Below are 57,671 nucleotides of genomic sequence, written 5' to 3'. Positions count from 1 at the left end.
TTTTGCGCTTGGCATCTGGGATGCAACCCAGCACACCTTCCTTGGCAGTGTGTTCACCGGGGCGGTATCGGTGGTCATGTTTATTGTCACGGCCGTTCTGATCTGGCAACTGGTGGTCAGCCCGCCTTCGCACGGGGCCAATTTTGACCACGAATTTGACCTTGCCAACCACGAAGACAAACCCAATGCCGGCCTGTGGCATTACGTTCTGTGGGTTGGCGGGCTGGTTGCCGGTACCGCGCTGTTTGGCTTCCTGATCGCCATTACCGGCTTTTTCATTGCCTTTTTGCGCCTCAAAGCCCACGCGTCGTGGCTGCGGACTTTGCTTCTGACCGGCCTGGCAATGGGGGGCATGTGCATCCTCGCCTGGTCTTTGGTTCTGGATTTCCCGGGTGGTCTGCTTCAGGACCTGGTCGATCTTCCCTGGCCGTTGGGATAAGGGGGAACAAACATCATGAAAAATACCATCATATCCAATGACCAACATGCCGTGCCCTGTGTCATGATGCGGGGCGGCACCTCCAAGGGGCCGATTTTTCTGGCAAGCGACCTTCCCGAAGATGTCACCCTGCGGGACCGCATCCTGCTTGCGGCAATGGGGTCGCCTGACAAACGACAGATCGACGGCATTGGCGGGGCCGATACCCTGACCAGCAAAAGCTGCATTGTATCGCCCTCCGACCGGCCCGATGCCGATGTTGAATTTCTGTTTGCCCAGGTCGCCATTGACCGGGCAGAGGTCGATACCAACCCCAATTGCGGTAACATGACAGCGGCCGTCGCCCCCTTTGCCATCGAGGCGGGCCTGGTACCAATTACCGGTGATGAAACGCTGGTGCGCATTTATAACCGCAATGTTGGTGCCCTGGTCGATGCCGTGGTTCCGACACCCGGCGGAACCGTTACCTATAGCGGGGATGCGGCCATTGATGGTGTTCCCGGCACCGCCGCCCCGCTGATCCTGCGATTCAAGGAAATCATGGGCAGCAAAACCGGGCGGTTGCTGCCCACCGGCAAGCCCATCAATTATATTGATGGGCTGGAAGTGACCTGTATTGACGTTGCCGTGCCGATGGTGATGTTCCGCGCCCGCGATCTTGGCCTGACCGGCCATGAGACCAAGGCGGAGCTGGATGCCAACACCGCCCTTCTTGCCCGCATGGAAGCCGTTCGCCGCAAGGCGTCCGAACTGATGGGGCTGGGCGATTGCACCGGCAAGGTGGTGCCGAAAATGGCGATCCTTTCGGAACCGGCACAGGGCGGACACATTACATCGCGTTATTTTGTCCCGCATAATTGCCACGCAACTCATGCTGTTACCGGGGCCATTTGTGTTGCCAGTTGCGCCTCGCTTTCGGGCAGCATTGCCGACGGCATGATCGACCTTGCGGTCGTACCACAACAATGGATCAAAATCGAACATCCCAGCGGCAGCATTGATGTCGAACTGACCATCGAGGGATCCGGCCCCAACCTTTCAATCGTCTCGGGCGGTGTTATTCGTACGGCACGACGGTTGTTTGAAGGCCGGGTTCTGGTACCAAGCCAAATTCTGGGCGAAGGAACGGCATAATGGATGTTTTATTCTTACCCGGAGATGGCATCGGCCCTGAAATCACCGATGTCACCCGGTCGGTCCTTCGCGAGATTAATGACGCGTTTTCGCTCGGGCTGGAATTTTCCGAGGATGATGTCGGATATTCATCCCTTGAAAAACATGGCAAAACCATTACTCCGGAGCTGATTGATCGTGTTCGCAAAGCGGATATGACCATCCTTGGCCCGGTGGATACCGCCCATTATCCGCCTGCGGATCAGGGAGGGATCAATCCGTCGGCCGCGTTGCGCATTAACCTTGATCTTTATGCCAATGTTCGCCCGTCGCGGGCTATTGCCGGGTTATCAGCCCTGACACCGGCAATGGACCTGGTCATTGTGCGCGAAAATACCGAAGGCTTTTATGCCGACCGCACCATGTTTGCCGGGACCGGCGAAGTCATGCCCACCCCGGACCTGGCCCTTGCCATGCGCAAGATCACGCGCCAGGGCAGCTATCGCATCGCTGCATATGGTGCAAAACTGGCAGCACAGCGCCGAAAACATCTGACCATCGTGCACAAGGCAAATGTCCTTAAACTCAGTGACGGCCTGTTTCTGGGCGAGGCGCAAAAAGCCTGCGCCAACCAGGGCGGATTAACCGTTCGCGATGAACATGTCGACGCAATGGCGTCCCTTCTGGTCAGAACACCCGACGCCTTTGACGTGATCGTCACAACCAATATGTTTGGCGATATTCTGTCAAACCAGGCGGCTGAACTTTCCGGTGGGCTGGGTTTATCGGGCTCGATCAATGCAAGCGACGACATTGCCGTTGCCCAGGCTTCCCACGGGTCAGCCCCCGATATTGCCGGTAAAAACCAGGCCAATCCGGTCTCGCTGCTATTTTCAACCGCGCAGCTTCTGGACTGGAAAGGCACACAAACAGGGCGTCACGATTTACAAAATGCCGCGCGCAAACTCGATGACGTTATTGTCACCACCATTCAAAACCCCGAAACGCGCACCCGCGATCTCGGCGGCACCCTGTCATGCAGCGATTTTGGCCAGGCTCTGATCAAAAACATCCGGGCCCTTTAACAACTCCTGACAAAGGAAACCATGCGCCACAACCGGCAGTGAATATCTTTCCTCCCCGAAGACGGCTCCCTTCGTGCCCCCGGCCCTGATCATGGGTCGGGGGATTTTTTTTATCGGGATCGTTGACGGGATGTCATGACACAACACAACGCCAGACAAGACCCCCTGGGACCGGACTGTTCTTCTATCCACTTGCCCGCATATCAGGGTATGGGAGCATCCATTTTGCGAAGAATCGTTCTTCGCGTAAAAAAATGTTCATTCCCGCACAAGGTGATTTTCTTTGATGTCAAAGTATATTTTGGCACTATTTCCATGTGGCGAAATGCAATAATAACTGTTTATTTTCAATGTATTATATAGAAAAAAGGAATATCCTCCACCCCCTGGGTTGTCAGGATGCGCCCATCGTGCAACCATAATCCATCGTCATCAAACGATACGTAATTTTTTGCAGATGTGGCATGGGAACAATTATCCGCCAATGGCGTTCAGTGCCGTGCCGTAAGGAAGGGGCGTGCTGATTTCCATCACTGCCTTACCGCAAACACAAAACGATCGAACGGGTTATTCAGGGAGACTGACAGAAACACTGTTTTCACGGTTCGCGCCGTTCATTTCACGTCTGATGGAAAACAGGTGTGCTCAAAATAACACAACCAATATCCGACCAATTGGCCCTACAACCAACAAAAAAGGCCAATCTGACCGGTTCAATATATTTTAAAACTCAAAAAGGAAAATCGGGGATGACTGACCCAGTTAACAACGTGACCACCCGTGGCATGTCGCACGGCCTGAACCGCCGCGAATTTATTGCCAGCGCAATGGCCGCAGGTATGACACTGGTGGCTGCCAGCAGCCTGTATTCCAAAACCGCCAAAGCCGCCGAAGGTGAACCCAAACGCGGCGGGCATCTGAAACTTGGCCTGCAGGGGGGCTCGGCCACCGATATTCTGGACCCTGCCAAATCACAGTCACAATTCACCTTTGTGATGAACCGCAACTGGGGCGATACCCTGGTGGAAAGCCATCCCGAAAACGGCACCGCCATTCCCGCCCTTGCTGAATCTTGGGAATCCTCGGCAGATGCTGCGACCTGGACCTTTAAAATCCGCAAGGGTGTACAGTTTCACAATGGCAAGGAAGTGACCATCGATGACGTGGTCAAAACCCTGCATCGCCACACCGACGAAAAGTCTGAATCCGGTGCGCTTGGCATTCTGAAATCGATCACCGACATCAAGGACGAGGGGGGCGATCTGGTCATCTCGCTGACCGAAGGCAATGCCGACCTGCCCTTGCTGTTAACCGACTATCACCTTGTCATTCAGCCCGGCGGCGGGCTTGACAATCCGAATGCCGCCATCGGCACCGGGCCGTTCAAACTGAAAAGTTTTGATCCCGGTGTGCGCGCCACCTTCGAGAAAAACGAAAATGACTGGCGTTCGGACCGTGGCTATGTCGACAGCGTTGAAATGATCGTCATGAATGATGCCACCGCGCGGGTTGCCGCCCTGTCATCAGGCCAGGTTCATTTCATCAACCGGGTTGATCCCAAAACCGTCAATCTGCTGAAACGCGCGCCGATGGTTGAAATTCTGCAAACATCAGGTCGCGGACATTATGTGTTCATCATGCACTGCGACACGGCACCGTTTGACAATAACGACCTGCGCCTTGCCCTGAAATACGCGATGGACCGCGAAACGATGGTTCAGAAAATTCTGAACGGTTATGGCAAGGTTGGCAATGACTTCCCGATCAACGAAACCTACGCCCTGTTCCCCGAAGGCATTCCGCAGCGCACCTATGACCCCGACAAGGCCAAATTCCATTACAAAAAATCCGGCCATGACGGGTCCATTCTGTTGCGCACGTCCGATGTTGCCTTCCCCGGGGCCGTGGATGCCGCCGTGCTGTATCAGGAAACGGCGAAAAAAGCGGGCATCAATATTGAGATCAAGCGCGAACCAGGCGACGGATACTGGTCCAATGTCTGGAACGTCAAACCGTTCTGCACTTCCTACTGGGGCGGGCGCCCGACCCAGGACCAGATGTATTCAACGGCCTATCTTTCCACCGCCGACTGGAACGATACCCGCTTTAAACGCGAAGATTTCGACAAACTTCTGCTTGCCGCCCGTGCCGAGCTGGACCAGGAAAAGCGCAAGGAAATGTATCGTAAAATGGCACTGATGGTCCGCGATGAAGGCGGCCTGATCCTGCCCATGTTCAACGACTTCTTAAATGCGTCGAACAAAAAAATGAAAGGCTTTGTAAGCGACATCGGCAACGACATGTCCAACGGCTATGTTGCCAGCCGTGTCTGGATCGAGGGCTAATTCAATGTGCGGCGCAATTGCGGTTGCGCCGCACACCCATCCCGGAACGACCACCCTGTCTTGCATTTCCTGGCCGTTCCTTTGAACTGATTTCGTCTAATCGGAAATAACGTCTTTACTTGCCCCGGCAATCTGGCCGGTTGTGCCGGTTATATCGCACATCAGAATATTGCGCGCCATTGGATGTAGCTCTGTGCTGCCCGGCGATCAAAATTCTGCTGCACGATACGTCTTTTCCGGTTCAGGTATTCATCAAGGAGAAACCATCCCATGAATACTGTCATGGAAGACGGCAAACCCCGCCGTCGCCCGTTAAAACAACGGTATCCGCTTACGGTTTTGATCCTGCAACGCCTTGGGCTGAGTGCAGGGTTGCTGCTGGCGGTATCAATCCTGATTTTTGGCGGGGTTGAAGCCCTGCCGGGCGATTTCGCCCAAACCTATCTGGGCCAGTCGGCCACCCCGCAGGCCATCGCCAATATCCGTTCCCAGCTTGGCCTGGAACGCCCCGTCACCACCCGCTATTTTGAATGGCTGGGCAATGCCGTGCAGGGTGATTTCGGCAAAAGCTGGGCCAGCGGCAATTCCGTTTCCGAACAAATCGGCAAACGTTTGGGCAACTCGCTGTTTCTGGCCTTTTGTGCCGCCATTATTTCGGTGCCACTGGCCGTCGGCCTTGGCATGCTGGCAGTGCATTTTCGCAACCGGGTGCCCGACCGTATCATCAACATTATCTCGCTGGCCGCCATTTCCCTGCCGGAATTTTTCATTGGCTATCTTTTGATCCTGTTTTTTTCCGTCAAATTCGGCGTCGCCAGTTTTCCGGCCACGGTTTATGACGGCATGTCCTTTGCCGACCGGCTTTCGGCCATCGCCCTGCCAACGATCACCCTGGTTTTTGTCGTTCTCGCCCATATGATGCGCATGACACGGGCCGCCATTATCAGTGTCATGTCATCGGCCTATATGGAAACCGCCGAGCTTAAGGGCCTTGGTGCCTTTAAAACCATCATCCGGCACGCTGCCCCCAACGCCATTGCGCCCATTGTCAATGTTGTCGCGCTGAACCTGGCCTATCTTGTGGTCGGTGTTGTCGTGGTCGAGGTGGTTTTTGTCTATCCCGGCATGGGGCAATATATGGTCGACGCCGTGACCGTGCGCGACATGCCCGTTGTGCAGGCCTGTGGCCTTATCTTTGCTGCCGTTTATATCCTGCTAAACATGGTTGCCGATCTGATCGCCATTGTTGCCAACCCGAAACTGAGGCACCCGCGATGAGATTACGTGAAATTCCCATTACCGCCTGGATCGGTATTATTGGCATTCTCCTGGCGTTTGGCTGTGCCATTTTCGCCCCGCTTCTTGCGCCGTATGGCGAACGTGAAATTGTGGGGGATGTCTGGCTGGCCGCCGATGCCCATTTCCTTCTCGGGACCGATAATCTGGGCCGTGACCTGCTGTCGCGCCTGATTTATGGTGCCCGCACCACGCTGTTTGTCGCTCTTGCCGCATCGGTCCTGTCCTTTTCTATTGGCATTTTCCTCAGCTTCACCGCCGCGGTTTCGCGCGGCATCATTGATCAGGGCCTGTCGCGCTTTAACGATTTGATGATGTCGATACCGACCCTGATTTTTGCCCTCGTGGTGTTGGCGGTTCTGCCGCAGAACCTGTGGATTTTGATTGCCGTAATGGCAGTTCTGGATTCCACGCGTGTGTACCGGCTGGGCCGTGCGGTGGCACTTGATGTTGCCGTGATGGAATTTGTCGAAGCCGCCAAGCTGCGCGGCGAAGGCAAAATGTGGATCATTTTCCGCGAAATCCTGCCCAATACCCTAAGCCCGCTTTTGGCCGAATTTGGCCTGCGCTTTGCCTTTTCCATCCTGTTTCTCTCTACCCTGTCGTTTTTGGGCCTGGGTATTCAGCCGCCTGCGGCCGACTGGGGCGGCATGGTCAAGGATAACAAGGATGGCATCATCTTTGGTATTTCCGCCGCCCTTATTCCCGGTGGGGCCATTGCGACACTGGCGATTTGTGTGAACATGGTTGTTGACTGGCTGCTGAAACGAACATCCAGCCTGAAGGGAGGCCGCGGCGATGGCTAATATGTTATCTGTACGCAATTTGCGCATCGGTGCCACGGTGTACCCGCCCGGCGAAGCCCCCAAGGACATCGAAATTGTCCACGGCGTGTCATTTGACCTTGAACGGGGCAAAGTCCTTGGCTTGATCGGGGAATCAGGCGCGGGTAAATCCACCATCGGTCTTTCGGCCCTGGCTTATGGCCGGGGCGGGGTTCGCATTACCGGTGGCGAAGTGCTGCTGGATGGCGAGGATTTGTTGAAAGCCGACAAAAAAGGCATTCGCCAAATTCGCGGTGCCCGTGTTTGCTATGTCGCGCAATCCGCCGCTGCCGCGTTTAACCCGGCGCACAAGCTGGGCGATCAGGTGATCGAGGCCACCCTTGAACACGGCCTGATGACGCGTGAAGAGGCCCGCGCCCGTGCGCTTTATCTGTTTAACATTCTTGGCCTGCCCGACCCGGACAATTTTGGCGACCGTTACCCCCACCAGGTATCGGGCGGGCAGTTGCAGCGTGCCATGACGGCAATGGCGCTGTGTTCCAACCCCGAACTGATCGTTTTTGACGAACCGACCACCGCACTGGATGTCACCACCCAGATCGATGTGCTGGCCGCCATCAAAAACGCGATCGAGGAAACCGACACAGCGGCGCTGTATATCACCCACGATCTGGCGGTTGTGGCGCAAATTTCCGATGACATTATGGTGCTGCGCAACGGTGAAACCGTTGAATATGGCCCGGTGCAACAAATTATCGAGGCGCCGCAGGAAGACTATACCAAGGCCCTGATTTCCGTTCGCCAGACCAAACAGCGCGAAGCCCGGGACCAGTCCCAGGCGCTGTTATCGGTGAATAATGTTTCGGCATCCTATGGCAACGGGTTCAAGGTGCTGCACGATATTTCCCTGCATGTCCCGCGCGGGCAGACACTGGCTGTGGTGGGGGAATCAGGCTCTGGCAAATCAACCCTGGCACGGGTCATTACCGGGCTGCTGCCGCCAACGGACGGGTCGATTACCTTTGCCGATGAAGACCTGCCCGCACAGCACAAAAAACGAACCCGCGACCAGATGCGCCGCATCCAGCTGATTTATCAAATGGCCGATACGGCGATGAATCCGCGCCAGACGGTAGGCCAGATTATCGGTCGCTCGCTGACCTTTTATTTCGGTTTGCGGGGCCGCAAGAAAAAGGAACGGGTGCAGGAACTGCTTGATGAAATCGAAATGGGCTCCGGCTTTTACGACCGTTATCCCGCCGAACTGTCCGGCGGGCAGAAACAGCGTGTCGCCATTGCCCGGGCGCTGGCGGCCGAACCGGAACTGATCCTGTGTGACGAACCCACCTCGGCCCTGGACCCGCTGGTGGCCGAAGGCATCCTGGATTTGCTGATGCGGTTGCAGGCGGAAACAAAGGTTTCCTATCTGTTCATTACCCATGACATTGCCATTGTGCGCGCCATTGCCGATTCCGTTGCCGTGATGCTGCAAGGCAGGCTGGTGGATTTCGGCCCGCGTTCCAGTGTTCTGTCGCCCCCGTTTGATGATTACACCGACCTTCTGTTAAAATCGGTTCCCGAAATGGAACTGGGCTGGCTGGAAAAGGTTCTGGCCACGCGCCGTATGGAAAGTGCCGGTAACTGATCCCTGATACCCCAAACACCGCCCGGACCCTTTCGGGCGGTGTTTGCTGTAATTTAGCAATAGCTGACGCCACCAAAACTGGATACCAAATGTCCGATAGCCCCTATTCCGTTATTGAAAATGAATGGATCACCCTAAAGGACGGCACCCGCCTTGCCGCCCGCATCTGGATGCCCGATGGTGCCGATGCCACACCGGTTCCCGCCGTGCTGGAATTTCTGCCTTATCGCAAGCGCGATGGCACCAGCCCGCGCGATGAATCCACCTATCCGGTTTTTGCTGCCGCCGGTATTGCCGGGGTCCGGGTGGATATTCGCGGTTCGGGTGATTCCGATGGTGTCATTGACGGCGAATATACCCCGCTTGAACTTGCCAATGCCTGCGAGGTCATCGCCTGGATTGCCGATCAACCCTGGTCGAACGGCAGTGTCGGCATGATGGGTATTTCCTGGGGCGGGTTTAACTGCCTTCAGGTTGCCGCCCTTCAGCCCCCCGCACTCAAGGCCGCCATTTCGATTGCCTCCACGGTGGATCGCTATAATGACGACATTCATTATAAAAATGGCTGTCATCTCTCTGCACAGCTTTCCTGGGCGGGCACCATGCTGGCCTATCAGTCCCGCTCGCCCGACCCGGAACTGGTGGGGGATCGCTGGCGCGATATGTGGCTGGAACGCCTGGAAAACGAACCGTTTTTCCTTGAAGACTGGCTGGACCATCAAAAGCGCGATGATTTCTGGAAACATGCGTCGATCTGCGAGGATTTTGCGGCGGTTAAAATCCCGTCAATGGTTATGGCAGGCTGGGCCGATGGCTATCGCAACACACCCTTGCGGGCCATTGAAGGCATGCCGGACCGTGCCAAGGCCCTGATTGGTCCGTGGGTGCATAAATATCCGCATTTTGCCTGGCCCAAACCGCGGGCCGATTTTCACGGCGAAGCCATTCGCTGGTGGAACCGCTGGCTGCGCGATGAGGAAAACGCGGCCGAAGACCTGCCACAAATGCGGGCCTATATCCTTGATGCCGTCAAACCGGCCGCGCGCCGCGACCATGACAATGGTTTCTGGATAGCCAAGAAAAGCTGGCAAGCCCCGGAAATGCTGCATTATCATGTGCGCGATGACCGCCTGATGGATGCCAGGAATGCCGAGGCGATCATCCGTGCTGCCGACGGTGAAAACAGTGTTTTCCTGAAATCGCCACTGGATACCGGCACGGCAGCGGGCGAATATTTCACCCTGAAACCCGATGCCGAAATGGCAATTGACCAGCGTGGTGACGATGCCGGGTCGCTCTGTTTTGACAGCCAGGCACTTAAAAAAGATCTCGACCTTCTGGGCCGTTCCGAAATCACACTGGATGTGGCCTGCGATGCTGACTGGGCAAACTTATGTGTCCGGCTTGTTGATGTGCATCCCGACGGGACGGCAGCACGGATTGCCTTTGGTGTTCTGAACCTGGCACATCGCAACCCTGACGCCAATTACAACGACCCGCAACCCATGCCAAAGGGCGAAAAGGTAACGGTCAAAGTGGTGCTGGATGCCTGTGGCTATCGTATCCGCACCGGGCACAAACTGCGTGTTGCCATTTCGACGGCCTACTGGCCAATGATTTTGCCGGACCCGTTTAATGCCGGTGTTACCATCGATACCGCCTCGATTGATCTGGCCCTGCCCCTGCTGGGCGATCACGAGCTGATTGACATGCCAGCGCCGGAAAACCCGGACCCGCTGCCAAAATATATCGAACATCAACCGGCCAATACCCGCCGCGAAGTGCGCCGTAACATGACGGCCAACAAAACCGATTATTGCATTCTCGAAGATACCGGTCTGTTTGAACATCCCGGCACGGGGCTTTCAACCCGCCAGATCCGCGATGAAACCTGGACCATCTCACCTGATGATCCAACTTCGCTGCGCGGCCATGCCCTTTGGACCTGCGATATCGAACGCGAGGGCTGGTTTACCCGCACGGTCTGTTCGGCAACCCTGACATGCAGCAAAACCGACTGGCATATCGAAGCCAGCGTCATCGCGGTCGAAGATGACCGGGAAGTTCACCGGAAAACCTGGAACCGCACCATTCCGCGCGATTTCATGTAATTGTGACATATGCGCAAACCGGGCCGTGACACCCTGTCGTCACGGTCCGGCTTGGCAAAATCCCGCAACCGCCCGGCACAAATGATCAAAGCCAGCACGCGCGCCGTCACTCATATGGCGCGCACGCAGCCAGCCATGCACCATTTGCGGTTCCTCGCGGTAAATCACATTCACCCCGGCCTGCACCAGTTTTGCCGCATAATTGCGGCCATCATCACGCAAAGGGTCAAAAAAGGCGGCGGATATATAAGCTGGCGGCAGGTTTGAAACGTCATTTGCCTTTAACGGATGTGCAACCGCATCATTTTCCGGCGCTTGCAAAATATCACGATAATAGTGCACATCCTGCGTCGTTAAGCCCGGTGCCTGTGCCATTTCCACATAGGACCCGCATGTCATATCCCCACCCAGGGCAGGATACAACAACACCTGCCCGGCAATCCTGTCACACAGGCCATCGCGCTGCGCGCGCACCATCAAACCGGCGGTAATATTGGCGCCCGCACTATCACCCATCACCACCGCCCGGTGCCCGCGCCGCAATAAGGCGCACAGCACGGCATAACCATCGTCCGATGCGGCAGGCCAGATATGTTCGGGGGCCAAACGGTAATCCACCGCAATCAGCTCTGCCCCGCAAAATTCGGCTATTTCGGCGCAAATGGCATGGTGGCTGTCGCGCGAGCCAACAACAAAGCCGCCACCGTGAAAATAAAGCAGGCAACAGGCGGTTTTTTGCGCGGATGGATGGAAATAGCGCACCGGCACCCCGGCAATCTCGCCATCTTCAAAGGTTAGTCCTGCCGGGTCTGGCGGATTAAAGCTGGCGCACAACGCATCATACCATGCGCGTTGCTGCTCAATACCGGCATTCACAGCATCTGGCGGATAAAATGCTTCTGCCTGTTTATGAAAGGCCAGTATCCCTTCTTCCGTTGGCATGGGCCTTGGTCCGGCTGTCATTTGGCCTTTCTCCCGGGATCAATGATTTTGATATTGCTATATGTGAAATATAATTTCACATATTGAAAATTTACAGGACCATCGACCTTATAGTGTAACCGCCTCGATGGTGGTTTTTAACAGGCTGGCACTGCGATGCAGGGCTTCTTTTTCATCCTCGTCCAAAGTTGGCATCATATCGGCACAAATGCCCGCTGCCCCTACCACACGCGGGATCGACAGGGCCACATCGGCCACCCCTGCCACATTGCGGGTGACAACCGAAACGGATAAAACATCCTGCTGGTCCTGGGCGATGGATTTAACGATGCGCGCCAATCCGGCCCCGATCCCGTAATAGGTTGCGCCCTTGCCATTGATGATTTTATAGGCCGCATTGCGCACGCCATCATCAATTTCCGCCTTCACCGCATCACTGATCGGCGTGCCAAGCTGGGTGGCAAAGGATAATAGCGGCTCCGACCCCGCACGGGCATTGGACCAGGCCAGAACCTCGCTATCGCCATGTTCCCCCAGCACATAGGCATGCACCGATTGCGGCGAAATGCGCAAATGCCGCCCCAGAAGGCTGCGAAAGCGGGCGGTATCGAGGATCGTACCCGAGCCAATCACCCGCCCGGCTGGCAGGCCAGATAGCCGGGCGGTGATTTGCGTCATGATGTCCACGGGGTTCGAAGCAATCAGCAAAATGGCATCGGGCGTGACACGCAAAACCTCACCCACCACCTCGCGAAACACATTTGCATTGCGGCCTAAAAGTTCCAGCCGCGTTTCACCGGGTTTCTGGCTGACACCAGCGGCGAGAATAACCACCGATGCGCCTTTCAGGTCGGCATAGTCGCCTGCATGAACAACACAGGAAGACATGAACGGCACGGCATGGGAAATATCTTCGGCCTGGGCGCGGGCGAGATCCACATTGCGATCGACAAAAATCACCGAACTGGCAATCCCCGTCAGGGCAATGGCGTACCCCGCCGAACTGCCCACCATGCCCGCCCCGACAATACCAATTTTCATAACCCTGCCTCCGCCACCGATTTGTATCTTGACCCATCCTAGCGTAAAACGGGTTTGGTTGCATTGCGCCGATGAAAGATCGTTCATTTTTGCAGGGTTATCGCAGCGCGCCTTCCAAACCGGCCCATCGGGAAAAATGAATTTCAATCAGAAGGATATGCCATGACACCGAGTGAGCTTGCCCGTCTCTATCGCCAGTATATCGGCTGTCTGAACAATCAGGACTGGGATAATCTGGGGAAATTCGTACATGAAGATGCCGCCCATAATGGCCGCGCGCTGGGCATTGCCGGATACCGCGCCATGCTGGAAAACGATTATGCCCAAATCCCCGATTTGCGCTTTAACATTTATACCCTGACCTGTGAGGCCCCGATGGTTGCAAGTCGCCTGATGTTTGACTGCACTCCGAAAGGCGAATTTCTCGGCCTTTCCGTCAATGGTCGCAAAATCAGATTTGCCGAAAACGTCTTTTATGAATATCGCGACGGCAAAATCATCAATGTTCTTTCCGTCCTTGATAAAGTCGCGATTGAAGCGCAACTCTCTCGGACAAAGAACGTGATATGATCGCGATCAATGAAAAAGAAAAGACAACAGGATTACACCCCGGCCATCTGCACCTGAATCAGTCGCCCGCCCTCCTCGGCGGACAACAAAATTTGCAACCCTTCCTCAAGTTTCACAGGGTCCCCGATGGCAATGTCCTGACCGGTTGAAACATTTTTCATGCCCGGCATTGCTTCATTGACCAGGTACCAGTCACCCTCGTGCATCTGAAAATAGCCCACCCTTTTCTTTTGTGCGGCGGTAAGATGCTCGTTGGGGAAAATCGTGCGATTGACATGCCAGGGAAAAAGCGACTGCCCATCCCATACCATGACACGGTGATTATCGGCATGGAAGCTGCCCTTTGTCCGGCTTGAATACAGATTAAGCACCGGCAACTTACCCCGATAGGCCGTTCCGCAATGCGGACATACGGGGGCACGCGAATTATCAAACACGAACCAGCCCATGTCGCAGCCCGCCGAACAGGGCTGTATCATATCCATCGTGCGCACCAGCGCGCTTTCCCACTCGGCCGCAGAGGGGCGCTTTTCGGGCGCATGCAACCCCGCAATAAACGCGCGGTCAAACAGTTCGGTCAAAAGCGGACCCGCCATTGTATAGGGGCGTTGGGCCGGGTCCCCCCACGGCAGCGACTGGGGCCTTAGGTCCTCGGGGCGGACCCGGTTGCTGTCATCGGTAGGATGCTCGATGAACAAAGCGCGCTCTCCCATGCTCAGTTCCTCGTCACGCGTCGCATCCGGGTCGTGCACCTTGCGCCCGCGCAGGGGATGGCGAAAGAACAGATACATGTAAATCAAAACAGCAAGCGCATGACGATCCGTCGTGCGGGAGGGCAAAACCCGTGCCGGGTCTTCCCTGTCAAGATGTTGCGTTGCAATGACCTCGGGCGCGATGAAATCGGGCGTGCCAACAACATCGGGCGCAAACTTGCCCGGCACAACCAGCCCGTCAATGTCGATCAGGCAGGCTTTGCCTTTTGTCGGATCGACCAGAACATTTTTATAGCTTAAATCCGAATGCGCCAGGCCCGCCATGTGCAACCGCCGCACGGCACGCGAAATTGACAAACAGATTTGAAGATGTGTCAGCCAGTTGCCCTTTTCGCGCGGATCAAGGAACTTTTCCCGGTTGGAGGCCGAGGCAAACCATTTCCCTTCCTTGTCCTTGCCACGAATTTTAAGCATATCGTCTTTCACACTTCCGTACTGGAAGAAAAAATCCGACGCATAAAACGGCACGACAACCCCGATCCGGCCGTTATGTTCAACGGTATCTGTCGGCCAACAAAAATAATCCTTCCAGAAATCGCCGCTATCCTTGTCAAAAAGATTGCTGCGATACCGGGTGGTAATTTCGCGCAGACGTTCCTTCAGGGTCGCGTCCTGGGTATCGCGGAAAAAGCCGACCACATAGGTCTTGTCAGGGCTGACATAAATATCTTTCATAGCCCCGGAAGCAATCACTTCATCGACAAAAGAAACAGGCTTCCCGCCTTCCGATGTCAAATTTACAATACTCATGGCGCGTCTGCCCTATTACCGTCTGTCCCATCCTGTGCCGCAGAATTCGGGGACTGACCTTCCTGAGGTTCGGCAACGGCTTTCTTTGTCGCGAGCGTTTGTTCGTTCTGCTTTGGCACCATCAGGGCGATGGTTCTATCATCGTGGTTCCCGCGCGACCAGAAATCAAGCCAGGCCATCATTTGATCTTCAAGGGCGTCGTTATGCGCATCAAGGTCAACCTGCGCGCAAAGATCATTGGTCCAGAAATCCGCCCAAATTCCGGCATTGGCAAAGGCCGCATCGGTCGGGAATTTGGGATCGGTGATACCGTCGGTCATGGCGGCAAGAACCGTGAAACTGTCGCACAGATCAACAAACACGCGCCCCATAACAGCATGCGGGTCCCGGAACTCGGTTGATGCCAAAAACCGCGTTTGACCGGCAAATTCACCGCTATCTGCCCGGCACATCACAGTAACCCTGTCGGATTTGGCATCAAAAAGGGCGACACCGCCATCCCCGACGGTAAAACTGGCGCTAAACCACCGATCCGCCACCTTGCGGCAAATCGCAATGACAATGGTTGTCGAAAACGCCGATGGATCCTGTTTGATTTCGGCAGCTTTGTCCTCGATCGCGCGGGCGGCCCTCAGGGCGGCCTCCGGCAGGACGGGGTAAAGCAAATCACAGCGCACTTCGGTCGCCCAGGCATCCGGGTCGGCCGCATAACGCACCAAAGTTTCCTCCAGCCAGGGATCTACCTTTTCTGCCAAAAGTGCTGGCAAGGCTTCCATAACGGTTTCGCACGCGATCCTGCTGCCTTCACGGCTAAGATCGGCAGACCCCGCGCCATCCGCGACAATCAGAATATGCCAGCCAGTATCTGTGTCGGCCCGAATACGAAAATCGTCATCCCGATATTTGCCCTCCTGGGCATGGGAGCGCCCCCGCTTGCTTGCAGCAATGACAAGGCCCTCGCCGGTTTGACAATCGAAATCCTGGTCCGGCTTTGCCATCGGGGCATTCTGGTCCGACGCTATCGTCTTCCACAAATCGCGGGGATCCGGGATGATCGACAAACGCGCACGAATAACAACCGGCTCGCCCTGTTTGACGGCTTTCAAAAACAGGGTGTATTCACCTGCCTGAATGTCATGTCCCGACACGTTACCGTCTGGCGAAATCGACAAACCGGTGCCGCCATCATCGGTGATCTCGATACCGGAATAGCCCTGAATGACTGTTTCATAGGGCTGACGGGACCGGCCGTTCTTAAGATTAATGCGCTCCGGTTCCGAATAGGATTCCTCAAGACCCGTTTTCACGATGCCACCCGGCCCTTTGATCACGGTATTGTCCTCCGCAGGTAACGCGTTATGCGACTTCTGATGACAGGCGGCATCGCCATTCGCTTCGCCAGCTGGTGGCGCTGCACTCTCCACTGCTAAAGCGTTTAACGGTATCGAGGTGTCTGTTTCATCGTCCGAGGCCACGGCGGGTGTTTCCTCGCCATCAAGCGCATCGTTGCCCTCTATCGCCATGTTCTCTTCGGCGCTTGTCGCTGGCTGGTCAATTATTTCAGGCTCCGGCGTTACAGGATCGGCCACAGTTTTGTTCTGTTCGTCCTGTTCGTGCCGTTCGCGCTGTTCGTCCGGTTCCTCTTGTTCCATTTCTCCGAAGGATGAGTCTGCCACGGCAGGATCGTCGTCCTCCGGTTCCGGATCGGCAATGATGGAACGTTCCCGTGACACCTCCTGAAGATAGGCCAAAACCGTCAATTCTTCTTCGGTTAGGTTTTCCAGCCCGTCGGGAATACTGGACGGCACCCGACATCCATTGCAGCACAGCGTTGTGACAAAAAACCGAAAGGCAATATCCTCGTAAGTCTTTTGCTCCGGGCTTCGGTTCATCCCCGGCCCCGCTCGATCTCGAAGCCGCCATCCGACCCGTCTGAAACGCCATAATTGCCGGTCTTGCCACACCAGGGGCAGATTGCAGGGCCATCACCCTGTACGCAATGAATGCTGCCGCATCCACATAACGCCATACCAAAGGGCGCATGACAATGCGGGCAATCGGGCTGCCCGATAAGCTGAACGGAACTGACACTGGCCTCGGAACGCGAGCCGTCTGACAGCTCGAAATAATCCTCCTGCACCGGTACGGCTGCCTTCAAAAGGTAATCCCGCCTTTGGAAAAGCTCTGCCAGGCGCGGGTCCTGCGAACCGATCTGGTTTAAATGGCGTTCATATTTGACAACATAGGGTGCCCTGCTTTTGGCACAGCGCCCGACAAAAACAGCATAGCGGTCGTCCACGGCCTCGAACGGCAAACCGCCCGACGCCCCGCCAGAAACATCATCCCCCATCTTGGCAAGCGAGATCCCGCCCCCTGCCGTCACACTGCGGGTTGAGCTTTTGACCGAATTGGTGATCCACATGATGAATTTCTTAAACGCGCCCTCTGCCGTATCATCAAAGGGGATAATATCGTCGGTCAGTTGCGATAAAACCGCATGATCACCGCCACCGCCAATCGAAACCGCCACCAGCGAAACACGGTCCGCATAGCTTTGTTTCCAGCGGCGCACGGCCGGTTCGGCATCATCTGTCGGAACACCATCGGTCATTAAAAAAACCAGTGGTTTCCAGTCGCCTTTTTGCCCGGCGGTGTTTACCGATACATTCCGGTCGATTTCATCCATCAGATGCACCAGTGCCCCACCCAGGCCGGTCCCGCCCCCGATGGGAAGATGCGGCGGGACAAATTCCGGCAATTCGGTCAACGGGGTTAACGTTCTGGCGCGTCCGGCAAAAGCAATAACGGACAGCCACGCCGTTTCCAGCGCATAAGGGTCGGTCATCAGATCCGCCGTGATTTGGCGCATCCCGTTTTCAAGTTCGATCAATGCGTCACCGGCCATTGATTCCGAAACATCAATGACCAGAAAAATAGGGAACTTTCGCATCACAATACCACATTGATTTCCGGTGGCGGTGGCGGCAATTTTGCCGAAGCATTGCTGCCCAGGCTTTTATTGCCCGACGCAATCACCTCGGATACCCATTTGAAAAGCTGGGAAAAAGCACTGCCATCCATCGTATCAAGACGCAAAACATGATCGCATAACGGCCTGAGATCATCTTCACGTGCCTTGGGCCCCGCCGCACAGCCAATGATATTGGCAAAGCCCAGCTTGCGCATGGCAGCGCACTGTTCCTGATAAAGCTGCGTGTCCGACGGTTTGCCATCGGTCATCACAAACAAATAAGGGGCCCAGTCGCCCTTTGCTTCATCCGTGCTTTTGATAATGTCGGAACTGACCTGCCTGCCGAGTGTTTCCAGTGCCAGCCCCATATGTGTGGGGCCTGAACGCGGCGTGGTAATCTGGGGCAGAACCACATCTTCCAATGCTGTCAGCGGCAAAATGGTTTTTGCCTCGGCATCGAAGGTAATGATGGTCATATAAACCGTTTCAAGGGCGTAAGGGTCCTGTCGCAGCGCCCCGATCAGGGTTTCCATGCCAGAATTCACCGCTTCGATCGGCTCACCCTGCATACTGCCTGACGTGTCGAGCAAGATATAAACGGGAAGTCTTCTCATGTTCGTCCTTTCAAATCAGCCCCTTGAATTCCGGCCATATCAGAATCAGGATTTCGTTAAATTGACCCCCGCCGGTGTCGGTGGAAGTTCATCAACACCGTCAACATCATTTCTGTTCTGATCGATTTTGCGCGACGAGGTGGTAATCGATGCCGATACCCATTTGAAAAAGGAGGCAATCGTGGCGCTATCGGCGGTATCAAGCGTCACCACAATCTCGGAAATCGCCTCCAGAACTTTGGTATCGGCGCGCGGGCCCGCCGCACAACAGACAACCAGGCCCGGCTTTGCGGCCTTAAACGCGGCAAGGCCTTTCTCCCAGCTATCGGTCGGTGCGCCATCCGTCATCAGAAAAACCAGAGGCTTCCAGTCGCCCTTGGTATCCATATCCGACTTATGAACCTCGCGGTCGATACAATTTGCAACCAGCGACAGCGCCTCGCCCAGCGAGGTTGCCCCATTGGCGTCGATGTCGGGCGCCTGGAATTCGGTCAGTTCCGTTAAGGGCACAACCTGGCTTGCGGAGGTATCAAAGGTAATAACGGACAAATATGCCGTTTCCAGCGCATAAGGATCCTGACGCAAGGTGCTGACCAGCAGGTCCAGCCCGTCACGGACGGCATTGATCGCCTCGCCGCGCATGGATGTCGACGTATCAAGCAACAGGTATACGGGAAGTCTTCTCATGTACTTAACCTTTCTCTGATAAACATCGACAGACGGGCGCTATTTTCGGCCCGCACGCCATGCCAGTCCCCAGCCATAGGCCCGGTCAACCTGTTCGTGACCGTTAAAGAAACGGACCTCGCGACTGACGCGGATCTGGTTATTGTCATTTTCCAACAGGGCAACGGCGCACATCACGTCTTTTCTGCTGGTGCTAAGTTCGTTCATGCGCACTTCAATTTCCGGCTGGCCGGGCACCATCATCCGGATAACACCATCGGTTTCCTGCCAGTTGGCGACACCTTCGTAAATGAAAGCGACAATCAGAATCCGCCGAAAAGACGGCCACGCATCACCATTGATTTCCAGCCATTCACCATCGGTTGATGTGCCTGAGCGGTCATCGGCCATCAGTTTGGTAAATGGCATATTGTTCAAATCACCAAACGAATTGCCAAGCGCCTGGACAACACCTTTCTCACCAGTTTGGAATTCAATAAAAGCGCCCAGATCAAGGTCGATGCTCCGCTTGCCCATGCCAAAAAAGCCGCCCGGCTTTGGCTTTTGGTTCCAGTTCAGATTGACCCGGATACGGCCAAATTTGCCATCAGCCTTTTTCAGCGAAATCGTGCTTTCCTGTTTGGTCAGCGACACCTTGGAAAGGTTGACAGTCGATCGCGGCGTTTCGGGCACCGAGGCCGGTTTTGCGGCTGGTGCGGGGCTGGCCTGGGCAGCAGGTGCAGCGGCTGGTGCTGCAACCTCGACACCGAAATGTTCAGCCAGGGCCTGCAATCCGCCATTAAATCCCTGGCTGACATTGCGAATTTTCCACTGGTCATTGCGCCGGTAGATCTCGCACAGGATCAGGGCTGCTTCGGACCGGTCGGATGTATCGACCGGCATTTCGATGCCATCTGACGTGACAATTTTTAAATCGCGAACAGACGAAAAGGCACCATTGTCCAGCGTGGCATTGACAACAATTTTATCAACATCAGAACCGACCTTTGCCAGGTCAAAAGCAAAGCTTTGTTTGTCGGCACTGATCGACAGGGACACCGCGCCGCCGCCGATTGTTTTTTGATTAAAAAAGCACATGTCACCGTCGCCGCGCACTTTGCCATTGGCATAAAGCTGCAACGCCGTCACATCAATTCCCGCCCCCTGGGGCAACAGAACATCAAGCGCGAATGTCAGCGAAGGAAGCGGGGCATTTGCGCCCATTGCAAGGGTGGTCATTTTAAATCTCCTGACATGCGTCCTGGTGGTGCCGGGTGCCGGTTTCGAGAGGTGAAATAAAAAAGTGCGCCCGGACATTGATCCGCGCGCACTTTAAAACAGCTTAGCCCAAATTCACGCCATGCGAGGAAGCTAGCGGGCCAAGGCCCCCTTCAAAACCGGCGCCGATCGCCTTGAACTTCCACTCGTCATTGTGACGATAGACCTCGCCGAAAATCATTGCCGTTTCGACGGAATAGTCTTCCGACAGGTCATAACGGGCCAGTTCCTTGTCGCCATCCTGGTTGATGACACGCATGAAGGCATTGCCCACCTGGCCAAAATTCTGCTTGCGCGCCGCAGCTTCATGAATGGTTACGGCAAAAACCAGTTTTTTGACCTCTGCGGGAACTTTACCGAGGTCAACTTTAACCTGTTCGTCATCACCTTCACCCGCGCCGGTGCGATTGTCGCCGGTATGCTCGACCGAACCATCCGGGCTTTTGGTGTTGTTATAGAAAACAAAGTGACCATCAGAGAGCACCTTGCCATCTTCACCACAAATGAAAACCGACGCATCAAGGTCAAAATCGGTACCGTCGGTTGCGCGCGGATCCCAGCCAAGCCCAACGATGACTTTGCTCAGGCCCGGTGCTTCTTTGGTCAGGGAAACGTTGCCACCCTTTTGAAGTGATACAGCCATTGTCAGTTCCTTCCATTGTTTTTAAAAAACATGCCGCTGTCTGCACACCGACATTGTTTGTTGTGACGGGATTAGATGATTAACTGATATTCACGCCATACTGCTTGCTCAGCGCGGCAAGACCACCATTATAGCCCTGGCCGACAGCCCGGAATTTCCATTCACCGTTGTGGCGATACAGCTCGCCAAAAACCATTGCGGTTTCCGTCGAATAATCTTCGGTCAGGTCATAACGCACGACTTCGCTGCCTGTCGCATCATTGACAATGCGAATAAAGGCATTGGTGACCTGACCAAAAGACTGCTTGCGCGCTTCAAATTCGTGGATCGTTACGGTGATGGCGATCTTTTGCACATCGGCGGGAATCGTATCGAGATTCACCTTGATCGCTTCATCGTCCCCCTCGCCCGCACCGGAACGGTTGTCGCCGGTATGACTGACGGAACCACAGGACGAATTCATCTGGTTATAGAAAATGAAATCGGCGTCACTGCGAACCTTACCCGCTTCATTCAGCAAAAATGCCGAAGCGTCGAGGTCAAATTCGGCACCGTCCGTCTGGCGTTCATCCCATCCGAGCCCGACAAGGATTTTCGACAGTCCCGGGTCCGTTTTGGTGAGCGAGAGGTTTTGACCTTTGGAAAGTGTCAGGGCCATTTCTTATCCTTTCTAGTCAGAGAACGTTGAGAAAGATTGCTTTTCATCTTCCCGGAAAGTTTCTGCCATGCGTCAGTACTGATACTGGGCAAAGGTAAAGCCCAGATAGCCAACAGCCATCAGCGCACCGGCGACACGGCCTATCCTGCCGGCAAACAGCAGGAACGCCGCAAAAAGCAATGTCACGGCAACAACAATCGGCATGTCAAAGCTGGCAAACCGGCTGTCGATGACCAGCGGCTTTGCAACCGCCGAAACCGCCATCACAGACAATATATTGAAAATGTTGGAACCAACGATGCCGCCAATGATCATGTCGGAATGGTTCTTCCGTGCCGCAGCCACACAGGCGGTAAGTTCCGGCAACGAGGTTCCGAATGCAATGACGGTCATGCCGATCACCGCCTCGGGAACGCCCAGCGCCATGCCACCCGCTACGGCCCCCTGAACCAGAAGCTCGGAGCCAACAACCAGCGTCACAATGCCAACAATCATCATCACACCAGGATAGGAACTGTCAGCTTCGTGTTCCTCGACCTCTTCGACGTCGAGTTTCGCGGCCTTGTACTGATAGACAACATACAAAACGATTGCCACGACCAAGACAATACCGCCCCAGCGCGGCAACAGGCCATACATGATCGCTGCGACCATCGCAGCGGTGGCACCCAGCATCACCAGCGCATCCACCCGCACCTCGGCCCGACGAAACACAATCGGGGCGATTACGGCGGAAATGCCAATCACCATCAGTACATTTGCGATGTTTGAACCAACCACATTGCCAACCGAAATGCCCGGATAGCCGGACAAGTTGGCATTTACAGAGGTAAAAAGCTCTGGTGCGGAGGTTCCGAAGGCAACAATGGTTGCCGCAATAAAAAGTTTTGATAAACCGAATTTTTCGGCAATGACCACAGCATTGTCGATTGTCCAGTCGCCCCCCTTTACAAGCAGATAAATGCCAAAGGAAATCGCCCCCAGGGCGATAACAGCAAGCTGGTATGTGTCAAGTTCGTGCATATATATTTCCAGCAATCATAAAACGGGCAGGCACCCGGGCCTGCCCGAAAGCCCGTATGGCTCAAAGATCGAAATCGGCAGGATTAAGGCCAAGTTCGCGTGCAATCTCGGCAACCATTGCCTTTTCCTGCGGATCAAAATCGCCGTCGGCAGCACCAATCGCGCAAACAACCCGGACAAGCAGCCGTGCCTGTTCATCATTGCCTTTGATTTTGCTGATCGTTTTCAGGGCAGAGGCTTTGCCGATGCCGTGATCGAACTCGAAATCCGCGGCCGCTTTTTGGAAAACGTCGATAATCTGGCGCATGTCAAAGTGCTTGAGCTCGTCTGCACGTTCGATAAAGCCGGCCATCTTCTGCTTTTCAGAGGAATCAATGCTGCCATCGGCGGCGGCAACCAGGGCACAGCCATTTACAACGGCTTCCATAAAGGCCCTGTTTTTGAATTTCGAGGCTTCTGCCGTCAATTTGGAGCGCGCCTGCGCCGCGTTTTCTTTTAACCAGTTTAGCATGACATTTCTCCTTAAATCGCTGCCAATGCCGCACCGGCAAGGTCATGTGCGGTGCGGCCATTGGTGGGCGTACCATGTGCGGTCAACTGCCAGCCTGAATCCGTTTTTTCCATCGATGCCATCACAACACCGGTATGACGGCCCTTCTCGGCCAGGGTATAGCGGCAAATTTCGGCGTTTTTGCTGTGGTCAACAAGACGCGCAAAAGCGTTGTCGACTTCGTCAAATGTTTGCCCGCGAAAGCTGTTCACAGTGAAAACAAGGTATTTTGCCCGCGCATCCAGGGCCTTGAGATCGACATAGATCGTCTCGTCATCGCCATCCCCTTCGCCGGTCAGGTTGTCGCCGCTATGGGTGATGGCGTTGTCTTTTGATGTCAGTTGCTGAAACCACACCAGATCAATCGCGTTTTTGTTGGCATCAAAAACAATCACCGAGGCATCCAGGTCAATTTCATCTGCGCCCCCGCCGCCCAGCAGGCTGCTGAAAAAACCCTTTTTTTCCGGTTTTGCCGGGTCCCAGCCGCAGCCCATGAAAACTTTGGATAACCCCGTATCTTTCTCCAGAGACAAGGTCTGACCTTTGGAAAGGGAAATGCTCATTTAATTCTCCTTATTCTCCGAATCGTGAATTTTAACAATCGACGGAGTGTTTAACCTGCATCCTGATACAAACTGCGCGAAAGAGAAACCCGATAACAAAATTTTATTTTTTCGGTAACGCAACAGAACGCTGAATTTATTTTATTCCGTTTTAAACAACATCTTAAAACTTACAAGCCTGAGAGCTGTGAACTCGATCATCACTGGCAACACACCATTGACAACCAACCAGTAAAACCGCCGATAACGCTGACATAATGCGCATTTTGATGTCAAATCCCCGATCAGAAATATCAGGGATAATAACCCGTCACGAATATGGCCTTTTTTATGCCACAATTATACAATTGCACCGGCACTCAAAATATATATCCGCTTTCAGGCGCAACGCAAAAAAGCGTCATCAAGACATTTTTTCAATCAGCGTTATGGCGCGGTATGGACCCGTAAGATCTGCATTTTCAAGCAGTTCGACCTTGTCCAACCGGCACAGATGAATGAGTGCCGCAAGATCAGGGTCTTCCAGTGACCTGATTATGACTTTTTTGGGGCGCCTGCGTAAAACAGCCCGTGTTGCCTCGGCAATACCGGGTTTAATCCGGTTAATGTTATCAACATCAAACAATTCCGCGACACGATTAATACACGCTAACGCCCGCATCCGCAAACTGGCCAAATCCATTTCAGGTGCGGGCATTCCATATATGCCCCTGTATTTCGGCATAAGAGCTGTAATACGGTTCACAAAATCGAGAGATATATCTATATCCGCAAGATGATTAACCGGTATGGATCCGTGAAAATCGGTTGGGCCTATTACCTGGCGGTTCAGAATCGACCTGCTGATTAAACCTGAAACATTTGCGCCAAGAATACCCGAGGGAATAAGCCAGTCTTCATATGACCCGGCCATTGAGGCAAAACCGCTGGGGTCGGCCAAAACGGCAAGTTCAACCTTGGAACGCCCGGTCATTTCCTGCCACGATTTTGTTAATTCAGTCGAAATCGCCCCTTTTCCGGTCCAGCCATCGACAAAAACAACACCCTCAATCGGGCGTTTTGCCAAAATAAAATCAAGGGCATTTCCATCAAGTCCGCGGTCGCGAATGATAGACATGCCGAAATGCCGGCTATCCACGCCCAGAGCGGTCAATTCACGATGCAGCAAAACGCCATAGGGCACCCCGGCGCGCACAAGCGAACAGAGTGTCATTCGCCGATCCAGCTCATTGCGGCCAATCCGTGCGACAATATGCTGCGCAAGCCCTGAAATCTCGCGTGCAATCCGCTCTTCGCTTTGCTGACGGGCGGTTTCAAAGATTTGCAGATAGCGCGCATCCGGGCGACGTTCCTGCGAAATCATTTCCGAATAATGCACCGTTCCGCTTTGGATATTTTTTTCCTTGGTGGCAATATCCGTTGGCGCAATCTCGACCTGCTTTAGAAGAAATTTGACGTCTTCGGGGTCATAAGACCCTTTGATCAATTGGGAAGGCCGAGACATCAGCCGTCCTCCGGGTATAATTTTGTTTGGGCAATTTGGGATTTTTTCGGGATTACCAGCATGTCGCACGCTGCCATAAAGGGAAGGTCTGTCAAACTGTCCCCCATACCAAATACGGGTACAGATGATCCATCAAGCCCCAGCTTTTCCGCCAGATATTGAACGGCACCCCGCTTGGAAATACCTGCTGGGGTAAATGACAGGTTATTATCATTGCGATGACGCACCAGTGCCGCCCTGGCAACCTCGCAAAGTTCAGCGTCTATATCATCGAGCCTGCGGGCATCTTCGTTCGATTTGACACAAAAATAAAACCCCACCCCGAAATCCTCGACGATCCAGTAGCGGAACCGGCCCGCCGGGGTTTGCCGGGCCATGAAGGACATCAGGTTTTCAAGCCCGGAGGCCACCGCATCGGCTTCGTGCTTCATCCTGGCATGCCAGTCAGCATCGGGCATACCCTCGGGCGTCAGGATGACACCGCCATTCGTGCAGATCTGATAATCGGCAAAGGGCAATTTGCACCGCGCCAGGGCTTCTGACGAACGGGCCGTAACGGGAATGAACCGTGTCGAGGCCAGCAGCCATTTTATCATCATATCCTGCCCGGCCGTCATATAGGAATGACTGCCATTCAAGGCTTCTGCCGCCAGTCTTTCGGGAGGCGGCGGCGCATCCATTTTTCGTGCCGTTTGAAAAACCGTGTCATCCAGATCAGAGAAAAAAACAGGACGCACTACGGCTTTCCTTCCATCGGCTTCAAAACGGAGATGGCACCAATGCCATCAATGACATCGATTTGACCCAGTGCCGACAAAAGCGTGTCGCACAGCCCGTCCGCCCCGGTTTCGGTAAAAAACAGGATCCGGTCCCAATCCGAAGGCACAACATTGTGCATATACATCCAGAAACCCTGCCCGTAATGGTCCGGGAAGCTCAGTTTATGGCGAATGGTATCACCGGGAAGAATGGGGGAACGGGTTGTTGTGATAAAACGCGTGTAAAATCCGCGCTCTCTTAAGGCTTCTGCCGCCAGCATCGGCTGCCACACATGCTCGCCAGCCCCAACCACCAGAATGCGATCCCCGGTGGAAGGCCATTCAAGACCGTTCTGTTGAAGGCTTGACAGAATATCCTCGCCAGATTGCCGGTCTTCGCGGCTGGAAAGACCCAAACGCGGGGCGGCAAATTCCTGGGCGGCATCCGGCACCCACGCCGCAACAGAGGGATCACACGCCCCCGGAAGAGCACGCGGCGTTTTTGTCCGGTCAGGGCTCCAGGACCAGGTTCCGTTCTGGGCGGTCACACTGAATATATCGGCATCCTTAAATATCCCGCCAACGGCGTCGCCCGCCTTGCCATCCGACCAGTCCGTCAATGTCACAAGAACAAGACGCCCAAAACTCAGACCCTGCGCCTTCAGCCCGGCGGCAAGTTTGGCAAAGGTCGCGCCGGTTGTCGCCTCGTCATCCACAATCACCAGTGTCGCATCCGGCCCGTGATGAAGAACTCCCGGTGCTGGCTCAAAGATCAAATGATCAACCGCATGGGAATGGCTTTCCTCGATCCGGAACCATTCGCGCGCGCCAGCCGGAGCAAACCGCGTTGTTGTCAGATAGCCCATATCGCGATCAGGGTCCGCCATGCGCAGACAGTCAAAAACGCCCGCGCCAATGCCAACGGCGGTTTCGGCAAACCCCATCACAAATACCGGACCCGGCAAAAGATGGGTCAATACCCCATCGGCCAATTGCTGCAAAACAGCGCGGTGTTTAGCGGGGTCAACCGGGATATGACGCCCCAGAATTGTGGAAACAAAAAGAAATGCCCGTTTGGGATTTAAACGCTCTGCAATGCGAAACAGGTCAGGTCCGTCGCGAACAGGTGTGGTCAACGTTAAGACCCCGGCTTCAAGGTCATAGGTTTCCGTGTGCCTTAACATATCTCTTGATGCAGCCTTTAGTGTTAATTAATCCGTTTTGCGATCATCAGAGTTCAGAAAAGACTCAATATCGGCATCTTTATGGCGGGCTTCCTGCCGGGCACGATCGGCCGCTTCTTCGGCCTCGCGTGCTTCACGTTCTTCCTTTTCCTGGCGTTTTTGCGCCATGGCCTTTAACCGGCGCCTTACGCGCAAAAACACAAAGGCCGCCAACCCCAAAAGCCCAACAATGACAATTGTATTGAAAACGGGGATATGGCTGTAACCCGGCTCGACCGCCCATACCTTTACGGCATTGGGAAACATGGAAAACGCGGGAATGCGCCAGCCATAACGCCTTACCGCAACAAGCTGCTTGTCCGTCGCGAAAGACTGCACCTTGGCCTGAAGATCTGCCGAGTTGAATTTCAAATAAAGGAAATTGTCCTCGTTGCGATAAACTCTCGGTTTTCCGTCCTGGGTTTCTGTTTGCAAAAAATAGACATCGCGCGTGCGCTGCTGCCCCGTTTTGGAATCCTCGGTATCCATACGCTTGATTTCGACACCAACAGCTCTCACCACATCGACTTGTGGCAAGGCGTAATCAAGCACCAGAATTATGGCAAGCAAGGGAATCGCGACAATAATATTTCGGAAAGTCAGCACGTTCTTCATTGTAGCGACCTCGCACTTTCTTTCTGTTCTTACTTTTCAGATCTTCGACAATATTTAGCTACCGCAAAAAACGCGTCGCGAAAACCTCAAAACAAAAGCCCGGCGAATTTAACCGAAACTTTTTATTTCACCAGACCCGATATATCCCGCCCTGAAAGACTGCTTTTATACCCTGTTTACATCGTCGCGTAGTGGACAGCGAAACCAGCAAATATGCCGAAAAACCGCCTGTTTGAGGCCATGTGAGCCCGAAGAAGGGACCTTCAGGCCGTTTTGCCGAACACGGTATGCGTCACATTCCCGCCCACACATGGGCGTGTGAACCACATAACAGCGCAATCATGAACGAAAAGCACCATTCGGTATTCTCAAAACCAGGAGACCGGCAAGGATACACACACCATCATAAAGAACCCGGCCCCTGCCATCATTGGCAACCGGAGCCGGGCTTACGTAAAACAGCTATTCTGCGAACCACCAGACCCAAGAGGCGGGATCTAGCCTTTGTATTGTTCCACTGTCTGATCAATGGTGCCGAAAATGGACTGACCATCCGCATCACACATTTCAATTTTGACAGTGTCGCCAAAGCGCATGAAAGGCGTGGTCGGTTTGCCATCACGGATGGTTTCGATCATGCGGATTTCGGCAATGCAGGAATAGCCCGCCCCGCCATCGGCCACCGGCTTGCCCGGTTCGCCCTCCAGCTTGTTGGAAACCGTGCCCGAACCGACAATGCTGCCCGCACAAAGCGGGCGGGTTTTGGCCGCATGGGCAACAAGCTGACCAAAATCAAAGGTCATATCAATGCCCGCATTGGCCCGGCCAAAGGGCTTGCCGTTCAAATCCACATTCAGGGGCAAATGCACCTTGCCACCATCCCAGGCATCGCCCAGTTCATCGGGCGTTACGGCTACCGGCGAAAAGGCCGAGGACGGCTTGGACTGGAAAAAGCCAAAGCCCTTTGCCAGTTCCGCCGGGATCAACCCGCGCAGCGACACATCATTGACCAGCATGATCAGGCGGATGGCCTTGCGGGCTTCTTCGGGGCTCGCCCCCATTGCGACATCATCGGTCACAACGGCAACCTCGCCTTCCATATCAATGCCCCAGGCCTCATCACCCAGCACAATCGGGTCCTGCGGAGCGAGGAAGCTGTCTGACCCGCCCTGATACATCAACGGATCGGTCCAGAAACTTTCGGGGATTTCCGCCCCGCGTGCCTTGCGCACCAGTTCAACATGGTTAACATAAGCCGAACCATCCGCCCATTGAAAGGCACGCGGTAACGGTGAATGCGCCTTGGCCTGGTCAAACGCATCGCCAAAGGACGCATCAGATTCCAGCTTTGCGGCAATATCGGCCAGTTTGCCTTGCATCGATGCCCAGTTATCAAGGGCATATTGCAGGGTCGGCACCCCATCAATGGGGGCACAGCGGCCAAGATCGCGTGATACCGCGACCAGTTTTCCATCACGGCTGCCGTCTTTCAGGGTGGCGAGTTTCATGGGTCCTGTCTCCTTGCCGGGTATGTCCGGTCTTTATTTGAAATCATATTTCCAATAGTGAAATCTGGCTTAGTCCTGGCGCCCTTCCGGTGTGCCATCAAAGCGGCGTTCAAGGCCCTTCCAGCAATCCTGGTAATCATCCTGCAGGCCGGGCAGTTCGGCGGCAAAGCGGGTTAGTTGCTGGGGTAGGCGGGTTTCAAACATAAACGCCATCGTGCCATCAAGCTTGACCGGTTTAAGCTCGCTTTCCGATGCCTTGGTGAAACCTTCGGTATCGGGGCCATGCGCCAGCATCATGTTATGCAGGCTCATGCCGCCGGGCACAAAGCCCTGTTCCTTGGCATCATACTGGCCCTCGATCAGGCCCATAAACTCGCTCATGATGTTGCGATGATACCAGGGCGGCCGGAAGGTATTTTCCGCCACCATCCAGCGCGGCGGGAAAATGACAAAATCAATATTCGCCGTGCCGACCTCGCCCGACGGAGCCGTCAGCACCGTAAAAATCGACGGATCGGGATGATCAAACAGGATCGCCCCCACCGGCGAAAATGTGCGCAAATCATATTTGAACGGCGTGTAATTGCCGTGCCAGCCAACAACATCCAGCGGCGAATGGCCGATTTCGGTGGCGTGGAATTGCCCGCACCATTTAACCAATACCCGGCAGGGTGTTTCCTTGTCTTCATAGGCAGCAACGGGTGTTTTGAAATCGCGCGGATTGGCAAGGCAGTTTGCGCCAATCGGCCCGCGTTCGGGCAGGGTGAATTTGGCACCGTAATTTTCACAAACATACCCACGCGCACCGCCATCCGGCCCGGCCGAAATGATGGATACCTTAAACATCATGCCACGCGGAATCAGGGCAACTTCCAGCGGCGCAACTTCCATAATGCCCAATTCGGTAAAAATGCGCAGCGTGCCAATTTGTGGCACCACCAGCAATTCAGCATCGGCATTAAAGAAGTAATCATCCACCATGTCGGTGTTGCAGACATAAACATGGCTGGCCATGCCCGCCTGCCCCATCGCATCACCCGCCGTGGTGATGGTGCGCATTCCGGCAATAAAATCGGTCGCAGCCGATGGCATTTCAACCGGGTCCCAGCGCAACTGGCCCAGTGCCAGGCTGTGATCATCCAGGCAGGGGGCAGTTTTCCAATGAGGAAAATCGCGTTTTTCAAACCGGCCATTATGGCGCACGCTGGGGCGAATGCGATACAGCCAGGACCGTTCATTGGTGCCGCGCGGCGCGGTGAAGGGCGAGCCTGAAAGCTGTTCGGCATACAGGCCATAGCTGCATTTTTGTGGGCTGTTTTGCCCCTGTGGCAAAACGCCGGGCAGGCATTCGGTTTCAAAATCGTTGCCAAAGCCCGACATATACTGCAATGCGCCCGCCTTTTCGTCCGGGTTCTTTTTTGCAGAAACAATGTGATCGGCCATTGTCTTCTCCCTAACATTATTTGATATAGTTACAGACGTAACTATAATTTTTGTAACTATCAAACAGCGATCAAACGTGATGACAGAAAAATTTGACCTGCATGGTTTCCTGCCCTTTGTGCTGCATCACACCAGCGAAAAGGTCAGTTTCGGTTTTCGCGATATTTACCGCGACCGATACCGCATGACCCGATCGGAATGGCGGGTGCTGGCAACGCTGGGCCAGTATGGCCCGCAAACCGCAACCGACATTGGCACCCGCACCGGCCTGCATAAAACCAAGGTTTCACGCGCCGTCACCTCGATCGAAGCGCGCCGCTGGTTGAAACGCCAGCAGGACGAAACCGACCGCCGTATTGCCTTGATCACATTGACCAAACAGGGCGAAAGCGCCTTTGCATCCCTGACAGAAGCCGGCATTATCTATAACAAGAAGGTCCGTGCCCATCTTGGCGAGCGGGATTTTGATGCGCTGATTGACCTCCTTGCCAAGCTTGAAAACATGTGACGGTAAACGCCAACGAACAGTTATGACGTAGCGCGTTCGCGCCCGCCCCAATCATGGTTGAACCGGGCGATTTCGCGCAAAAATGCCTCGAATGGCGGGTGGCCCGGCTGGAAATAATCGGCCTTGGGGTTCATCAGGGTGACACAGCAGGCAACCGAACCATCAAGGTTGAAAACCGGCGCACTGATGGCTGAAAGACCCGGCACAATGTCACCTTCAATCACGGCGGCACCGCGGGCCTGGGTTTCGGTGATCAGCCCGGCGACCTTTTGATCATCCCAATGCAGGATTTCCTGTTCGGCGCGAATGACATGTTCAATCGCCGAACGCGGCATGGTCGCCAAAAAGGCTTGCCCGGTGGCCGAGCGCAACAGCGGCATCACCGTGCCCAGCCCCATGGTGGAAATAACCGGCGGCCCACCATGTTCGGTGCGGATAAGGACCGGGCCACGTTCGCCCCAAATGGCAAGATGCCCCGATGAACGCCATTCAAGCGCAAGTGCGCGCAAAAGCCGCCCCGCCCGCATCACCACATCATTGCGTTCAATCGCCGAAAGCCCCATGCGCAAAGCCATCGGCCCCAACCCATACAGCCCCGACTGGTCATCCTGATGGGCAAGACCAATGCGCGCCAGACTGGTGAGGTAACGGTGCACCTTGGCCGCGGGCATGCCAACGGCCGCCGCCAGATCCTTCAGCGGGACGGGATATTGAAAATCGCACAATGCCGAAATGATGCGCCCGCCCACCTCGATGGACTGAATGCCCTTGCGGGTATCGCCGGTTTCTTCGCCCGCCAGATCAATCACGGTGGGGTCATTGGGGGTGCTGGGCTGCGTTGTGGTCACGATGACAAAAAGCCTGTTAAAATTTCATATTGCGTAATTCATTATATATAGCATAATTCCAATCTGAAAGAGGAAATCGCGTATCGGGATGCAAGCTCACCAAATCCACCGCCTGCGCGGGTGGGGTTGCCAAATGTCGGAGATGCGATTTTTTCGTGCGGAGTGGGCGAAAAGCCAACGCAGCCAAGGCCACATTAAAAAAAGAGCCAGGGATGAAACTGAACGACCTAACCTTTTACGATTATTTCCGGTCATCGGCGTCGTATCGTGTGCGCATTGCCCTGAATTTAAAGGGGTTGCAGCCCGAAACCGTCACCACGATCGACCTTCGCACCGGCGAACAGGCCGCAAGCCCCTATAAGGCCGTCGAGCCATCGGGGCTGGTGCCGTCCTTTCAGTTTGGTGGTAAAACATTTGGCCAGTCCCTGGCACTGATTGAATGGCTGGACGTTAAATACCCCACCCCACGCCTGATCCCGCAGGATGCACTGGCTGCCCTTGCGGTACGTGAAATCGCCCATACCATTGCCTGCGATATTCACCCGTTAAATAACCTGCGCATTTTAAAATATATCACCGGCACGCTGGGCGCATCGGAAGATGAAAAGCTGGACTGGTATCATCACTGGATCAAAACCGGGTTTGATACCCTTGAGGCACTCATTGCACCGCATCGCGATGAAGGCCCGTTCTGCCTGGGCAAACAGGCAACGCTGGCCGATGTTTGCCTGGTGCCACAGGTTTACAACGCACGCCGGTTTGATGTGGACCTTGCCGCCTACCCGGCAATTTGCGCCGTCGATGCCCATTGCCAAAGCCTGCCTGCCTTTGGTGCCGCCGCACCGGAATAATCCAACATCAATTGCCCGTCATTTGGGGAGGTTGCGAAACGGGCCACATGGCCACGCCCGCAACCACACAGAAAATCAACAGGGAGAGAACAATGAAACGTCTGAGTTTGCGTAAAACCGTGATCGGCCTTTTGGCCGGTGCAACGGCGCTGGCGGGTGCCACCTGCGCCAATGCCGCCGACATTACCCTTAAAATCAGCCATTACCTGCCGCCCAGCCATGGCTTTCAGAAGGACTTTCTGGAACCCTGGGCAAAGCAGCTGGAAGAAAAAACCAATGGCAAAGTCGAAGTCAAAATTTATGACGCGACATCTGCCTTTGGTAAAATTGACCGCCAGGCCGACCAGGTCAAAGCCGGTGTTATCGACATGGCTGTTGGCCTGAACGGTATTCCGCGTGACCGTTACCCGGCCGCTTCCATCGTTGAAATGCCGTTTCTGGTGAAATATGCCGATTCAGGGTCGGAAACCCTGTGGAACCTTTATAAGGAAGGCATGCTGGGCAGCGATTATCAGGGTTTCAAGGTTCTGGCGCTGTTTACCCATGAAGGCGGGCTGATCCATACGCTGGATAAACCGGTGCGCGCACTTGACGATTTGAAGGGCCTGCGCCTGCGCACGCCAAGCCCGGCGGTTTCCGCGATGCTGGAATCCTATGGTGCATCGCCGGTTGGTTTGCCGCCATCGGCCATTTATGAAAACCTGCAAAAGGGCAATATCGATGGTCTGGTCACCACATGGGACCTGGTCAATGCGGTTAAAGCCAACGAACTTTTGAAATACCATACCGATGCCGGGGCCTATGTTGCCGGTTTTTACTTCCTGATGAACCAGAAGAAATTTGATTCCCTGCCCGCCGATGTACAAAAGGCAATTGATGAAATTTCCGGCGATCCGCTGGTCGCAAAATTTGGCGACTGGTGGGATAAATGGGAAGCCGCCGGCAAAGCCGACGCCGAAAAGCACGGCAATGAAATCATCCAGATTGATGATAAAACCCGTGCCGAATGGAAAGATGCCGTTCAGCCCATGATCAAGGATTATCTGGATGGTTTGGAATCCAAGGGGGTTAAAGACCCCGAAGCGATTTACAAACGCGCCCAGGAACTGGTCGCCGAATTTGACGCCAAATATCACGCGGATGGCAAATGAACCGGCCCCGCGACATACAGGATGAACCGCAGCTTCGTGCTGCGGTTCGCCGCCTTGATGGCGCGATGACGCGCATCACCGATATTTTTGCCTTTGCTGGCATGGCCGCCCTGATCGGGGCGATTGCCGTGGTGGTGATTGATATTGTCTGGCGCCGGATTGGCGGGCAATCCTTTATCGGTGCGGTCGATTTAACGCAGTTTTGCGTCATGGCTGCGGCATCCTGGGCGATCCCCCATGCCTTTAGCACCGGGGCCCATGTGACGGTTGACCTGTTTGGCAAAAAACATTTCCGTGCCTTTTTTACCGTTATTGATGCGTTGATCCCGCTTACAGGCGCGGCATTGATGGCGTTTCTTTTTTACCTTTCCTGGGAACGGGCGATGGAACAGCTCGCCTATGGTGATGTGTCGCAGAACCTTGCCATTCCGATGATTTTGTTCTGGGTGTTCCTGCTAAGTGGTCTGGCCCTGTCAGGGCTGGTTTGTTTTGTGAAATTTCTGAAATTTATCTTTACGGGCGAGACGATCTGATGGCGACGGAATGGGCCGGACTTATTGGTTTTGTAGCCGCCCTGGGCCTGGCATTGCTGCGGGTTCCTGTCGCGGTTGCAATGGCGCTGGTGGGCATTGGCGGCACCCTGCTGCTGATGGACTGGACATCGGCCAGCTATGTGATGGCAAGCCTGCCGTTTGAGGCGATTTTCCCCTATGGCCTTTCGGTCGTGCCCCTGTTTATTTTTATGGGGGTTTTTGCATCGCATTCGGGGTTATCGGGCAATCTGTTTCGCGGCATTACCGCCTTTGCCGGGCACCGGCGCGGGGGGCTTGCCGCGTCAAGCGTTGGGGCCAGTGCCATTTTTGGCGCCATTTGCGGGTCATCCCTTGCCACCTGTGCCACCATGGGCCGGGTCGCATTGCCCGAAATGCAAAGCCGGGGCTATGCCAAAAGCCTGGCCGGGGCATCGATTGCGGCGGGTGGCACATTGGGCGTTTTGATCCCGCCATCCATTTTGCTGGTGATTTATGCGCTGATGACCGAACAGTCGATTGGTGCATTATTTGCCGGTGCCATGATCCCGGGCATTCTGGCAACGCTGCTTTATATCGCATCGATCCGCCTGCAGGTGATGCGCAAGCCGGAACTGGCCCCGGTCAGTGACTATACCCCATGGTCGCAACGCTGGGGTGCGCTGTTGCGCATGTGGGATGCGATTGTTTTGATCCTGCTGGTGATTGGCGGCATTTATGCCGGCCTGTTTTCCCCGACCGAGGCGGCGGCCGTTGGTGCCGGTGGCGCACTGTTATTTGCCGGTCTGCGCCGGAAATTGACTTGGACGGTTTTGCGCAGCGGCATTCGTGAAACCGCAGGCATGACCGGCATGATCTTTTTGATCCTGATTGGCGCGGCCCTTTTCAATTTCTTTATTGAAACCAGCGGGCTAACACAAACACTGGTAAACTGGATCACCAGCCAGGGTTTTTCACCGCTTGCGGTTCTGGTCTCGCTTCTGGTGTTTTATGTGGTTCTGGGCTGCTTCATGGATAGCCTTTCCATGATTTTGCTAACCGTTGTCCCGGCCTATAGCGTGATTACCGGGGTTGGTTATGACCCGGTCTGGTTTGGTGTTGTGCTGGTTTCAGTCGTGGAAATCGGCCTGATCACCCCACCGATCGGCATGAACCTGTTTATCATTCAGGGTGTATCACCTGACATGAAAATCACAACCCTTTCGCGCGGCATTCTGCCATTTCTGGCAGCCGATTTTATCCGCGTGATCCTTATGATCGCCATTCCCGGACTGATCATGTGGCTACCCCATACCCTGGGACTGGGAAGCTGACACCCTGCATACCCATAAAACCCGGTTGATTTACCCGCGCCACCATAAGAAATTATGGTGGCGCAATTAACTGGAAACACCATGATCCGCCCTGCCCGCCCCGCCGATGAACCCGCCATTCGTGCCTGTGCAATTGCCGCCTATCAGCGTTACATCGCCGTGATTGGCCGCAAACCCGCCCCCATGACTGCCGATTTCGCCGCCCAAATTGCCGCCGGGCAGGTTTATGTCGCGCGTGACGACAATGACCAGCCGACAGGCTTCATCGTTTTTTACCCCGATGATGCCATCGCCATGATGCTGGAAAACATTGCCGTGGCACCGGACCATGCCGGGCGCGGCATTGGCAAACGCCTGATGGCCTTTTGCGAGGATACAGCCCGGCAACTGGGCTTTTCCCATGTGCGGCTTTATACCAATGAAAAGATGACCGAAAATTTGGCGATTTACCCGCATCTTGGATATGTCGAAACTGGCCGCCGAAACGAAGATGGCTTTAACCGCGTTTATTTTGAAAAAGCCCTGGCATGATAATCCCCGATACAATGCCGCATAACAAAAGCCCGGATCGGCGATGCGACCCGGGCTTTTTGCTGCACGTTTCACAAAATGGAATTTTTATTCGGCGGCATCGACCTTCAAAACACCACGGCGGATCTGGTCTTCTTCGATGCTTTCAAACAGGGCGCGGAAATTGCCTTCGCCAAAGCCCTCGTCACCTTTGCGCTGGATGAATTCAAAAAAAATCGGCCCGATCACGGTTTTCGAGAAAATTTGCAGCAGAATTTTCGTCATGCCGCCATTGATCACGCCTTCACCATCGATCAGGATGCCGTGCTTTTTCATGCGTTCAATCGGTTCCTCATGGCCGTTCACACGAGCATAGGATTGCTCGTAATAAACTTCCGGCGGGCCAGGCATGAATTTAAGGTCATTGGCGGCCAGCTTGTCGGTTGCTTCGTAAATGCCATCGGTGCCAACAGCGATATGCTGGATGCCTTCGCCTTTGTACTTTTTAAGGTATTCCTCGATCTGGCTTTTATCGTCGGTGGATTCATTAAGCGGAATACGGATTTTACCACAGGGCGAGGTAATGGCCCGGCTGACAAGGCCGGTCATTTTCCCGGCGATATCAAAGAAGTGGATCTGTTTGAAGTTGAACAGATTGCGGTAAAAATCCCACCATTTATCCATATTGCCGCGATAGACATTGTGGGTCAAATGGTCGAGGAAGTAAAAACCAACGCCTTCCGGTTTCGGGTCCCGTTCGTCGATCCAGTCAAATTCGGCGTCATAGGCCGAACCGGTTTCACCATATTGATCGATGAAATAAATCAGCGAACCGCCAATACCGACAATGGCTGGCACATCAAGGGTCTTATCATCGCCTTTATACGGCTCCGCCCCGTTGGCAACCGCATGATCAAAGGCATGTTTGGCATCGACCACACGCCAGGCCATTGCGGGCGCGCACGGACCATGCTTTTCCACAAACTTCATGCCGTGCGAACCGGGTTCGGCATTAACGATGTAGTTAATGTCCCCCTGCCGCCAGACAGTGATGTTTTTGCTTTTGTGTTTGGCAACCGGCACATAACCCATGCGGTCAAAAAGCACGGCGAGTTTTTCCGGGTCATCATGGGAAAATTCAACAAATTCAAAACCATCGGTGCCAGCGGGGTTTTCATCGCTGATGGTGGCGCGGGGGGCATCGTGCGGGAACGGACCCATAGGAAGTCTCCTGATTTTGTATTTGTCTAATTATCAACTGCCCACGATTTTGCGCCCAAAACCGTACAATGTGCTTGCATTCTTGGGTTGTTTTGCCAAAATTTTGCATGAAAAACGCACCAATTCACAAAATGGCGCACAAATGACGCATCTTGATAAAATGGATCTGAAATTGCTGGCTGAGCTACAAAAGGATGGCCGGCTGACCAATAATGAACTGTCTGAACGCATTGCGCTGTCACCCTCGCAATGTTCGCGCCGGCGCACCCGGCTGGAGGCCGAAGGGTATATTTCCGGCTATCACGCCGCGATTGACCGGCAGAAACTGGGGCTGGGCCTGATGGTGGTGATTTCGGTAACGCTGGCCACACACAACCGCGACAATGCCAAACGGTTTGGCGAATTGCTGGCCGATTTACCGGAAGTGCTAGAGGCCTATGCCCTTACCGGGGAAATGGATTACCACTTAAAAGTCGTCACCCGCGATTTGAACGACCTTTCGCGTTTTGTGAATGACGTGCTGCTGCCTCATGATTCCGTCCAACATGTAAAAACATCGATTGTGTTAAACGTGCTGAAGGATTTTGAAGGCTTGGCCGTGCAATGAATGTGCATGAAAACGCCAACGGGCGGCCATATTGACCGCCCGAAACAAAACATTCCCAAATTGATGATCAGTCAAAATCGGCAAGTTTCACACGCCGGTCTTCGCGGGCGGATGTTGCCACCGCGTGGATGACCTTTTCAAATTCAAAGGCATCGTTGAAATTGGGATAGGCATCCTCGCCTTTGGCAAGGGCAGACAGGAAGGTGGCGCATTCGATGACCTTCAGGTCATTAAAGCCAAGCTGATGGCCCGCCGCCGGGCAGAAATTGCCATAAGGCGCGTGATGCGGGCTGGTGAGGATGGTTTTAAAGCCCTGTTCGGCCGGATTGCCGGAATTTTGGTAAAGCTGCAATTCGTTCATGCGTTCCTGGTCATAGCAGATCATGCCTTCGGTTCCGTGCACTTCCCAGGCCAGGCGGCTTTTGCGGCCCCAGGCGGAACGCGATGTTGAAATACTGCCCTGCACGCCCGATGCAAACCGCACAAGCGCGGTGGCCGTATCCTCGTTTTCAACTGTGCCATCACCGGTACCATCCGCCAGCGGGCGGGTTTGATGAACGGTTTGCATATCGCCAACCAGATTATCAATCGGCCCCAACAACCCGTAAGCCATTGAAACAAGATGGCAGCCCATATCACCCAGGGCACCCAGCCCGGCATCGGCCAGGGTGCTGCGCCAGGTCCAGGCAAGGTTGGGGTCGGCCTGGTAATCCTCGTCCACCCAGCCCCGGAAATGAACAACACGGCCAATCGCACCAGATTTGATGAGGCGGCAGGCATGGGTAAAAGCGGGGTTATGGATGTAATTATAGCCCACCATCGTTTTCACCCCCGCCTTTGCGGCAGCGTCGCGCATATCGCGCGCCTGATCGAGGGTTAAGGCAAGCGGTTTTTCGCAATAAACATGTTTACCCGCCGCAATCGCCGCCATTGCCATTTCATGATGCAGCATGTTGGGCGTGGTGATGGAAATAACATCTATCGCCGGATCAGACAGCAAATCGCGCCAGTTATCGGTCGCGCGGGCAAAACCAAACTGGTTGGCAAATTTTTCGGCCTTGTCAAAGGGTTGCTCGCACAGCAGTTCCAGCCGCACATCCGGTACATCCCCCCCCATCACCGCCTTTGCCGACCGATAGGCCAAAGCATGGGCCTTGCCCATAAAGCCAGTTCCGATCAGGCCAATACCAATGCTGTTCATTTCCCTGGACTCCTCACCCAATTGAAAATAGAATTTTTGTTCTATAATCTGGATGAACATGGAACATGTCATCCGTCAAGATAAAAACAAAAAAGGCCCTGCATGAGCGATCAAACCGCCCCCGTATCTTTGGAAGAATTCAATCACCGCCTGCTGGAAATTTCCGAATCCATGCCCAAACGTCTACGCCAGTGCGCGGATTATGTGGCGCAAAATACCGACCGGATTGCCGTTTCAACCGTGGCGGAGCTTTCGGCAGCGGCAGGGGTGCAACCCTCGGCCTTCATGCGGTTTTGCCAGTTGATGGGCTTTTCCGGGTTTAGCGACATGCAAAAAATGTTTCGCGAAACCTATGCCCTGAAATGGCCCGACTACGCCACACGGCTTGAAAATTTAAAGGCGTCGGGGGCAGACAGCCCCAGTGCGCTGCTGGCCGAGTTTGTTGAGGCCGGGCGCATTTCGCTGGAAAATATGGCCGCATCAATTGACCCGGAAACGCTGGAACATGCGGTGGAGCTTTTGGCCCATGCGCCGATGATCCATATTATCGGCCTTCGGCGGGCCTTTCCGGTGGCATCCTACCTATCCTATGCGCTGGAAAAAATGGATATTCCCGCCGTTTTCCATGACGGGGTAGGCAAGCTGAACCACCGTCACGCCATTCGCAAAGACGATGTTTTAATCGCCATTACCTTTGCCCCCTATTCGCAGGAAACCGTGGAACTGGCGCAATATGCCCGCGGACTCGGCAATGAAGTGGTGGCGATTACCGATACACTGACCAGCCCGCTGCAAAAATTACAGGCCACCATCCTGCATGTCACCGAGGTGGATGTCGGGGCGTTTCGCGCCCTTTCGGCCACGCTTTCGCTGGCAATTGCCCTGGCGGTCGCGATTGGCGCACGCCGGGATGAAACAACAAAATAGAAAATTTTGTTGCATTTCATTTTTTATGGAATAAAAATTCCACGCACAACAGAATGGGAAAGTTTACGGCTTTCCCTTTTTGCCAAGCGGTCCGCTGCCATAAGAAACCGTCGCGCAAAGTGCCGATACAACGGCACGGAATGACCGAGATTAAGGAACCATCACACCGATCCTACAGCGGTGTTCCGAAAAAAGCCGAATAGGGAGGGTTAGACCAAGATGAAACTGAAAAAGACACTGACCGCCATTGCCACCGCAACGCTGGCATTTGCCGGGCTGGCAACCGCATCCACATCCGCCCAGGCGGAAGGCGAAAATTTTGTTTTGATCAGCCACGCACCGGATTCTGACAGCTGGTGGAACGTGATCAAGAACGCCATCAAGGTTGCGGGCGACCAGATGGATGTGAATGTTGAATATCGCAACCCGCCGACCGGCGACCTTGCCGACATGGCACGCATCGTCCAGCAAACCGCTGCCTCCAACCCCGATGGCATCATTGTCACCATCGCCGATTTTAACGTGCTGAAAGGCCCGATCGAAGATGCGGTTGCCAAGGGCATTCCCGTCATCACGATCAATTCCGGCACGGTTGAACAGTCCCACGAGCTGGGCGCATTGATGCACGTTGGTCAGCCGGAATATGATGCCGGTTTTGGCGCGGGCAAGCGCATGGCCGCCAAGGGTGTGAAATCCTTCCTGTGTGTCAACCACTACATCACCAACCCGGCATCGGTTGAACGCTGCCGTGGCTTTGCCGAGGCAATCGGCACCGATCTGGGCGACCAGATGATCGATACCGGCCTGGACCCGTCGGAAGTGAAAAACAAGGTTTCGGCATACCTTAATGCCCATCAGGATGTTGGCGCGATTTTGGCCCTTGGTCCGAACTCTGCCGAGCCGACCCTCGATGCCCTGCGTGAACTGGGCATGAATGGCGCCATTCCGTTTGGCACCTTTGACCTGTCGGCCAAAATTGCCGATGGCATCAAAAAAGGCGATATCGACTTTGCCATTGACCAGCAGCCTTACCTTCAGGGCTATCTGCCGGCCGTGATCCTGACCAATTATGTGCGCTATGGCGTTCTGCCGTCGGGCGACATCAATTCGGGCCCGGGTTTCATCACCAAGGACAATATCGGCCTGGTCGAGAAATATGCGGGTGAATACCGCTAATTCCTGAACCTTCTTCCTCCCGTCAGGGGGCCTGGCCTGTGCCGCCCCCTGGCAACTCTCCGTTCCCCAAAATACAAGAGTAATGCCATGACGGACGAGCGATTAAAGCAAGTCTCAAGCCTTCGTCGTGCCATGATCCGGCCCGAACTGGGCGCGATTTGCGGCGCAATTCTGGTTTTTGTTTTCTTTTTGATGATTGCGGGCGACAGCGGCATGTTCGCGCCCGAAGGCATAAAGAACTGGACCGTCGTTTCGGCACAATTCGCGATTATTGCCGTGGGTGCCTGCCTGTTGATGATTGCCGGTGAATTCGACCTTTCGGTCGGCTCCATGATCGGATTTTCCGGCGTTGTAATTGCCATTTTATCGGTTCATATGGGCTGGCCGGTGTGGGCAGCCATCATTGCCGCCTTTGTTGTTGCAATGGCAATCGGGGCCTTGAACGGGTTTCTGGTGATCAAAACCGGGCTGCCCAGTTTTATCGTCACCCTGGCGTTTTTATATATTCTGCGCGGTCTGACCATTTGGCTGTCCATCACCACCACCCGCCAGACCATTATTGGCGGTGTCAAAGAAGCCGCCAAGGGCGACCCGCTGGCCTTTTTATTTGGCGGCGTGATTTTCAAGGACCTGTTTCAGTGGTTTGGCGAAATGGGCTGGGTCGGTACCTTTACGCGCGGCACCCGTGCCGGTCAGCCGATTGTTGAAGGTGTGCCGATGCTGGTGGTCTGGGCGATTGTGCTGGTGATTTTCGGCCATTTTGTGCTGACGCGCACCCGTTTTGGCAACTGGATTTTCGCATCCGGCGGCGACGCCAAGGCCGCCCGTTATGTGGGTGTGCCCGTCGACCGGGTGAAAATTCTGATGTTCATGTTTACCGCCTTTTGCGCCACCGTCTTTGCCACCTGCCAGGTGATGGAGTTTGGATCCGCCGCGGCAGACCGTGGTTTGCTTAAGGAATTTGAGGCCATCATTTGCGTGGTGATTGGCGGGGCGCTTCTGACCGGCGGTTATGGCTCGGTTGTGGGTGCGGCCCTGGGGGCGCTGATTTTTGGGGTTGTGCAGCAGGGACTGTTTTTTGCCGGGGCGGAAAGTTCGCTGTTCCGTGTGTTCCTGGGTACGATCCTGATCCTTGCCGTGATCATGAACACCTATATCCGCCGCATGATTACAGGAGAACGGTAATGTCTACCCCCTTGATCGAGATGGACAATATCGAAAAGCATTTTGGTCCGGTGATTGCGCTGGGTGGTGTGTCCTTCGATGTTTATGCCGGTGAATGCCATTGCCTGCTGGGCGATAACGGTGCCGGGAAATCGACCTTCATTAAAACCATGTCGGGTGTGCACAAGCCAACCGGCGGGGTGATCCGGGTGAACGGGCAGGATACGGTTTTTAACAATCCGCGCGATGCCATGAATGCCGGTATCGCCACGGTGTATCAGGACCTGGCGATGATTCCGCTGATGTCTGTTACCCGCAATTTCTGGATGGGGCGCGAACCGCGCAAGGGATTTGGCCCGTTTAAATGGATTGATTTTAAAACCGCCAACCGCATCACATTCGAGGAAATGGAGCGCATGGGCATTAACCTGCGCGAGGCCGACCAGGCGGTCGGCACCCTGTCGGGTGGGGAACGACAAAGTGTTGCCATTGCCCGCGCGGTGCATTTCGGCGCCAAGGTCCTGATTTTGGATGAACCGACATCGGCCCTTGGCGTGCGGCAAACATCGAACGTGCTAGCCACCATCGCCCGCGTGCGCAAGGCCGGGATTGGCGTGGTGTTTATTACCCACAATGTGCGCCATGCCATGGCCGTGGGCGACCGTTTCACGGTGCTGAACCGCGGACAAACACACGGCACGGCCCTGCGCGGCGAAATTAAACCCGAGGAATTGCAGGACCTGATGGCGGGCGGGCAAGAGCTTGCCGAACTTGAAGGGTCGCTGGGAGGGACCATCTGATGACGCTCGATGTCATTACCATTGGACGGTCATCGGTTGACCTGTATGGCGCCCAGATTGGCGGTCGCCTGGAGGATATGGCATCCTTCAACAAATATATTGGCGGGTCGCCGACCAATATGGCGTGCGGCACCGCCAGGCTGGGCCTGAAATCGGCGCTGATCACGCGGGTTGGCGACGAACATATGGGCCGTTTCATTCGTGAACAGCTTGTTGCCGAAGGGGTTGATGTGCGCGGGGTCATTACCGACCCCGAACGCCTGACCGCCCTTGTCCTGCTGGGCATTCGCGACCAGGAACAGTTTCCGCTGATTTTTTACCGTGAAAACTGTGCAGATATGGCGCTGTGCGAAGATGATATCGACCCCGATTTCATCGCCCAAAGCCGCTGTGTTACCGTTACCGGAACACATCTTTCGCATCCGCGCACCCGTGCGGCTGTTTTGAAAGCCCTGAAACTGGCACGGGAAAACGGGGCGAAGACCGCGCTGGACATTGATTACCGCCCCAATCTGTGGGGCCTTTCCGGGCATGGCGATGGTGAAAACCGGTTTATCGCATCGGAAAAAGTCACGGCGGAATTGCAGGCTACCCTGCATTTATTTGACCTGATTGTTGGCACCGAGGAAGAATTCCATATTGCAGGGGGGACCACCGATACGCTGGCGGCCCTGCGCAATGTGCGCGCCATTTCAACCGCCACACTGGTATGCAAACGCGGGCCAATGGGGGCATCGGCCTTTGACGGCACCATTGGCGACAGCCTGGATGACGGCATTTCCGGCCCTGGTTTCCCGGTAGAGGTGTTTAATGTATTGGGGGCGGGTGACGGGTTTATGTCCGGCCTGCTGAAAGGCTGGCTAAGTGGCGAGGACTGGCAAACCAGCCTTAAATATGCCAATGCCTGCGGGGCCTTTGCGGTTTCACGACATGGCTGCACCCCGGCCTATCCCAGTTGGGAAGAATTACAGTTTTTCTTTAAACGCGGCATGAAGACCCCGGCGCTCCGCCATGATGCGGAACTGGAACAGGTTCATTGGGCCACCAACCGCACCGGTGACTGGCCGGAAATGCGCGTTTTTGCCTTTGATCACCGCATGCAGCTGGAAGATTTGGCCGATGAACTGGGCGTATCGCATGACAAAATTGGCCCGTTTAAGAAGCTTTGCCTGAATGCGGTGGAAAATGTCGCCAATGGCAAGCCGGGATATGGCCTGTTATGCGATGCCCGTTTGGGCCGCGATGCCCTTTATGCCGCCGCAGGCAAAGGCCTTTGGATTGGCCGCCCGGTGGAAAAACCCGGTTCGCGCCCGCTTGAACTTGAAATCGGCCCGGATTTGGGCAGCAAGCTGGCCGAATGGCCGGTGGAAAACGTGATCAAGGTTCTGTGTTTTTATCATCCCGATGATGACGCCGCGATGAAGGCGCAGCAGGAAGAAACCATCCTGCGGTTATTTGATGCCGGGCGGGCCAATCGGCTGGAATTTTTGCTTGAGATCATTCCCTCGAAGGTTGCGCCATGCGATGATGAAACCACGGCAAAAATCATTCAGCGGTTTTATGACATTGGCGTTTATCCCGACTGGTGGAAACTCGAACCGATGAAAAGCGACGCCGCATGGCGCCATGCCTGCGACACGATTGCACAGAATGATCCCTATTGCCGGGGTGTGGTGGTTTTGGGCCTTGAGGCCCCCAGCGAAGAACTGGCAGCCAGCTTTGCCGCGGCTGCCCGCCACAAACTGGTACGCGGGTTTGCCGTGGGCCGCACGATTTTTGCCGCAACAGCCCGTGAATGGCTGACCGGCGAGATTGACGATCAAACTGCCATTGCACAAATGGCCGATAAATACCGTGCCCTGTGCCATTCGTGGGACCAGGCACGTAAAAATAGTGGAGGAACGGCGTGAACACCATTCGTTTGACCGCCGCCCAGGCAATGGTGCGGTATTTAAGTGTGCAATATAACGCCGATAACGTGCCGTTTTTTGGCGGATGCTGGGCCATTTTCGGCCACGGCAATGTGGCGGGTATTGGCGAGGCCCTGCACGGCATTGGCGATGCCCTGCCCACCTGGCGTGCGCATAATGAACAGGGCATGGCGCATGCCGCCATTGCCTATGCCAAGGCATCGAACCGCAAACGGGCCATGGCGGTTACGACCTCCATCGGACCGGGTGCCACCAATATGGTCACGGCCGCCGCCCTGGCCCACGTTAACCGCCTGCCGGTTTTGCTTATCCCTGGTGATGTGTTTGCCAACCGCGCCCCGGACCCGGTTTTGCAGCAGATCGAGGATTTTGGCGACGCGACCATCAGCGTCAATGACTGCTTTAAGCCCGTCAGCCGTTATTTTGACCGCATTTCGCGGCCCGAACATTTGTTAACCGCCCTGCCGCGCGCGATGGCAACCCTGACCGACCCGGCCGATTGCGGCCCCGTCACCCTGGCCTTTTGCCAGGATGTACAGGCCGAGGCCTATGACTGGCCGGAAAGTTTTTTTGCCCCCAAAACCTGGAAACCGCGCCGCCCGCGCCCCGATCAGGACGAACTGGCCGCGGCGGTTGAGGCCATCAAACAGGCGAAAAACCCGGTGATTATCGCCGGGGGTGGCGTGCATTACGCCAATGCCTGCGCAACCCTGCGCGATTTTGCCCATAAGCATGGTATTGGGGTGGGCGAAACCCAGGCGGGCAAATCTGCCCTGCCGTGGGATGACGACCTTAATTTGGGGTCAATCGGTGTGACCGGGGCCAGCAGCGCCAACGCCATTGCCGAAAATGCCGATTTGATCATTGCCGTAGGCACACGGTTGCAGGATTTCACCACCGGTAGCTGGGCGCTGTTTAAACATCCCGACCGGCGCATTTTGGGCCTTAACATTGCCGCCTTTGATGGCAGCAAACACAATGCCCTGCCCCTGATTGGCGATGCCAAGGTGGTGTTACGGGAACTTTCCGAAGCCCTGGGGGATCATCGCTTTGAACAGCCTGATCCTGCCCTGAAACGCGACTGGATCGCCGCGGTTGATGCCGCAACCGCCACCCCGACCGGCAATACCCTGCCGACCGATGCGCAGGTGATTGGCGCGGTCCAACGCAGCCTGGATGAAGATAGTATTGTGGTTTGTGCCGCTGGCGGCCTGCCCGGCGAACTTCATAAACTTTGGAAAACCGCCAAGCCCAATGGCTACCATGTGGAATATGGCTATAGCTGCATGGGCTATGAAATTGCCGGGGGCCTGGGGGTTAAAATGGCGCGGCCGGAACAGGAGGTTGTCGTCATGGTTGGCGACGGGTCCTACATGATGATGAATTCCGAACTGGCAACCAGCGTGATGCTGGGTCACAAAATCATCACTGTTATTTTGGACAATCGTGGTTTTGGCTGCATCAACCGGCTGCAAATGGCAACAGGGGGTGAAAGTTTTAACAACCTGCTTGATACCGCCCGCCATGTCGAACCGGCCGCAATTGACTTTACCGCCCATGCCGCATCGATGGGGGCGATTGCCGAAAAGGTATCATCGATTGACGAACTGGAAGAGGCCATGACCCGTGCGCGTGCAGCAACCAAATCCTATGCCATCGTGATTGATACCGACCCCCTGCCCTCGACCGAGGCCGGTGGACACTGGTGGGACGTTGCCGTACCCGAAGTGTCGGTCCGTCCCAGTGTGAATGAAGCCCGCGAAAATTATCAAACCGCGCTGAAAAACCAGCGCCCCGGAGATTAAGCCACCATGATTCTATACGGCACCAACCCGATTGCGTGGTCCAATGATGACGACCAGACCCTTGGCGCGGATATTTCGCTTGAAACCTGCCTGAGCCAGGCAGGCGAGATCGGTTTTGACGGCATTGAAAAAGGCCACAAAATGCCGACCGACCCCGCCGCCCTGAAGGCCGCGCTGGAGCCAAACAGCCTTAAATTTGTTTCGGGCTGGCATTCGCTTAACCTGCTGGCCCATTCGGTCGAGGACGAGAAAAAAGCCATTCAGCCGCATCTGGACCTGCTCAAGGCGATGGGCTGCAAGGTGTGCATTGTGTGCGAAACATCCAATGCCATTCATGGCAATGACAATGTGGCGCTTGCCGACAGCCCGGTTTTACCGGCTGATCTTTGGGCGAAATTTGGTGCCGATGTTGAAGCCATCGCCCAATATTGTGCCGATCAGGGCATTACGCTGGTGTATCATCACCATATGGGCACCATTGTTGAAAGTGCCGAAGAGATTGACGCCCTGATGGCACATACCGGCCCGGCAACGCATTTGCTGCTTGATACCGGCCATGCCCTGTTTGGCGGTGCCAACCCCGAAGAAGTCGCGCGCAAATATATGGGCCGGGTTGGTCATATTCACTGCAAAAACGTGCGCCCTGCCATTCGCAATCAGGTTGAGGGCGAAAAGCTGAGCTTCCTGGAAGGGGTGCGGCGCGGCGTATTTACCGTTCCGGGTGATGCCGAAGGCGAAGTTGCCTTTGAACCGGTTTTGAAAATTGCCGCCGAACATGGTTATAGCGGCTGGCTGGTGATTGAAGCCGAACAGGACCCCGCCGTTCGCAACCCGCTTGAATATCAAACCCTTGGCCTGAAATCGCTTCGCGCGATGGCCAAAGCCACCGGACTGGACAAAGGAGACGCCTGATGGCCGACCTTCTACGCAAACCCAACGGAACGCATGGCAAAGTCCATGACATTACCGCCCAATCGGCCAATTGGGGCTATGTCGGATTTGGGCTTTATCACCTGGAACCCGGCGAAACCGCATCCGAAGCCACCGGCGACCGCGAGGTTATTCTGGTGCTGGTCGAAGGCAAGGCCGAGATTTCGGTTGATGACCAGAATTTCGGCGAACTGGGCGAGCGCATGAATGTGTTTGAACGCAAATCCCCCCATTGCGTTTATGCCCCCAATGAGGCCACCTGGACCGCACAGGCGACCACCAAATGCACCCTTGCGGTCTGCACCGCGCCTGGCAAGGGCAATTACCCGGCCCGCGTGATCAGGGATGTGCAAATGGTGGAACGTGGCAAAGGGGCCAATACCCGCTACATCCACCCGATTGCGATGGAAGAATCCGACATTGCCGACAGCCTGCTGGTGACAGAGGTTTTCACCCCGCAGGGCAACTGGTCATCCTATCCGCCGCACCGCCATGACGAAGATAATTACCCCGAGATGACCTATCTTGAGGAAACCTATTATCATCGTTTAAACCCGGAACAGGGTTTTGGTTTTCAGCGCGTCTTTACCGAAGATGGCGAGCTGGATGAAACAATGGCCGTGAATAGTGGCGATGTGGTGCTGGTGCCCAAGGGGCATCATCCCTGCGGATCGCCTTATGGCTATGAGATGTATTACCTCAATGTCATGGCGGGGCCGATGCGTAAATGGCGCTTCCAGAACCACCCGGACCATGAATGGATTTTTCAGCGCGACAGCAAATAAGCTGGCGCGGATGCCCGAAACCAAAGGATTTTACCCATGACCGAGATTGCCCATTACATCAATGGCGCACATGTTGCCGGCACCTCGGGCCGGTCGCAGGATGTTTTTAACCCCGCCACGGGCGAAACGGAAAAAACCGTTGCCCTGGCCTCCACTGCCGAAATTGACCAGGCCGTTGCCGTTGCCAAGGAAGCCTGGCGTGGCTGGTCCAAAACGCCGCCGCTGCGCCGTGCGCGTATTCTGGACCGGTTTAAAATGATCCTGTGGGATCGCGCCGACCAGATGGCCGAAGCGATTAGTGCCGAACATGGCAAAACCCACGACGATGCCCTGGGTGAAGTCACCCGTGGTTTGGAAGTCGTGGAATTTGCCACGGGTGCCCCGCACCTTTTGAAGGGTGAATTCACCGAAAATGTCGGCACTGGTGTAGACAGCCATTCGGTGCGTCAGTCGCTGGGTGTGGTGGCCGGGATTACGCCATTCAACTTCCCGGCGATGGTGCCGATGTGGATGTTCCCCGTTGCGCTGGCGTGTGGCAATACCTTCATCCTTAAACCCTCCGAACGGGACCCGTCCGCATCGCTTTTGATGGCGGAATGGCTGACCGAGGCAGGGCTGCCGGAAGGTGTTTTCAACGTGGTGCAGGGTGACAAGGAAGCGGTTGATGCGCTTTTGAACAACCCCGATGTCAAGGCCATCAGCTTTGTTGGCTCCACCCCGATTGCGAAATATATTTACACCACCGGCACGGCAAACGGCAAACGGGTCCAGGCCCTAGGCGGGGCAAAAAACCACATGGTGATTATGCCCGATGCCGACCTGGATATGGCGGTAAATGCCCTGATGGGCGCGGCATTTGGCTCGGCCGGTGAACGCTGCATGGCGATTTCGGTTGCCGTACCCGTTACCGACGCGGTTGCCGATGCGCTGGTGGAAAAGCTGGTACCGAAAATCCAGGCCCTGAAAATTGGCCCGGCATCGGACAAAACATCGGATATGGGGCCGCTTGTCACCAAACAGCACCTTGAAAAAGTGCGCGGCTATATCGATTCAGCCGAAGCGGACGGCGCCAAGATTGTGGTGGATGGCCGCAGCTTCCGCCAGGACAAGCAGGGCTATGAAAACGGCTATTATATTGGCGGCACCCTGTTTGACCACGTAACGCCCGATATGAAAATTTACCGCGAGGAAATTTTTGGTCCGGCCCTTTCGATGGTGCGCCGTCCCGATTACCAGTCGGCGGTGGACCTTATTCACAGCCACGAATATGCCAATGGTACGGCGGTTTTCACCCGCGATGGCGATGTTGCCCGTGCCTTTAGCCAGGATATCGAGGTGGGCATGGTTGGCATTAACGTGCCGATCCCCGTGCCCATGGCGTTCCATTCCTTTGGCGGGTGGAAGGCCTCCATTTTTGGCGACCACCACATGCACGGCATGGAAGGTGTACGCTTCTTTACCCGGCTTAAAACCACCACCACCCGTTGGCCCAGCGGCCAGCGCACCGACCCTGAATTCACCATGCCGACCCTTGGTTAAGGACCATAGCCATGCTTAATATCGGACTGCTGGGTGCCGGACGTATCGGCATCACCCATGCCAAAGCTGTTTTAGGTGTTCCCAATGCAAAAATCGCCGCGGTTTACGACCCGGTGGATGCCGCGGCACAGAATGCCATCGCCCTGACCGGCGCCAAACGCGCCACGGTCGAGGAAATTATGGCCGATGCCGCGATTGATGCGGTTATCATTGCCACCCCGACCGACCTTCATGCCGACCAGATCGAACTGGCAGCAAAGGCGGGCAAGGCGATTTTCTGTGAAAAGCCGGTGGACCTGTCGGCCGAACGGGTGCGTGCCTGCCTGAAGGTGGTTGAGGAAACCGGGGCCAAATTGATGGTTGGTTTCAACCGTCGTTTCGACCCCAGCTTTGCCCGTGTCCATGCCGAAATCCGCGCGGGCAATGTGGGCGATGTGGAACTGGTGCAAATCACATCGCGCGACCCGGGTGCGCCGCCGGTTGATTATATCAAACGTTCCGGCGGGCTGTTTCGCGACATGATGATCCATGATTTCGACATGGCACGTTTCCTTCTGGGCGAAGAAGTGACCGAGGTTTTTGCCACCGGTGCGGTTTTGACCGACCCGGCGATCAAGGAAACCGGCGATGTCGATACCGCCACGGCAACACTGCGCACCGCCAGCGGCAAAATGGCGGTGATTACCAATTCCCGCCGGGCGACCTATGGTTATGACCAGCGGGTCGAGGTGCATGGTTCCAAGGGTATGGTGCAGGCGGAAAACCACCGGGCAACGTCGGTGACGATTGCCAATGGCGATGGTTATACCACTGAACCGCTGCTGGATTTCTTCATGCAGCGTTATGCCGATGCCTACCGCTTTGAACTGACCACGTTTTGCAACATGCTGACGGGCGAAAATGTCGCTTGCCCCAGCGGGCAGGACGGGTTAAAGGCGCTTGAACTGGCCGATGCCGCCGTGAAATCGCTTGAAACCGGCGCGGCCGTCAAACCCGGCGCATAACGGCATATCCATTTCATGACACAAGGCCCGGCAGATCGCTCTGCCGGGCCTTTATGTTTTACGCCGTTACACCCATCAGAAATTCAGCCGCAGGCTCATCAGAAAGTTGGGCTTGCGGGCTTCCGCATTATTGGTGTGGAAATCAAGATCCTTGATAAAGGCCGCATCGAGCGACGCAATGCCGACAAAGTTATTCACCCGCACGCCAATACCGGTGCCATTGGTGAAATCCTCGCGACGGTAACGGTCATTTTGGGATCCATCGCGATAACGAAACGCCCCGGCATGGTCAAAAAACACATAAATACTGGCCTGGGTATTGACCGGTTTGTCTTTCCAGAACGCGGTCGGAAAATTGAAATTGTAATGCAGTTCGGTATTGATGAAATAGCCATCATCGCCCGAAAAGGCACCGGGTTCATAGGCCCGCATGGTGCCAACACCGCCAACCGAGAACTGCTCTGCCGGGGGCAGAACGCGGTCCTTGGTCATTTGCCCGCCAGCTGTGACCTGGGCGGTGAAGGGGCCGCCCAGTTGCTGGTAGGCAAAGGCATCGGCGGTGTATTTGCCGGTCACGCGCTCTTCGGTTGCAGCCTGGCGGATATGTGAAAAAATACGATGCCCGCGTAACCCGAAGGAATAAAAGCCGGTATCGCCCAGATAATCAAAATCAACCCCAATGGAATGCCGGTTGATCCAGGTTTCCGTCAGGGCCGCACCAAAGGTAGTATAGGACACATTGCCATTATAGCTGTAATCCACATTCATCAGCCAATGTGGCGACAGCACAAAGGGTTGCTTGAGGGTGGCAGAGATAAGCTGCGTATTGCCATACACATCCGGGTCGGCCGGATCATCGGCAAAGGGACCATCGATGATGTGAATACGTGTTTGGGTATAACCCAGTGACAGGCGGGTATCGTAGGTATTTAACGGCAATTCATAGGACGTAAAAACCGAACGCGAACCGCGTGATTCCGTCACCCCCACGGTAAACGGGTCATCAATGCCAAATACACTATTTACCCGGGCATAGCCGCCACTGCGCAAATGCCCGGTCGATAACGCCCCGTAATTGTCCATAAACAGGGAATAAGCCATGCGGTCGGGGACTTTGGCGGTGACGACAATGTCAGTCTGACCAAAATTCTCGCCCGGTTCCAACTTGGCCGTCAATTTGGTTTGGTGCAGGCGGTTAAACCGGCTTAATGCCTTTTCCAGCACGTCCAGACTGACCAGATCGCCCTGTTCGATATGCAGGCTGCTGGAGATGTAATCCGCCCGCATATATTCGTTCTGCTCAATCCGGACACGGCCAACGCGCCCTTCGACCAGAATGACGCGCACCTCACCACCCGCAATTTTTTGCGGCGGGATATAGGCGCGTGCCGTCACAAAGCCCTTTTGGCGATAAAGTTCGTTAAACGCGGCCAACATGTCATACAGGTCGGCCAAATAAAGCGGACGCCCGACATATTTTTGCAAAACATCGCGGATCGTCTGATCATCCAGGATTTCGGACCGGTTAATATCGAACCGCTGCACGGTAAATTTGGCACCGGTGCCCGCCTTGGGCGGTTTGAAATCCGGGCTGCCATCCACAATCTCGGGAAGCTCGAAGCCGTTAAAATCATTAATCTGCTTTTGGCGCTGCTCCTGACGGATCACATCTTCCAGCGGATTGTTTTGCTGCTCGCTCTGTACGCTGTTGGGGGCCTGCGTCGCGGCAAAGGCCGATGGTGCGTAAATCCCCAAACACGACAGGGCACCTGCCATCAGCGCCGCTTTCCTCACCCAAATAGCGGGACGCAAACGCCCCCTCCCGATCTGGCCGAATATTTCCGGCACGGTACGGTTATTACTCGCCAACTTGTCTTCCCCCAACTCCAGCATCCCGGCACTTTATACGTACGTATTTTGCTTTAGGGAAGGGGCGGCAGAACCGCCCCTTCATCCGCTTATTTTACTGGTCCTGTTCATCAGACCCGTTGTTATTGGTTCCATTACCGGTATCCCCGTTCACCCCGGTTTGGCCGGTTTCCGTAGCCGGACCGCTATTTGTCGCCGCGCCTGCCGGTGTGACCGGTGCATTTGTTGTCGGCGTCGGTGACGCACCTGTTGCGCTGGTACCCGTTGCTGAGGCTGGCGTTGCCGGGCCCGGATTACCCACCGAGAGGCTTGGCTGGAAGACGGTGTTCTCGAAACCGCCGCCATTGGCCGCAAAGCCGCCCTGCCCGGTAATCACACCATTGCCGCCAGTCCCCGTCGGCCGATCAAGCGTAACAACATTTGCCGCACCCAGCGTCACCGTGCCAGAACCGACCTGATTGGCAGGCGTCCCGGTGGCGCTGTTATTTGCGCTCTGGGGCTGTGGTGTCGGCGTATTGGTGCTCGGACGCGGCGTTTCCGTTGGCGTGGTGGCCGTGATGCGACCAATACGGTCTTCCGGGTCATCAATCACCAGCGGTCCGTGGAAGGTATTATCCTGCATTGTCACAATACGGGTATCTACCGGAAGGTTGAAGTCCGTCTTATCGAACCAGAGTTCATTGAACCAGGTGTCATTATCAAACAATTGCAACTGATACCCCAAACGGATCTTCTGGGTGACATTGTCCATCAGGGCTTTACCAAGCGGTAACTGCACAATCATATCCCCCGTGATCTGCCCCGTCACAATCGTGGTCTTGGTCGTGTTAATGTCAAAGACCGCCTTGTTGGTCCGCAACAGATCAAACTGGACCTTCTTGGGGGCCGTGATATTGGCGTTGACCGTTTGCGACAGGCTGCCATTCAGCCCCGTCACCTTCATCAGCAACTGGGCGCTATCCACATAGTTTTCCAGCCTGGTCAGGGAAATATGCTGGGCTTCCATCACCGTGCTGTCACCTAGGCTCCCCTTTTCAATATCAAGGCGGCCATCGCTGCCCTCGACATACAGGTCGGCATTGCGAGATTTCAGATTTTCAATCTGAATATCCTGGCCGCTGGCCCGCATGTCGATTTTTTCCGGGGCGGAAATCGTGCCGATGTCGCTGCTGCCATTGCGAATGGCAAGCACGATTCCGGCATTGTCATTGCTGCCCCCCTTGGCCGTTCCGGCAATCACGCGATCCACACTCAGATCGCCGCTGGTTTCTGCCATGTAAATGCCATCGCGGGCCTGAAGGGTCGTGTAACGACGTTTGGAGGCAAACTGGTCACGGGCAACCGCAATTTCGCTGCCATCCTGTGCCGTGGTCTGCACTTCAAAACGGTCGGATGAAGATGTGCCGATGGTCCCCCCCTCGGCAATCATGGCGACCGTGTCACCTTTCAGAACAGCGGTCGAAAGCTGAACCGATCCACTGCCATGATCAACAAAGGCATTCGATTCAACAATCGAGTTCCCGGCAACGATATCGATATGGTTGGTCGCGCTGATTTCACCCAGTGAGATCGTCCCCGACACCGAGCGCAGCGAAATGCCGATCATGCGGGTCACACCATCATAGGATGTACCGCTTGTCCCAGCACCGGTCCGCAAGGTGGCAATGCGCATATCCTGTGCGGAAGCCAGCGATACACGCCCATCCCCACCATCAATTTCCGATCCGTCCTTCTGCACAATTTTGCCGGTGGTCGCGGTAATATCAATGCTGCCCGAGGCTTCCGAAATCACATCGGATTCGGGATTATTCAGGGTAACATCCTTGTGCGCCAGCAGCGTAATCGACCCATCCTTGGTCCGAATGAAATCATTCGCCAGAATGGACCCTTGATCCGCGGTAACGGTAATGTTCGCGATATTGGTGCGAACCTGATCAAGCGTGATGTCATTCCCGGCTTTCAGAATGACATTGCCAGTCCCCGCATCAATGGTGCTTCCGTCTTCCTGATACAGATCCCCCGCCGTCGCGGTAATGGTCACATCCCCCGACCCGGTCGAAGTCACATCGGCCTCACCATTAAACAGCGTCACATTCTGCGCGGCTGTAATGCCGATATTGCCGTTGCTGGTCGTGATGAAGTCTTTCGCCGTTACCGAGCCATTCTGCGCAGTGATCGCGATATCCGCACCCGTGGTTTTGACCTGATCGAGTGTCAGGCTATCACCCGCCGTCAGCGTGACTTTGTCGCTACCACCGTCGATGGTCGAGCCATCCGCCTGGGTGATATCACCCTTGGTGGCAATGATCGTTACCGCACCGGTGCCCGACGACGTGACGTCAGACAGCAGGTTAGTAAAGGACACGTCATTATCGCCGGTAATCGCAATCGTGGCATCGGAGGTTTTGATGAAGTCGTTAGCAACAACATCCCCGCCTTGTGCCGTAATGGCGATGGCTGAAGTCGTCGTCTGGACCTGATCGAGCGTAACCTTATTGCCTGCCGTCAGGGTGACTTTCCCCGTGCCGCCGTCAATTGTGCTTTCATCTGCCTGAGAAAGATCACCCGCAGTTGCCGTGATCGTCACATCACCCGAACCGGTCGAGGTCACATCCGCTTCGCCATTAAACAGCGTCACGTTCTGCGCGGCTGTAATGCCGATATTGCCGCTGCTGGTGGTGATGAAGTCCTTCGCCGTTACCGAGCCATTCTGCGCGGTGATGGCGATATCCGCACCCGAAGTTGTTACCTGATCGAGTGTCAGGCTGTCACCCGCCGTCAGCGTGACCTTGTCACTGCCACCATCGATGGTTGAGCCATCCGCCTGGGTGATATTGCCGTTGGTGGCGATAATGGTAATTGCACCGGTATCAGTCGAGGTAACGTCCGACAGACCGTTGGTGAAGGACACATCATTGTCACCGGTGATCTCAATCGTTGCATCCGACGTTTTGATGAAGTCGTTGGCAACAATGTCACCTCCCTGTGCCGTAATGGCAATGGCCGAAGTCGACGTCTGAACCTGATCAAGCGTGACTTTCTTGCCAGCGGTCAGGGTCACTTTACCTGTGCCGCCATCAATCGTGCTGTCATTCTCCTGATAAAGATCACCCGCCGTGGCGGTGATGGTGACATCACCCGACCCGGTCGAGGTCACATCCGCTTCGCCATTAAACAGCGTCACGTTCTGGGCTGCCGTAATGCCGATATTGGCACCGCTCGTGGTGATAAAGTCCTTCGCGGTGACAGAACCGTTCTGCGCCGTGATGACGATATCGGCACCAGCGGTTTTAACCTGATCCAGCGTCTGGCCAGCACCCGCCGTCAGCGTGATTTTGTCGCTACCCCCGTCGATGGTCGAGCCATCAGCCTGGGTGATGTTACCTGCCGTGGCAATAACTTCGACTTCACCGCTGCCCGTCGAGACAACATCGGCTTCCTCATTATCAAAACCAACATTTTGGGCCGCTTTGATGCCGATCTTCGCACCGCTGGTGGTGATGAAGTCCTTCGCCGTTACCGAGCCATTCTGCGCAGTGATAGCGATATCTGCACCCGTGGTTTTCACCTGATCCAAGGTCTGGCTATCGCCAGCCGTCAGCGTCACCTTGTCGCTGCCACCGTCGATGGTTGAGCCATCCGCCTGGGTGATATTCCCGGCCGTCGCGATGATTTCAACTTCGCCAGAACCCGTTGAGGTGACATCCGCTTCATCATTGTCAAAGGCAACATTTTGAGCGGCTCTGATGCCGATCTTCGCGCCGCTGGTGGTAATGAAATCCTTCGCCGTTACCGAACCATTCTCGGCGGTGATGGCGATATCCGCACCACTGGTTTGAACCTGATCGAGCGTCAGGCCATTACCAGCGGTCAGTGTCACCTTATCGCTTCCGCCGTCGATGGTCGAGCCGTCAGCCTGGGTGATGTCGCCCTTCGTTGCGATGATGGTAACTGCACCCGTGCCCGACGACATGACATCCGACAGGCCATTCGTGAAGGACACATTATTGTCGCCGGTGATCTCAATTGTTGCATCCGACGTTTTGATAAAGTCATTGGCAACAACATCGCCACCCTGCGCCGTAATCT

General features: G+C 55.1%; 50 protein-coding genes (1 of these 50 running past the window's edge). 26 read left to right on the top strand and 24 right to left on the bottom strand.

The annotated features are described in order from the left end of the window. From TH25_RS09890 to TH25_RS09855, 8 genes are all read left to right on the top strand, one after another. Positions 1–439, top strand: the final stretch of a protein-coding gene (locus TH25_RS09890) for a tripartite tricarboxylate transporter permease (RefSeq protein WP_114088272.1). The gene continues 1,541 nt to the left of window position 1, outside the view; only the last 439 of its 1,980 coding nucleotides appear in the window; its start codon lies beyond the left edge, outside the window; it ends in the stop codon at positions 437–439. A 15-nt stretch (positions 440–454) separates the two neighbouring features. After that, on the top strand, positions 455–1,573 hold the full coding sequence (locus TH25_RS09885) for a 4-oxalomesaconate tautomerase (RefSeq protein WP_114088271.1): 1,119 nt from the start codon (positions 455–457) through the stop codon (positions 1,571–1,573). Beyond that, positions 1,573–2,637, top strand: a complete 1,065-nt coding sequence (locus TH25_RS09880) for an isocitrate/isopropylmalate dehydrogenase family protein (protein WP_114088270.1) — start codon at positions 1,573–1,575, stop codon at positions 2,635–2,637. Before TH25_RS09885 ends, TH25_RS09880 begins: the two co-directional genes overlap by 1 nt. Before the next feature lie 749 nt (positions 2,638–3,386). Beyond that, a complete protein-coding gene (locus tag TH25_RS09875; protein ID WP_114088269.1) occupies positions 3,387–4,982 on the top strand; it encodes an ABC transporter substrate-binding protein in 1,596 nt (531 codons plus the stop codon). Positions 4,983–5,252: 270 nt separating this feature from the next. Then, positions 5,253–6,260, top strand: coding sequence for an ABC transporter permease (locus TH25_RS09870; protein ID WP_114088268.1), 1,008 nt, complete (start codon positions 5,253–5,255; stop codon positions 6,258–6,260). Next, positions 6,257–7,084, top strand: coding sequence for an ABC transporter permease (locus tag TH25_RS09865; protein WP_114088267.1), 828 nt, complete (start codon positions 6,257–6,259; stop codon positions 7,082–7,084). The genes TH25_RS09870 and TH25_RS09865 overlap by 4 nt, the downstream gene beginning before the upstream one ends. Beyond that, positions 7,077–8,708 carry an ABC transporter ATP-binding protein gene (locus TH25_RS09860; RefSeq protein WP_114088266.1) on the top strand — a complete coding sequence of 544 codons (1,632 nt, stop codon included), beginning with the start codon at positions 7,077–7,079 and terminating at the stop codon, positions 8,706–8,708. Before TH25_RS09865 ends, TH25_RS09860 begins: the two co-directional genes overlap by 8 nt. Before the next feature lie 89 nt (positions 8,709–8,797). After that, positions 8,798–10,819: a CocE/NonD family hydrolase gene (locus tag TH25_RS09855; RefSeq protein WP_114088265.1), complete on the top strand. Its 2,022-nt coding sequence runs from the start codon at positions 8,798–8,800 to the stop codon at positions 10,817–10,819. A gap of 39 nt (positions 10,820–10,858) precedes the next feature. On the opposite strand, the gene TH25_RS09850 is transcribed toward TH25_RS09855, so the two are convergent. After that, entirely contained in the window at positions 10,859–11,761 is a 903-nt protein-coding gene (locus TH25_RS09850; protein WP_258549108.1) for an alpha/beta hydrolase, read from the bottom strand. Positions 11,762–11,869: 108 nt separating this feature from the next. Next, positions 11,870–12,802, bottom strand: coding sequence for an L-lactate dehydrogenase (locus TH25_RS09845; RefSeq protein WP_114088263.1), 933 nt, complete (start codon positions 12,800–12,802; stop codon positions 11,870–11,872). A 162-nt stretch (positions 12,803–12,964) separates the two neighbouring features. Here TH25_RS09845 and TH25_RS09840 point away from each other — a divergent pair, with 162 nt between their 5' ends. Next, entirely contained in the window at positions 12,965–13,372 is a 408-nt protein-coding gene (locus TH25_RS09840) for an ester cyclase (RefSeq protein ID WP_114088262.1), read from the top strand. A 32-nt stretch (positions 13,373–13,404) separates the two neighbouring features. Here TH25_RS09840 and TH25_RS09835 read toward each other — a convergent pair whose 3' ends face one another. The 17 genes from TH25_RS09835 to hmgA all read right to left on the bottom strand — a co-directional run bounded on the left by TH25_RS09835 (position 13,405) and on the right by hmgA (position 30,912). Then, positions 13,405–14,895: a helix-hairpin-helix domain-containing protein gene (locus TH25_RS09835; RefSeq protein ID WP_114088261.1), complete on the bottom strand. Its 1,491-nt coding sequence runs from the start codon at positions 14,893–14,895 to the stop codon at positions 13,405–13,407. Next, positions 14,892–16,787: a PP2C family serine/threonine-protein phosphatase gene (locus TH25_RS09830; RefSeq protein ID WP_114088260.1), complete on the bottom strand. Its 1,896-nt coding sequence runs from the start codon at positions 16,785–16,787 to the stop codon at positions 14,892–14,894. Before TH25_RS09830 ends, TH25_RS09835 begins: the two co-directional genes overlap by 4 nt. After that, positions 16,784–17,845, bottom strand: a complete 1,062-nt coding sequence (locus TH25_RS09825) for a TerY-C metal binding domain-containing protein (protein ID WP_258549107.1) — start codon at positions 17,843–17,845, stop codon at positions 16,784–16,786. The genes TH25_RS09830 and TH25_RS09825 overlap by 4 nt, the downstream gene beginning before the upstream one ends. Beyond that, positions 17,845–18,480 (bottom strand): vWA domain-containing protein, encoded by a 636-nt coding sequence (locus tag TH25_RS09820; RefSeq protein WP_114088258.1) that lies wholly within the window; start codon positions 18,478–18,480, stop codon positions 17,845–17,847. The genes TH25_RS09825 and TH25_RS09820 overlap by 1 nt, the downstream gene beginning before the upstream one ends. 45 nt (positions 18,481–18,525) lie before the next feature. After that, the gene (locus TH25_RS09815) at positions 18,526–19,167 is read right to left on the bottom strand and encodes a vWA domain-containing protein (RefSeq protein ID WP_114088257.1); all 642 of its coding nucleotides are present in this window, start codon (positions 19,165–19,167) and stop codon (positions 18,526–18,528) included. A gap of 39 nt (positions 19,168–19,206) precedes the next feature. Beyond that, on the bottom strand, positions 19,207–20,385 hold the full coding sequence (locus TH25_RS09810; RefSeq protein ID WP_114088256.1) for a TerD family protein: 1,179 nt from the start codon (positions 20,383–20,385) through the stop codon (positions 19,207–19,209). 103 nt (positions 20,386–20,488) lie between these two features. Beyond that, positions 20,489–21,067: a TerD family protein gene (locus TH25_RS09805; protein WP_114088255.1), complete on the bottom strand. Its 579-nt coding sequence runs from the start codon at positions 21,065–21,067 to the stop codon at positions 20,489–20,491. Between the two features lie 79 nt (positions 21,068–21,146). Then, positions 21,147–21,725: a TerD family protein gene (locus TH25_RS09800; protein WP_114088254.1), complete on the bottom strand. Its 579-nt coding sequence runs from the start codon at positions 21,723–21,725 to the stop codon at positions 21,147–21,149. A gap of 72 nt (positions 21,726–21,797) precedes the next feature. Beyond that, a complete protein-coding gene (locus TH25_RS09795; protein WP_114088253.1) occupies positions 21,798–22,748 on the bottom strand; it encodes a calcium/sodium antiporter in 951 nt (316 codons plus the stop codon). Positions 22,749–22,809: 61 nt separating this feature from the next. Beyond that, positions 22,810–23,259 (bottom strand): tellurite resistance TerB family protein, encoded by a 450-nt coding sequence (locus TH25_RS09790; protein ID WP_073956738.1) that lies wholly within the window; start codon positions 23,257–23,259, stop codon positions 22,810–22,812. 11 nt (positions 23,260–23,270) lie between these two features. Beyond that, positions 23,271–23,861, bottom strand: coding sequence for a TerD family protein (locus tag TH25_RS09785; protein ID WP_073956737.1), 591 nt, complete (start codon positions 23,859–23,861; stop codon positions 23,271–23,273). A gap of 403 nt (positions 23,862–24,264) precedes the next feature. Further along, positions 24,265–25,365 carry a cysteine protease StiP domain-containing protein gene (locus tag TH25_RS09780; protein ID WP_114088252.1) on the bottom strand — a complete coding sequence of 367 codons (1,101 nt, stop codon included), beginning with the start codon at positions 25,363–25,365 and terminating at the stop codon, positions 24,265–24,267. Then, positions 25,365–26,102 carry an HAD family hydrolase gene (locus TH25_RS09775; protein ID WP_114088251.1) on the bottom strand — a complete coding sequence of 246 codons (738 nt, stop codon included), beginning with the start codon at positions 26,100–26,102 and terminating at the stop codon, positions 25,365–25,367. The genes TH25_RS09780 and TH25_RS09775 overlap by 1 nt, the downstream gene beginning before the upstream one ends. Next, positions 26,102–27,259 (bottom strand): phosphoribosyltransferase domain-containing protein, encoded by a 1,158-nt coding sequence (locus TH25_RS09770; protein ID WP_181847531.1) that lies wholly within the window; start codon positions 27,257–27,259, stop codon positions 26,102–26,104. The genes TH25_RS09775 and TH25_RS09770 overlap by 1 nt, the downstream gene beginning before the upstream one ends. 75 nt (positions 27,260–27,334) lie before the next feature. Continuing rightward, entirely contained in the window at positions 27,335–27,961 is a 627-nt protein-coding gene (locus tag TH25_RS09765; RefSeq protein ID WP_114088249.1) for a DUF1523 family protein, read from the bottom strand. A 497-nt stretch (positions 27,962–28,458) separates the two neighbouring features. Then, positions 28,459–29,469: a fumarylacetoacetate hydrolase family protein gene (locus TH25_RS09760; RefSeq protein ID WP_114088248.1), complete on the bottom strand. Its 1,011-nt coding sequence runs from the start codon at positions 29,467–29,469 to the stop codon at positions 28,459–28,461. Between the two features lie 69 nt (positions 29,470–29,538). Continuing rightward, positions 29,539–30,912: a homogentisate 1,2-dioxygenase gene (gene hmgA / locus TH25_RS09755; protein ID WP_114088247.1), complete on the bottom strand. Its 1,374-nt coding sequence runs from the start codon at positions 30,910–30,912 to the stop codon at positions 29,539–29,541. 79 nt (positions 30,913–30,991) lie between these two features. On the opposite strand from hmgA, the gene TH25_RS09750 reads away from it, so the two are divergent. Next, positions 30,992–31,420 carry a MarR family winged helix-turn-helix transcriptional regulator gene (locus TH25_RS09750; RefSeq protein WP_114088246.1) on the top strand — a complete coding sequence of 143 codons (429 nt, stop codon included), beginning with the start codon at positions 30,992–30,994 and terminating at the stop codon, positions 31,418–31,420. 20 nt (positions 31,421–31,440) lie between these two features. Here the strand turns inward: TH25_RS09750 and TH25_RS09745 are convergent, their stop codons facing one another. Next, entirely contained in the window at positions 31,441–32,268 is an 828-nt protein-coding gene (locus TH25_RS09745; RefSeq protein WP_258549106.1) for an IclR family transcriptional regulator, read from the bottom strand. A gap of 212 nt (positions 32,269–32,480) precedes the next feature. On the opposite strand from TH25_RS09745, the gene maiA reads away from it, so the two are divergent. The 5 genes from maiA to TH25_RS09720 all read left to right on the top strand — a co-directional run bounded on the left by maiA (position 32,481) and on the right by TH25_RS09720 (position 36,644). Further along, complete coding sequence (gene maiA / locus TH25_RS09740) at positions 32,481–33,119, top strand: maleylacetoacetate isomerase (RefSeq protein WP_114088244.1); 639 nt, start codon at positions 32,481–32,483, stop codon at positions 33,117–33,119. Between the two features lie 92 nt (positions 33,120–33,211). Continuing rightward, complete coding sequence (locus TH25_RS09735; protein WP_114088243.1) at positions 33,212–34,270, top strand: TRAP transporter substrate-binding protein; 1,059 nt, start codon at positions 33,212–33,214, stop codon at positions 34,268–34,270. Then, positions 34,267–34,803 (top strand): TRAP transporter small permease, encoded by a 537-nt coding sequence (locus TH25_RS09730; protein WP_114088242.1) that lies wholly within the window; start codon positions 34,267–34,269, stop codon positions 34,801–34,803. Before TH25_RS09735 ends, TH25_RS09730 begins: the two co-directional genes overlap by 4 nt. Then, positions 34,803–36,113 (top strand): TRAP transporter large permease, encoded by a 1,311-nt coding sequence (locus tag TH25_RS09725; RefSeq protein ID WP_114088241.1) that lies wholly within the window; start codon positions 34,803–34,805, stop codon positions 36,111–36,113. The genes TH25_RS09730 and TH25_RS09725 overlap by 1 nt, the downstream gene beginning before the upstream one ends. Before the next feature lie 81 nt (positions 36,114–36,194). Then, positions 36,195–36,644 (top strand): GNAT family N-acetyltransferase, encoded by a 450-nt coding sequence (locus TH25_RS09720; RefSeq protein WP_114088240.1) that lies wholly within the window; start codon positions 36,195–36,197, stop codon positions 36,642–36,644. 87 nt (positions 36,645–36,731) lie between these two features. On the opposite strand, the gene hppD is transcribed toward TH25_RS09720, so the two are convergent. Continuing rightward, positions 36,732–37,844 (bottom strand): 4-hydroxyphenylpyruvate dioxygenase, encoded by a 1,113-nt coding sequence (gene hppD, locus TH25_RS09715; protein WP_114088239.1) that lies wholly within the window; start codon positions 37,842–37,844, stop codon positions 36,732–36,734. Positions 37,845–37,986: 142 nt separating this feature from the next. Between hppD and TH25_RS09710 the strand changes: the two genes are divergently transcribed. After that, positions 37,987–38,451, top strand: coding sequence for an Lrp/AsnC family transcriptional regulator (locus tag TH25_RS09710; protein ID WP_101268778.1), 465 nt, complete (start codon positions 37,987–37,989; stop codon positions 38,449–38,451). A gap of 67 nt (positions 38,452–38,518) precedes the next feature. On the opposite strand, the gene TH25_RS09705 is transcribed toward TH25_RS09710, so the two are convergent. Beyond that, positions 38,519–39,652, bottom strand: coding sequence for a Gfo/Idh/MocA family protein (locus TH25_RS09705; protein ID WP_114088406.1), 1,134 nt, complete (start codon positions 39,650–39,652; stop codon positions 38,519–38,521). Between the two features lie 102 nt (positions 39,653–39,754). Here TH25_RS09705 and TH25_RS09700 point away from each other — a divergent pair, with 102 nt between their 5' ends. The 10 genes from TH25_RS09700 (at position 39,755) to iolG (ending at position 51,713) form a co-directional block, all read left to right on the top strand. Next, positions 39,755–40,579: a MurR/RpiR family transcriptional regulator gene (locus tag TH25_RS09700; protein WP_114088238.1), complete on the top strand. Its 825-nt coding sequence runs from the start codon at positions 39,755–39,757 to the stop codon at positions 40,577–40,579. A gap of 219 nt (positions 40,580–40,798) precedes the next feature. Continuing rightward, complete coding sequence (locus TH25_RS09695; protein WP_114088237.1) at positions 40,799–41,755, top strand: sugar ABC transporter substrate-binding protein; 957 nt, start codon at positions 40,799–40,801, stop codon at positions 41,753–41,755. A gap of 87 nt (positions 41,756–41,842) precedes the next feature. Next, a complete protein-coding gene (locus TH25_RS09690; protein ID WP_114088236.1) occupies positions 41,843–42,940 on the top strand; it encodes an ABC transporter permease in 1,098 nt (365 codons plus the stop codon). Continuing rightward, the gene (locus TH25_RS09685; protein ID WP_114088235.1) at positions 42,940–43,719 is read left to right on the top strand and encodes an ATP-binding cassette domain-containing protein; all 780 of its coding nucleotides are present in this window, start codon (positions 42,940–42,942) and stop codon (positions 43,717–43,719) included. Before TH25_RS09690 ends, TH25_RS09685 begins: the two co-directional genes overlap by 1 nt. Then, positions 43,719–45,629, top strand: a complete 1,911-nt coding sequence (locus TH25_RS09680; RefSeq protein WP_181847529.1) for a bifunctional 5-dehydro-2-deoxygluconokinase/5-dehydro-2-deoxyphosphogluconate aldolase — start codon at positions 43,719–43,721, stop codon at positions 45,627–45,629. The genes TH25_RS09685 and TH25_RS09680 overlap by 1 nt, the downstream gene beginning before the upstream one ends. Continuing rightward, positions 45,626–47,455 (top strand): 3D-(3,5/4)-trihydroxycyclohexane-1,2-dione acylhydrolase (decyclizing), encoded by a 1,830-nt coding sequence (gene iolD / locus TH25_RS09675; protein ID WP_114088233.1) that lies wholly within the window; start codon positions 45,626–45,628, stop codon positions 47,453–47,455. The genes TH25_RS09680 and iolD overlap by 4 nt, the downstream gene beginning before the upstream one ends. Positions 47,456–47,461: 6 nt before the next feature. Then, on the top strand, positions 47,462–48,367 hold the full coding sequence (gene iolE / locus TH25_RS09670; RefSeq protein ID WP_114088232.1) for a myo-inosose-2 dehydratase: 906 nt from the start codon (positions 47,462–47,464) through the stop codon (positions 48,365–48,367). After that, complete coding sequence (gene iolB / locus TH25_RS09665; RefSeq protein WP_114088231.1) at positions 48,367–49,170, top strand: 5-deoxy-glucuronate isomerase; 804 nt, start codon at positions 48,367–48,369, stop codon at positions 49,168–49,170. Before iolE ends, iolB begins: the two co-directional genes overlap by 1 nt. A gap of 36 nt (positions 49,171–49,206) precedes the next feature. Next, positions 49,207–50,709 carry a CoA-acylating methylmalonate-semialdehyde dehydrogenase gene (locus TH25_RS09660; RefSeq protein WP_114088230.1) on the top strand — a complete coding sequence of 501 codons (1,503 nt, stop codon included), beginning with the start codon at positions 49,207–49,209 and terminating at the stop codon, positions 50,707–50,709. An 11-nt stretch (positions 50,710–50,720) separates the two neighbouring features. Then, positions 50,721–51,713 (top strand): inositol 2-dehydrogenase, encoded by a 993-nt coding sequence (gene iolG / locus TH25_RS09655; protein ID WP_114088229.1) that lies wholly within the window; start codon positions 50,721–50,723, stop codon positions 51,711–51,713. A 75-nt stretch (positions 51,714–51,788) separates the two neighbouring features. On the opposite strand, the gene TH25_RS09650 is transcribed toward iolG, so the two are convergent. Both TH25_RS09650 and TH25_RS24900 read right to left on the bottom strand, forming a co-directional pair. Continuing rightward, positions 51,789–53,489 (bottom strand): ShlB/FhaC/HecB family hemolysin secretion/activation protein, encoded by a 1,701-nt coding sequence (locus tag TH25_RS09650; protein WP_181847527.1) that lies wholly within the window; start codon positions 53,487–53,489, stop codon positions 51,789–51,791. A gap of 187 nt (positions 53,490–53,676) precedes the next feature. Continuing rightward, a partial coding sequence (locus TH25_RS24900; protein WP_181847525.1) for a beta strand repeat-containing protein occupies positions 53,677–57,671 on the bottom strand: 3,995 nt, incomplete at its 5' end.

It is taken from the genome of Thalassospira profundimaris (assembly GCF_003326755.1).
Lineage (GTDB): Bacteria > Pseudomonadota > Alphaproteobacteria > Rhodospirillales > Thalassospiraceae > Thalassospira > Thalassospira profundimaris_B.
Note: the sequence above shows the minus strand (reverse complement) of the source record. Positions and strands in the feature narration are given on the sequence as shown.

Excerpts from the sequence above, each read along its gene's own strand:
- TH25_RS09660 (WP_114088230.1), top strand. The coding sequence starts at position 49,207 with ATGACCGAGATTGCCCATTACATCAATGGCGCACATGTTGCCGGCACC.
- TH25_RS09710 (WP_101268778.1), top strand. The coding sequence starts at position 37,987 with ATGACGCATCTTGATAAAATGGATCTGAAATTGCTGGCTGAGCTACAA.
- iolG (WP_114088229.1), top strand. The coding sequence starts at position 50,721 with ATGCTTAATATCGGACTGCTGGGTGCCGGACGTATCGGCATCACCCAT.
- TH25_RS09865 (WP_114088267.1), top strand. The coding sequence starts at position 6,257 with ATGAGATTACGTGAAATTCCCATTACCGCCTGGATCGGTATTATTGGC.
- TH25_RS09840 (WP_114088262.1), top strand. The coding sequence starts at position 12,965 with ATGACACCGAGTGAGCTTGCCCGTCTCTATCGCCAGTATATCGGCTGT.
- TH25_RS09810 (WP_114088256.1), bottom strand. The coding sequence starts at position 20,385 with ATGACCACCCTTGCAATGGGCGCAAATGCCCCGCTTCCTTCGCTGACA.
- TH25_RS09725 (WP_114088241.1), top strand. The coding sequence starts at position 34,803 with ATGGCGACGGAATGGGCCGGACTTATTGGTTTTGTAGCCGCCCTGGGC.
- TH25_RS09875 (WP_114088269.1), top strand. The coding sequence starts at position 3,387 with ATGACTGACCCAGTTAACAACGTGACCACCCGTGGCATGTCGCACGGC.
- TH25_RS09795 (WP_114088253.1), bottom strand. The coding sequence starts at position 22,748 with ATGCACGAACTTGACACATACCAGCTTGCTGTTATCGCCCTGGGGGCG.
- maiA (WP_114088244.1), top strand. The coding sequence starts at position 32,481 with ATGAAACTGAACGACCTAACCTTTTACGATTATTTCCGGTCATCGGCG.
- TH25_RS09650 (WP_181847527.1), bottom strand. The coding sequence starts at position 53,489 with ATGGCAGGTGCCCTGTCGTGTTTGGGGATTTACGCACCATCGGCCTTT.
- TH25_RS09705 (WP_114088406.1), bottom strand. The coding sequence starts at position 39,652 with ATGAACAGCATTGGTATTGGCCTGATCGGAACTGGCTTTATGGGCAAG.
- TH25_RS09885 (WP_114088271.1), top strand. The coding sequence starts at position 455 with ATGAAAAATACCATCATATCCAATGACCAACATGCCGTGCCCTGTGTC.
- TH25_RS09700 (WP_114088238.1), top strand. The coding sequence starts at position 39,755 with ATGAGCGATCAAACCGCCCCCGTATCTTTGGAAGAATTCAATCACCGC.
- TH25_RS09735 (WP_114088243.1), top strand. The coding sequence starts at position 33,212 with ATGAAACGTCTGAGTTTGCGTAAAACCGTGATCGGCCTTTTGGCCGGT.
- iolB (WP_114088231.1), top strand. The coding sequence starts at position 48,367 with ATGGCCGACCTTCTACGCAAACCCAACGGAACGCATGGCAAAGTCCAT.
- TH25_RS09760 (WP_114088248.1), bottom strand. The coding sequence starts at position 29,469 with ATGAAACTCGCCACCCTGAAAGACGGCAGCCGTGATGGAAAACTGGTC.
- hmgA (WP_114088247.1), bottom strand. The coding sequence starts at position 30,912 with ATGGCCGATCACATTGTTTCTGCAAAAAAGAACCCGGACGAAAAGGCG.
- TH25_RS09785 (WP_073956737.1), bottom strand. The coding sequence starts at position 23,861 with ATGAGCATTTCCCTTTCCAAAGGTCAGACCTTGTCTCTGGAGAAAGAT.
- TH25_RS09680 (WP_181847529.1), top strand. The coding sequence starts at position 43,719 with ATGACGCTCGATGTCATTACCATTGGACGGTCATCGGTTGACCTGTAT.
- TH25_RS09825 (WP_258549107.1), bottom strand. The coding sequence starts at position 17,845 with ATGCGAAAGTTCCCTATTTTTCTGGTCATTGATGTTTCGGAATCAATG.
- TH25_RS09860 (WP_114088266.1), top strand. The coding sequence starts at position 7,077 with ATGGCTAATATGTTATCTGTACGCAATTTGCGCATCGGTGCCACGGTG.
- iolE (WP_114088232.1), top strand. The coding sequence starts at position 47,462 with ATGATTCTATACGGCACCAACCCGATTGCGTGGTCCAATGATGACGAC.
- TH25_RS09845 (WP_114088263.1), bottom strand. The coding sequence starts at position 12,802 with ATGAAAATTGGTATTGTCGGGGCGGGCATGGTGGGCAGTTCGGCGGGG.
- hppD (WP_114088239.1), bottom strand. The coding sequence starts at position 37,844 with ATGGGTCCGTTCCCGCACGATGCCCCCCGCGCCACCATCAGCGATGAA.
- TH25_RS09780 (WP_114088252.1), bottom strand. The coding sequence starts at position 25,365 with ATGTCTCGGCCTTCCCAATTGATCAAAGGGTCTTATGACCCCGAAGAC.
- TH25_RS09800 (WP_114088254.1), bottom strand. The coding sequence starts at position 21,725 with ATGGCCCTGACACTTTCCAAAGGTCAAAACCTCTCGCTCACCAAAACG.
- TH25_RS09720 (WP_114088240.1), top strand. The coding sequence starts at position 36,195 with ATGATCCGCCCTGCCCGCCCCGCCGATGAACCCGCCATTCGTGCCTGT.
- TH25_RS09805 (WP_114088255.1), bottom strand. The coding sequence starts at position 21,067 with ATGGCTGTATCACTTCAAAAGGGTGGCAACGTTTCCCTGACCAAAGAA.
- TH25_RS09790 (WP_073956738.1), bottom strand. The coding sequence starts at position 23,259 with ATGCTAAACTGGTTAAAAGAAAACGCGGCGCAGGCGCGCTCCAAATTG.
- TH25_RS09880 (WP_114088270.1), top strand. The coding sequence starts at position 1,573 with ATGGATGTTTTATTCTTACCCGGAGATGGCATCGGCCCTGAAATCACC.
- TH25_RS09730 (WP_114088242.1), top strand. The coding sequence starts at position 34,267 with ATGAACCGGCCCCGCGACATACAGGATGAACCGCAGCTTCGTGCTGCG.
- TH25_RS09835 (WP_114088261.1), bottom strand. The coding sequence starts at position 14,895 with ATGAGTATTGTAAATTTGACATCGGAAGGCGGGAAGCCTGTTTCTTTT.
- TH25_RS09685 (WP_114088235.1), top strand. The coding sequence starts at position 42,940 with ATGTCTACCCCCTTGATCGAGATGGACAATATCGAAAAGCATTTTGGT.
- TH25_RS09765 (WP_114088249.1), bottom strand. The coding sequence starts at position 27,961 with ATGAAGAACGTGCTGACTTTCCGAAATATTATTGTCGCGATTCCCTTG.
- TH25_RS09820 (WP_114088258.1), bottom strand. The coding sequence starts at position 18,480 with ATGAGAAGACTTCCCGTTTATATCTTGCTCGACACGTCAGGCAGTATG.
- TH25_RS09690 (WP_114088236.1), top strand. The coding sequence starts at position 41,843 with ATGACGGACGAGCGATTAAAGCAAGTCTCAAGCCTTCGTCGTGCCATG.
- TH25_RS09855 (WP_114088265.1), top strand. The coding sequence starts at position 8,798 with ATGTCCGATAGCCCCTATTCCGTTATTGAAAATGAATGGATCACCCTA.
- TH25_RS09830 (WP_114088260.1), bottom strand. The coding sequence starts at position 16,787 with ATGAACCGAAGCCCGGAGCAAAAGACTTACGAGGATATTGCCTTTCGG.
- TH25_RS09815 (WP_114088257.1), bottom strand. The coding sequence starts at position 19,167 with ATGAGAAGACTTCCCGTATACCTGTTGCTTGATACGTCGACATCCATG.
- TH25_RS09870 (WP_114088268.1), top strand. The coding sequence starts at position 5,253 with ATGAATACTGTCATGGAAGACGGCAAACCCCGCCGTCGCCCGTTAAAA.
- TH25_RS09750 (WP_114088246.1), top strand. The coding sequence starts at position 30,992 with ATGACAGAAAAATTTGACCTGCATGGTTTCCTGCCCTTTGTGCTGCAT.
- TH25_RS09695 (WP_114088237.1), top strand. The coding sequence starts at position 40,799 with ATGAAACTGAAAAAGACACTGACCGCCATTGCCACCGCAACGCTGGCA.
- TH25_RS09850 (WP_258549108.1), bottom strand. The coding sequence starts at position 11,761 with ATGCCAACGGAAGAAGGGATACTGGCCTTTCATAAACAGGCAGAAGCA.